The organism is Neobacillus muris (assembly GCF_943193175.1).
GTDB lineage: Bacteria > Bacillota > Bacilli > Bacillales > Cytobacillaceae > Neobacillus > Neobacillus muris.
The window spans coordinates 1-52018 of the sequence record NZ_CALPDF010000036.1; the positions used below are offsets into that span (position 1 = coordinate 1).

General features: G+C 43.3%; 53 protein-coding genes and 1 pseudogene. 52 read left to right on the forward strand and 2 right to left on the reverse strand.

The features are described 5' to 3' along the window. Positions 1-650 precede the first annotated feature (650 nt). The 10 genes from NFS43_RS18670 (at position 651) to rsmI (ending at position 7774) form a co-directional block, all read left to right on the forward strand. Positions 651-854 (forward strand): sigma factor G inhibitor Gin, encoded by a 204-nt coding sequence (locus NFS43_RS18670; protein ID WP_251554291.1) that lies wholly within the window; start codon positions 651-653, stop codon positions 852-854. Between the two features lie 123 nt (positions 855-977). After that, a complete protein-coding gene (locus NFS43_RS18675) occupies positions 978-2417 on the forward strand; it encodes an aminotransferase class I/II-fold pyridoxal phosphate-dependent enzyme (RefSeq protein WP_251554292.1) in 1440 nt (479 codons plus the stop codon). A gap of 29 nt (positions 2418-2446) precedes the next feature. Continuing rightward, positions 2447-3079: a dTMP kinase gene (tmk, locus tag NFS43_RS18680; protein WP_251554293.1), complete on the forward strand. Its 633-nt coding sequence runs from the start codon at positions 2447-2449 to the stop codon at positions 3077-3079. 175 nt (positions 3080-3254) lie between these two features. Continuing rightward, the gene (locus tag NFS43_RS18685) at positions 3255-3584 is read left to right on the forward strand and encodes a cyclic-di-AMP receptor (protein ID WP_251554341.1); all 330 of its coding nucleotides are present in this window, start codon (positions 3255-3257) and stop codon (positions 3582-3584) included. Positions 3585-3630: 46 nt separating this feature from the next. Further along, a complete protein-coding gene (holB, locus tag NFS43_RS18690; protein WP_251554294.1) occupies positions 3631-4638 on the forward strand; it encodes a DNA polymerase III subunit delta' in 1008 nt (335 codons plus the stop codon). Further along, the gene (locus NFS43_RS18695; RefSeq protein ID WP_251554295.1) at positions 4631-5455 is read left to right on the forward strand and encodes a PSP1 domain-containing protein; all 825 of its coding nucleotides are present in this window, start codon (positions 4631-4633) and stop codon (positions 5453-5455) included. Before holB ends, NFS43_RS18695 begins: the two co-directional genes overlap by 8 nt. 13 nt (positions 5456-5468) lie before the next feature. Then, positions 5469-5840, forward strand: coding sequence for a DNA replication initiation control protein YabA (gene yabA, locus NFS43_RS18700; protein ID WP_251554342.1), 372 nt, complete (start codon positions 5469-5471; stop codon positions 5838-5840). A 66-nt stretch (positions 5841-5906) separates the two neighbouring features. After that, the gene (locus NFS43_RS18705) at positions 5907-6647 is read left to right on the forward strand and encodes a tRNA1(Val) (adenine(37)-N6)-methyltransferase (RefSeq protein WP_251554296.1); all 741 of its coding nucleotides are present in this window, start codon (positions 5907-5909) and stop codon (positions 6645-6647) included. Continuing rightward, positions 6637-6924 (forward strand): GIY-YIG nuclease family protein, encoded by a 288-nt coding sequence (locus NFS43_RS18710; protein WP_251554297.1) that lies wholly within the window; start codon positions 6637-6639, stop codon positions 6922-6924. Before NFS43_RS18705 ends, NFS43_RS18710 begins: the two co-directional genes overlap by 11 nt. After that, positions 6902-7774, forward strand: a complete 873-nt coding sequence (gene rsmI / locus NFS43_RS18715) for a 16S rRNA (cytidine(1402)-2'-O)-methyltransferase (protein ID WP_251554298.1) — start codon at positions 6902-6904, stop codon at positions 7772-7774. The genes NFS43_RS18710 and rsmI overlap by 23 nt, the downstream gene beginning before the upstream one ends. A 45-nt stretch (positions 7775-7819) precedes the next feature. Here rsmI and NFS43_RS18720 read toward each other — a convergent pair whose 3' ends face one another. After that, on the reverse strand, positions 7820-8101 hold the full coding sequence (locus tag NFS43_RS18720; RefSeq protein WP_251554299.1) for an AbrB/MazE/SpoVT family DNA-binding domain-containing protein: 282 nt from the start codon (positions 8099-8101) through the stop codon (positions 7820-7822). A gap of 739 nt (positions 8102-8840) precedes the next feature. On the opposite strand from NFS43_RS18720, the gene metG reads away from it, so the two are divergent. The 19 genes from metG to spoVT all read left to right on the forward strand — a co-directional run bounded on the left by metG (position 8841) and on the right by spoVT (position 28751). Next, positions 8841-10799, forward strand: coding sequence for a methionine--tRNA ligase (gene metG / locus NFS43_RS18725; protein ID WP_251554300.1), 1959 nt, complete (start codon positions 8841-8843; stop codon positions 10797-10799). A 249-nt stretch (positions 10800-11048) separates the two neighbouring features. Continuing rightward, entirely contained in the window at positions 11049-11816 is a 768-nt protein-coding gene (locus NFS43_RS18730; protein ID WP_251554301.1) for a TatD family hydrolase, read from the forward strand. Between the two features lie 237 nt (positions 11817-12053). Continuing rightward, positions 12054-13235, forward strand: coding sequence for a G5 and 3D domain-containing protein (locus NFS43_RS18735; RefSeq protein ID WP_251554302.1), 1182 nt, complete (start codon positions 12054-12056; stop codon positions 13233-13235). 291 nt (positions 13236-13526) lie between these two features. Continuing rightward, positions 13527-14087 (forward strand): ribonuclease M5, encoded by a 561-nt coding sequence (gene rnmV / locus NFS43_RS18740; RefSeq protein WP_251554303.1) that lies wholly within the window; start codon positions 13527-13529, stop codon positions 14085-14087. Continuing rightward, a complete protein-coding gene (rsmA, locus tag NFS43_RS18745) occupies positions 14080-14958 on the forward strand; it encodes a 16S rRNA (adenine(1518)-N(6)/adenine(1519)-N(6))-dimethyltransferase RsmA (protein WP_251554304.1) in 879 nt (292 codons plus the stop codon). The genes rnmV and rsmA overlap by 8 nt, the downstream gene beginning before the upstream one ends. Before the next feature lie 310 nt (positions 14959-15268). Then, the gene (yabG, locus tag NFS43_RS18750) at positions 15269-16147 is read left to right on the forward strand and encodes a sporulation peptidase YabG (protein WP_251554305.1); all 879 of its coding nucleotides are present in this window, start codon (positions 15269-15271) and stop codon (positions 16145-16147) included. 248 nt (positions 16148-16395) lie between these two features. Then, positions 16396-16659 (forward strand): biofilm formation stimulator Veg, encoded by a 264-nt coding sequence (gene veg / locus NFS43_RS18755; RefSeq protein WP_251554306.1) that lies wholly within the window; start codon positions 16396-16398, stop codon positions 16657-16659. 175 nt (positions 16660-16834) lie between these two features. Next, positions 16835-17026, forward strand: coding sequence for a small, acid-soluble spore protein, alpha/beta type (locus NFS43_RS18760; RefSeq protein WP_251554307.1), 192 nt, complete (start codon positions 16835-16837; stop codon positions 17024-17026). 226 nt (positions 17027-17252) lie between these two features. Continuing rightward, on the forward strand, positions 17253-18122 hold the full coding sequence (ispE, locus tag NFS43_RS18765) for a 4-(cytidine 5'-diphospho)-2-C-methyl-D-erythritol kinase (RefSeq protein WP_251554308.1): 870 nt from the start codon (positions 17253-17255) through the stop codon (positions 18120-18122). Positions 18123-18178: 56 nt separating this feature from the next. Next, complete coding sequence (purR, locus tag NFS43_RS18770; protein WP_251554309.1) at positions 18179-19006, forward strand: pur operon repressor; 828 nt, start codon at positions 18179-18181, stop codon at positions 19004-19006. Further along, positions 19006-19380 carry a RidA family protein gene (locus NFS43_RS18775; protein WP_277613973.1) on the forward strand — a complete coding sequence of 125 codons (375 nt, stop codon included), beginning with the start codon at positions 19006-19008 and terminating at the stop codon, positions 19378-19380. Before purR ends, NFS43_RS18775 begins: the two co-directional genes overlap by 1 nt. Before the next feature lie 217 nt (positions 19381-19597). After that, a complete protein-coding gene (gene spoVG, locus NFS43_RS18780) occupies positions 19598-19888 on the forward strand; it encodes a septation regulator SpoVG (RefSeq protein WP_251554311.1) in 291 nt (96 codons plus the stop codon). A 201-nt stretch (positions 19889-20089) separates the two neighbouring features. Next, the gene (gene glmU, locus NFS43_RS18785; RefSeq protein WP_251554312.1) at positions 20090-21463 is read left to right on the forward strand and encodes a bifunctional UDP-N-acetylglucosamine diphosphorylase/glucosamine-1-phosphate N-acetyltransferase GlmU; all 1374 of its coding nucleotides are present in this window, start codon (positions 20090-20092) and stop codon (positions 21461-21463) included. Positions 21464-21487: 24 nt separating this feature from the next. After that, positions 21488-22444 carry a ribose-phosphate diphosphokinase gene (locus NFS43_RS18790; protein ID WP_251554313.1) on the forward strand — a complete coding sequence of 319 codons (957 nt, stop codon included), beginning with the start codon at positions 21488-21490 and terminating at the stop codon, positions 22442-22444. Positions 22445-22589: 145 nt separating this feature from the next. Further along, positions 22590-23231 (forward strand): 50S ribosomal protein L25/general stress protein Ctc, encoded by a 642-nt coding sequence (locus NFS43_RS18795; RefSeq protein ID WP_251554314.1) that lies wholly within the window; start codon positions 22590-22592, stop codon positions 23229-23231. Between the two features lie 126 nt (positions 23232-23357). Then, positions 23358-23918, forward strand: coding sequence for an aminoacyl-tRNA hydrolase (pth, locus tag NFS43_RS18800; protein WP_251554315.1), 561 nt, complete (start codon positions 23358-23360; stop codon positions 23916-23918). A 136-nt stretch (positions 23919-24054) separates the two neighbouring features. After that, on the forward strand, positions 24055-24285 hold the full coding sequence (locus NFS43_RS18805) for an anti-sigma-F factor Fin (RefSeq protein ID WP_251554316.1): 231 nt from the start codon (positions 24055-24057) through the stop codon (positions 24283-24285). Between the two features lie 95 nt (positions 24286-24380). After that, complete coding sequence (gene mfd, locus NFS43_RS18810) at positions 24381-27914, forward strand: transcription-repair coupling factor (RefSeq protein ID WP_251554317.1); 3534 nt, start codon at positions 24381-24383, stop codon at positions 27912-27914. Positions 27915-28214: 300 nt separating this feature from the next. Beyond that, positions 28215-28751, forward strand: coding sequence for a stage V sporulation protein T (gene spoVT, locus NFS43_RS18815; protein WP_277613974.1), 537 nt, complete (start codon positions 28215-28217; stop codon positions 28749-28751). 32 nt (positions 28752-28783) lie between these two features. On the opposite strand, the gene NFS43_RS18820 is transcribed toward spoVT, so the two are convergent. After that, positions 28784-28930 (reverse strand): hypothetical protein, encoded by a 147-nt coding sequence (locus NFS43_RS18820; RefSeq protein ID WP_251554319.1) that lies wholly within the window; start codon positions 28928-28930, stop codon positions 28784-28786. Positions 28931-29046: 116 nt separating this feature from the next. Here NFS43_RS18820 and NFS43_RS24660 point away from each other — a divergent pair. The 23 genes and pseudogenes from NFS43_RS24660 to lysS form a co-directional block, all read left to right on the forward strand. Further along, a pseudogene (locus NFS43_RS24660) lies at positions 29047-29967 on the forward strand (polysaccharide biosynthesis protein); the annotation flags it as partial. A gap of 695 nt (positions 29968-30662) precedes the next feature. After that, on the forward strand, positions 30663-32132 hold the full coding sequence (gene yabN / locus NFS43_RS18830) for a bifunctional methyltransferase/pyrophosphohydrolase YabN (RefSeq protein WP_251554321.1): 1470 nt from the start codon (positions 30663-30665) through the stop codon (positions 32130-32132). Between the two features lie 17 nt (positions 32133-32149). Then, the gene (locus tag NFS43_RS18835; RefSeq protein ID WP_251554322.1) at positions 32150-32422 is read left to right on the forward strand and encodes an RNA-binding S4 domain-containing protein; all 273 of its coding nucleotides are present in this window, start codon (positions 32150-32152) and stop codon (positions 32420-32422) included. Between the two features lie 76 nt (positions 32423-32498). Beyond that, positions 32499-32801, forward strand: coding sequence for a sporulation protein YabP (yabP, locus tag NFS43_RS18840; RefSeq protein WP_251554323.1), 303 nt, complete (start codon positions 32499-32501; stop codon positions 32799-32801). Next, on the forward strand, positions 32798-33427 hold the full coding sequence (gene yabQ / locus NFS43_RS18845) for a spore cortex biosynthesis protein YabQ (protein ID WP_251554324.1): 630 nt from the start codon (positions 32798-32800) through the stop codon (positions 33425-33427). The genes yabP and yabQ overlap by 4 nt, the downstream gene beginning before the upstream one ends. An 18-nt stretch (positions 33428-33445) precedes the next feature. Further along, positions 33446-33835, forward strand: a complete 390-nt coding sequence (locus tag NFS43_RS18850; protein ID WP_251554325.1) for an FtsB family cell division protein — start codon at positions 33446-33448, stop codon at positions 33833-33835. Positions 33836-33921: 86 nt separating this feature from the next. Further along, positions 33922-34350, forward strand: a complete 429-nt coding sequence (locus NFS43_RS18855) for a S1 domain-containing RNA-binding protein (protein ID WP_251554326.1) — start codon at positions 33922-33924, stop codon at positions 34348-34350. 363 nt (positions 34351-34713) lie between these two features. Continuing rightward, positions 34714-37188, forward strand: coding sequence for a stage II sporulation protein E (gene spoIIE, locus NFS43_RS18860; protein ID WP_251554327.1), 2475 nt, complete (start codon positions 34714-34716; stop codon positions 37186-37188). 93 nt (positions 37189-37281) lie between these two features. After that, positions 37282-38019, forward strand: a complete 738-nt coding sequence (locus NFS43_RS18865; protein WP_251554328.1) for a vWA domain-containing protein — start codon at positions 37282-37284, stop codon at positions 38017-38019. Then, positions 37988-39034 (forward strand): protein kinase domain-containing protein, encoded by a 1047-nt coding sequence (locus NFS43_RS18870; RefSeq protein ID WP_251554343.1) that lies wholly within the window; start codon positions 37988-37990, stop codon positions 39032-39034. Before NFS43_RS18865 ends, NFS43_RS18870 begins: the two co-directional genes overlap by 32 nt. A gap of 128 nt (positions 39035-39162) precedes the next feature. After that, entirely contained in the window at positions 39163-40551 is a 1389-nt protein-coding gene (gene tilS / locus NFS43_RS18875) for a tRNA lysidine(34) synthetase TilS (RefSeq protein ID WP_251554329.1), read from the forward strand. 22 nt (positions 40552-40573) lie between these two features. Next, positions 40574-41119 carry a hypoxanthine phosphoribosyltransferase gene (gene hpt / locus NFS43_RS18880; RefSeq protein WP_478354354.1) on the forward strand — a complete coding sequence of 182 codons (546 nt, stop codon included), beginning with the start codon at positions 40574-40576 and terminating at the stop codon, positions 41117-41119. Positions 41120-41247: 128 nt separating this feature from the next. Beyond that, positions 41248-43203, forward strand: coding sequence for an ATP-dependent zinc metalloprotease FtsH (gene ftsH, locus NFS43_RS18885; RefSeq protein ID WP_251554331.1), 1956 nt, complete (start codon positions 41248-41250; stop codon positions 43201-43203). A gap of 99 nt (positions 43204-43302) precedes the next feature. Continuing rightward, positions 43303-44100: a type III pantothenate kinase gene (locus NFS43_RS18890; protein ID WP_251554344.1), complete on the forward strand. Its 798-nt coding sequence runs from the start codon at positions 43303-43305 to the stop codon at positions 44098-44100. A gap of 2 nt (positions 44101-44102) precedes the next feature. Beyond that, entirely contained in the window at positions 44103-44981 is an 879-nt protein-coding gene (hslO, locus tag NFS43_RS18895) for an Hsp33 family molecular chaperone HslO (RefSeq protein WP_251554332.1), read from the forward strand. Positions 44982-45005: 24 nt separating this feature from the next. Beyond that, on the forward strand, positions 45006-45902 hold the full coding sequence (locus NFS43_RS18900) for a peptidyl-prolyl cis-trans isomerase (protein ID WP_251554333.1): 897 nt from the start codon (positions 45006-45008) through the stop codon (positions 45900-45902). A 143-nt stretch (positions 45903-46045) separates the two neighbouring features. Beyond that, complete coding sequence (gene cysK / locus NFS43_RS18905) at positions 46046-46975, forward strand: cysteine synthase A (protein WP_251554334.1); 930 nt, start codon at positions 46046-46048, stop codon at positions 46973-46975. Between the two features lie 110 nt (positions 46976-47085). Beyond that, positions 47086-47928 (forward strand): dihydropteroate synthase, encoded by an 843-nt coding sequence (gene folP, locus NFS43_RS18910; protein ID WP_251554335.1) that lies wholly within the window; start codon positions 47086-47088, stop codon positions 47926-47928. Beyond that, positions 47921-48280: a dihydroneopterin aldolase gene (folB, locus tag NFS43_RS18915; protein WP_251554336.1), complete on the forward strand. Its 360-nt coding sequence runs from the start codon at positions 47921-47923 to the stop codon at positions 48278-48280. Before folP ends, folB begins: the two co-directional genes overlap by 8 nt. A 3-nt stretch (positions 48281-48283) precedes the next feature. Then, positions 48284-48805, forward strand: coding sequence for a 2-amino-4-hydroxy-6-hydroxymethyldihydropteridine diphosphokinase (gene folK / locus NFS43_RS18920; RefSeq protein WP_251554337.1), 522 nt, complete (start codon positions 48284-48286; stop codon positions 48803-48805). Continuing rightward, positions 48757-48966 (forward strand): helix-turn-helix domain-containing protein, encoded by a 210-nt coding sequence (locus tag NFS43_RS18925; RefSeq protein WP_251554338.1) that lies wholly within the window; start codon positions 48757-48759, stop codon positions 48964-48966. The genes folK and NFS43_RS18925 overlap by 49 nt, the downstream gene beginning before the upstream one ends. A 21-nt stretch (positions 48967-48987) precedes the next feature. Next, complete coding sequence (gene dusB, locus NFS43_RS18930) at positions 48988-49989, forward strand: tRNA dihydrouridine synthase DusB (RefSeq protein WP_251554339.1); 1002 nt, start codon at positions 48988-48990, stop codon at positions 49987-49989. A 195-nt stretch (positions 49990-50184) separates the two neighbouring features. After that, positions 50185-51669: a lysine--tRNA ligase gene (gene lysS, locus NFS43_RS18935; RefSeq protein ID WP_251554340.1), complete on the forward strand. Its 1485-nt coding sequence runs from the start codon at positions 50185-50187 to the stop codon at positions 51667-51669. The last annotated feature ends 349 nt before the right edge of the window (positions 51670-52018 follow it).

Here is a 52018-nt window from a genome sequence, read left to right on the forward strand (position 1 = left end):
TAGTTGGGGCGAAAGCCCCTGTGAGAGTAGGACGCTGCCAGGCAAATGAAAAGGCAACCTTAGATGGTTGTCTTTTTTTGTGCATCCAGAAAAGGCGGAATTAAAAAGGCAAATTTTCTTTTAGTTTGTATAAAGAGTTATTAAAGACAGATTGATGGTTTTCATGAAGAGAAATGTCTTTAAGGTTGTTTATTGAAGACAATATGAAGATGATCCAGGAGGAAGCTGTCCGCAAGCAGGGGTATTGAAGACAGTCTGATGGTTTTCATGAAGAGAAATGTCTTTAAGCCGGCTTATTGAAGACAATATAACAAAAATTCAAGAGACAATTGTCTTCAATCGGAAAGAATAATGACCAATTTGGAGTTGTCTTTTGAATGGCTAATTTTTGTTTATTGGCGATGGAGATGAAAGCCCATTTATTAGAAGAACCAATAAAAAAGGACACTCATGGCAAAGATGATGGCCCGTTTTACAGTAAATAAGATAAAAGCATCCTTCATATGACGATAATGGAACAAAAGAAATCGCCTATAGACATACACCCAAATCGATCCTGCAACATATGATAAATAGTATTAAAATGAAAATTCAAAATTGTATACAAATTAGGAATACCGGGAAGAATAGGTGTATGGAGGTGGAAGGATTTGAATTCATTTTTAGCACAACGTCACTTTGAAGAAACCTGCGTTATTTGTGAGATACAAAAACCAAAAGGCATACATCTATACACTTCATTTATCTGTACCGACTGTGAAAAAGATTTAATTCAAACCAATACAAGCGATCCAAAATATAAATACTTTCTCCAAAAACTAAAAAAAATCAATACGCCAGAAATATTTTCCTGAAACAAGTCCTCAAATAGGGCTTTATTTTTTTGCCATCCTCCGAAAAGCCCTGTCCCTAAAATACTCGCTATTCCTCCATATTTCATTTACAATAAATGAGACTCTTAGTAGGGAGTAATGAATATGGATAAACAAACGAAGGCCCCTTTGTTTGATGCATTAATGAAATATCGGGACAAAGGTCCGATATCTTTTCATGTCCCCGGACATAAAAATGGGCAAATTTTTCCCGAAAATGCCAAGGTATTCTTTCAGGAGCTGCTGCAACTGGATGCTACGGAATTGTCGGGGCTCGATGACTTGCATTCGCCTGAAGGGGCAATATTAGAGGCAGAGACATTGCTGGCAGAGCTATTCCATGCGCAAAAAAGCTATTTTCTTGTGAATGGATCAACCGTTGGCAACCTCGCCATGGTGATGGCTGCCGCCAATGAGGATGATACCGTTCTTGTCCAAAGAAATTGTCATAAATCGATTTTAAACGCCTTGCGATTAGCAAAAGTACGGCCGGTTTTTTTAGAGCCAGAATTTGACCCACAATGGAAAGTTGCCACTGGCGTCAGTCCGGAAACGGTAAAAGAAGCCATTCACCAATATCCTAATGCAAAGGCACTTGTTGTGACCTATCCCAATTATTACGGAATGGCATATTGCCTAGAAGAAATAATTAACCATGCTCATCGCTATCAGATCCCCGTATTAGTGGATGAAGCACATGGAGCACATTTTATCAGCGGAGAACCTTTCCCTATATCAGTCAGTCAATTAGGAGCAGATGTGACAGTACAATCTGCGCATAAAACACTCCCAGCCATGACTATGGGATCCTTTTTGCATGTTCATAGCGAACGGGTGGACAGGAATAGGCTAGAAGATTATTTACATATATTCCAATCAAGCAGCCCTTCTTATGCAATTATGGCATCACTCGATTTAGCCAGAAGCTACCTGGCTTCCTATAATGCAAAGGATTTAGTTTATTTACAGACAAAAATCAACCACTTTAAAGAACAATTGGCCGAAATTCCGCAAATTAAAGTGCTGGATTATCCGGATCAGCAGGGGGACCACTTAAAAGTAACCATTCAATCCCGGTGTGGAATATCTGGCTTCGAACTGCAAAGCAAATTGGAACAGGCAGCGATTTTTACAGAATTGGCCGATCCCTATAATGTTTTATTGGTTTTGCCATTATTAAAATCTGGACAAGAATATCCTTTTGATGAAGCAGCGGGAAACATCAAGACAGCATTAGCCGGCCTTCCGGTGCAAGAAATCATGGATAAATCTTGGTCCCCAAAAGAAAAAATAGCAGAACTGGCTATCGGCTACAAAGATATGCCCAACTTTCAGGAGTTGGAAATCCCGATCCATCAGGCGGGTGGACAGATCAGCGCGGAGACGGTCATCCCCTATCCGCCAGGGATTCCATTATTTTTAAAGGGAGAAACTATAACCAAGGATAAGCTCGAACACTTTCAGCGCTTAGTAGAATCTGGTGCCAGATTTCAGGGCGGCATCCAGCTAAGCGAAGGGAAGATTAAGGTATTTACAACAGCGTAAGAATGGAGCAATATGGAGGTTTTTACGAAATGAACAACGGAACATTCATTACATTTGAGGGACCCGATGGAGCCGGGAAATCCACGATTCTCAGCATGGTGGCGGCCCAATTTCCCAATGCCCTTGTCACAAGAGAACCAGGCGGCATTGATATAGCGGAACAAATCCGCCAAGTCATTTTAGCCAAGGAAAATATCAAAATGGATCCAAGAACCGAGGCGCTCCTTTATGCAGCGGCAAGAAGGCAGCATTTAGTGGAGAAGGTCAAACCAGCCCTGGAGGCGGGGCAGCTGGTCTTGTGCGACCGTTTTGTGGATAGCTCATTAGCCTATCAAGGATATGCGCGCGGTCTTGGGCTTAATGAGGTATTTTCGATCAATCAGTTTGCCATTGAACAGATGATGCCTGACTTAACCATCTATTTTGATATTGAGCCTGAAATAGGATTGATGCGGATTAATAAAAACAAAGGAAGGGAAGTCAATCGATTAGATTTAGAAAACCTCAGCTTCCACCAAAAGGTCAGGGAGGGTTACTTGCTGCTGCTGGACCGCTTCCCAGAACGAATCAAGCGGATTGACGCCTCCAAAACAATGGATGAAGTATTCGTCGAAGCATTAAAGCTTGTTGATAGGAAAGTTTCGGAAAAAAAGCAAAGATGATAAGTTTTTTTCGTGCATGAGTCAGCAATTAATGCTCATGCTTTTTTTTTGCCAAAAAAACCTGATATAAATATTGCCAGTCTTCCTATTATTGCGAATGAATGACAGAGAGGAACCTGTTATAATATAGTTAAGGGATACTAGATTTAGAAAAAATAGAGGAGAGGTGGATATGATGAAACTAATTATCGCAGTTGTTCAAGACCAGGACAGCAATCGTTTATCCAAGGCATTGGTAGAAAATAATTTTAGGGCTACCAAACTGGCCACAACAGGCGGGTTTTTAAAATCAGGAAATACCACTTTTATGATTGGTACAGAGGACATCCGTGTTGACCGTGCTCTTAAGATTATAAAAGATAATTGCAGTGCCAGGGAACAGCTGGTTTCGCCAATCTCACCAATGGGCGGCAATGCCGACTCCTATGTTCCGTATCCTGTAGAAGTGGAAGTGGGCGGAGCTACTGTATTTGTACTGCCTATTGAACAGTTTCAGCATTTTTAATTTCTGTCGTGCGGACGGCACTAAAGAATAGTGAGTGTGATTTAGCTTGGTAAAAACATGGGATCAACTGGATGAGCTGCAGCCAGCCGTATTAAGGATGATGAAAAACAGCCTGGTCAAAAATCGAGTGGCCCATGCCTATCTGTTTGAGGGCATGAGAGGGACAGGAAAAAAGGACATCGGTTTTCTATTTACAAAGGCCTTATTTTGTGAATCTTTAATAGATGGCTACAAACCATGTGAAACCTGTTATCAATGCCGCCGAATTAACAATGGAAATCATCCTGATGTCCATCTGGTTGAACCGGATGGACTCTCGATTAAAGTCGATCAAATTCGCGAGCTGCAAGCAGAGTTTTCCAAAAAAGGGGTAGAATCCTTGAAAAAGGTTTATCTGCTTGTTCACGCCGATAAAATGAGCGTCAGTGCTTCTAATAGTTTGCTAAAGTTTTTAGAAGAGCCAGGGCCGGGAACGACAGCGTTCCTTTTGACAGAACAGCCGCAGCAAATTTTGCCGACCATCCTGTCAAGATGCCAGGTATTGACCTTTCAGCCGCTATCGCCGCAAGTGTTAATAAAACAGCTCGAAGGAAACGGTGTGAACCCAGAAAAAGCACCGCTCTTGGCCCAATTGACGAACAGCTTGGATGAGGCGCTTGAGTTAAATGTCGATGAATGGTTTGCACAAGCCCAAAAAATAGTGGTAAAATTATTTGAGGTGTTGAAAAAAGGTCATTTAGAAGCGCTTGTTTCACTGCAAAATGACTGGTTTCCCCACTTCAAAGAAAAAGAACAGCTTCAACGAGGTTTAGACTTATTACTTCTTTTCTTTAAGGATTTACTATATATACAATTAGATAAGCAGGAGCAAATTGTGTTCAGAGGAGAAATCAGTCGGTTGCAGCAATTTGCCTTGCAGACATCAGGGCGCCGCTTATCAAATCAGATGTCCGCTATTCTTGACGCCAAGAAGAAGCTTTCAGCGAACATGAATCCTCAGCTGATGATGGAACAGCTTGTGTTAAAATTGCAGGAGGGATCTTCTTTTGTATGATGTTGTAGGAGTACGCTTTAAAAAAGCGGGAAAAATTTATTATTTCGATCCTGGAGACCTGCCAATTCAGAAAGATGATTTCGTGATAGTGGAAACAGTCCGCGGAGTCGAGTATGGCAGGGCCGTCATCGCCCGCAAACAGGTTGAGGAGCATGATGTTGTACTGCCATTGAAAAAGGTAGTAAGAATTGCAGATCATAAGGATCGCATGATTGTAGAGGAAAATAAGCACGCCGCTAAGGAAGCTTATGACGTATGCAATGAAAAAGTCATTGAGCATCAACTGGATATGAAACTGGTAGATGTTGAATATACATTTGACCGCAATAAAATCATTTTTTACTTTACTGCTGATGGAAGAGTTGACTTCCGTGAACTTGTAAAGGACCTGGCAGCGATTTTCCGCACCCGAATTGAATTGCGACAAATCGGGGTCCGTGATGAGGCAAAAATGCTTGGCGGAATTGGACCCTGTGGAAGGATGCTATGCTGCTCCACTTTTTTAGGAGACTTTGACCCAGTATCCATTAAGATGGCAAAGGACCAAAACTTATCATTGAATCCAACCAAAATTTCTGGCTTGTGCGGCAGGCTGATGTGCTGTTTAAAATATGAAAATGATGAATATGAAACAGCAAAGGAACAGCTTCCGGACTTGGGTGAGAGAATTGGAACGCCCCATGGCGTCGGAAAAGTGGTAGGATTAAATATACTCGAACGTGTGCTCCAGGTGGAGCTGTTGGACCAGGAAAGAGTCCTGGAGTATACATTGGATGAAATTAAAGAAGGTGCCTTTTCAATACAATCCACAGATTAATGAGGTGGAAGAAGTGGATAAAAAAGAAATATTTGAATCAGTAAGTAATATGGAAACACAAATTGGCCATCTTTACCAGCAGCTGGGGGAATTAAAGGAGCATTTAGCCGAAATACTAGAAGAGAACCATGCGCTAAAGCTTGAGAATGAACATTTAAGGCGCCGTTTAAATGTCACTCAGGATTTAAAGATAAAGGAAGCTTATTTAAAAAAGCGGGAAGCGGAGAGCCAGAATCCTAGTGCCAAGCCTTTTGATGTAGGCGAGGGCTATGATAATCTTGCCCGGCTTTACCAGGAGGGGTTTCATATATGCAACCTCCATTTTGGCAGTTTACGTAAGGAAGGCGACTGTTTGTTCTGCCTTTCCTTTCTCAATAAGAAGTAATCTTAGGAGAGGCTGAAGTAAATCAGCCTCTATTTTCATACATACTCCAAAAGGATTTGATTGAAAGTGGTACAGTTAAAGGAAGATGAACGCCTTGATTATTTGCTGGCGGAAAATTTGCGCATTATCCAGAGCCCGTCGGTGTTTGCCTTTTCCCTTGATGCTGTTCTGCTGGCTAAGTTTGTTTATGTGCCCATCCAAAGAGGGAATCTCATTGACCTATGCAGCGGAAATGGCGTGATCCCCTTATTTTTAAGTGCCAGGACAAAAGGGACAATTGTCGGGGTAGAAATACAGGAGCGATTGTTTGATATGGCAGTTAGAAGCATTGAATACAATAGCCTGCAGGATCGCTTAAAGATGGTTCACGGGGATATTAAGGAGATGCCCAAGCAGTTAGGCTATGGAAAATTCGATGTGGTCACGTGTAACCCGCCTTATTTTACGACACCGCCAGAAGGGACAAAAAATCCAAACGAACATTTGGCTATTGCGCGTCATGAAATTCTTTGCACACTGGAAGATGCGATAAAGGCATCCAGCGATCTGGCCAAACAGGGCGGGAAGGTAGCATTTGTCCACCGGCCAGGGAGATTGCTGGATATCATTACCTTGATGCGGAAGTATCGGCTTGAGCCCAAGCGGGTCCAATTTGTGTACCCGAAAAAGGGCAAGGAAGCGAATGCTTTATTAGTGGAAGCGATTAAGGATGGAAGTCCAGACTTAAAAATTCTCCCGCCGCTTGTTGTCTATGAGGACAATGATGAATATACAAAAGAGATACGAGAGATTTTATATGGAGAATGAAGAACACTTTTTTTATGTGCTTACTTGTAAAGACGGCAGCTTATACGGCGGATATACGAATAATTTAGAGCGCCGCATCCGGCTGCATAATGAAGGCAAAGGCGCCAAATACACAAGAGGGCGCGGACCGGTCACGTTAACGTTTTACCAGCGTTATGAACAAAAAACTGAGGCTATGAAAGCGGAGTATCAGTTTAAGAGGCTGACCCGCAAGAAAAAGCTGGAGTTTTTAGAGAAGGAATCGGGTGATAATGATGCAGCAGCAGAAAAGCTTTGATCAAGAAGAGGGGAAAGGAATTTTATATCTCGTTCCCACCCCAATCGGCAATTTGGAGGATATGACGTTTCGGGCTATCAACATATTGAAGCAGGCAGCCTTAATAGCGGCAGAGGATACGAGAAACACAAGGAAACTGCTGAATTACTTTGAAATTGATACGCCAGTAGTCAGCTATCATGAGCATAATAAAGAGTCCAGCGGTGTGAAACTTATCGAAAAATTAAAGGAAGGGGAGCATATCGCATTGGTGAGTGATGCCGGTATGCCCGCTATTTCAGATCCGGGCTATGAGCTTGTCGTTCAGGCGGTTGATGAGGGTTTGACGGTTGTGCCGCTGCCTGGTGCAAATGCGGCTCTTACGGCTTTAATCGCATCAGGGCTCGCCTGTCAGCCGTTTTACTTTTATGGATTTCTCAACCGCAGCAGGAAGGAAAAACGGCACGAATTAGAAGCTTTAAAACGACAGGAAGCCACGTTGATTTTTTATGAATCACCGCACCGGCTAAAGGAAACTCTGACACAGATGCTGGAGATGCTGGGACCAAGACAAATCGTGGTTTGTCGAGAGCTGACGAAGCGATTTGAAGAGTTTATTAGAGGAAGTCTTGAGGAAGTTCTAGAATGGGCGGACCAAGGTGAAATCCGCGGGGAATTTGTTCTAATAATCGAGGGTTCCAAAGAGCAGGTTGAGCAGGAAATAGCCTGGTGGGACAATCTGACCATTGAGGAACATGTAAACCACTATATCTCTGTAAAAAATCTGTCCTCTAAGGATGCAATCAAGCAGACGGCAAAAGACCGGGGCTTGAACAAACGAGATGTGTATCAGACATATCATGTGGATTAGGATGATAAAAAGGCTCCAGTTAACTGGAGCCTTTCTTTAAGGATCTTACTTTGCAACGAACTGGCTTTGGATTTCTTTTAATAGAATTTCTGCACCTTCACGGCTTAAAATTAATTTGCCGCCAGCAAGAGTCAAGTTATCATCAGATACTTCGCCAGTGATAGCGCAAGTCATGTTTGGCTTATATTTTTTTAAGATGATGCGATCATCGTCAACATAAATTTCAAGTGCATCCTTTTCAGCAATTCCAAGTGTACGTCTTAATTCGATAGGAATCACCACGCGGCCTAATTCATCAACTTTACGGACAATACCAGTAGATTTCATTTTATTAGCTCCTCTCACTATTAAACCATGTTTTTCTAATATCTATATTCGCCATTATTCGACAAATTTTATATGATTATAATACCAGCCATTCCCATATTCGTCAATTATTTTATTTTGAAATATTAGGGAAAAAATTAATTTGTGTCCAATTTGTTGATTTTTCAAGGTTTGATTTCTATCTATTTACAAATATTAGGTTTATAATATTATTGTTATGCCAATAGAGAAATAATAGAAAGTAATATTTTTCGACAAAATCCAACAAAACTATAAAACTCGCACGAAAAATAGTTCGAATGAATCACTATTTTTATGACTGTTTTCCTAAAAAATTTAATCTTTGAGTTTCCTTTATCTCAGTTGGAGCCCTCTACAAGGAAGGCTTCGGCAGCATTGGCATCGCACGAACAAAAAGTGTAAGCTTTTTGGAGGAGGCCATACGGCGCTGACCAGGGCACTTCCGCTTTTCTTTCCAGTAATGTCTAGCTCCAGTGCCCTAGCGCCTAGTGTCCTTCGGTCTCCGCCCTGCGATAAGTCAACATCGATTCGCCTTCGGCTCATCGTGTTTCCTTTATCTCAGTTGGAGCCCTCCAGGCCATACGGCGCTGACCAGGGCACTTCCGCTTTTCTAGTTTTGTTGCACATTTAGTTGTTTTTCGGTATATTTTTGATGATATAGAAGGGAAAAAAACAGGCAATAATAATAGATGGATTGCTATCCTTGAGGAGGGATATTATGGAGAGAAAAACGTTTTATTTGACCACTCCGATTTATTATCCTAGTGGAAATTTACATATTGGCCATGCCTATACTACGGTTGCCGGCGATGCCATGGCACGTTATAAGCGGATGCGCGGCTATGATGTGATGTACTTAACAGGAACAGATGAGCATGGACAAAAGATCCAGCGGAAGGCTGAAGAAAAGGGAATTACGCCCCAGGCCTATGTTGACGGAATGGTGGAAGATATTAAAGAGCTTTGGAAAAAGCTTGATATCTCTTACGACGATTTTATCAGGACCACCCAAGACCGTCATAAACAGGTGGTTGAAAAGATTTTTGCCCGTCTGCTGGAGCAGGGGGATATCTATCTTGACCAATATGAGGGCTGGTATTGTACACCATGTGAATCCTTCTATACTGACCGTCAATTAGTAGAAGGAAATTGCCCAGATTGCGGACGGCCAGTGGAAAAAGTGAAAGAGGAATCTTACTTTTTCAAAATGAGCAAGTATGTGGACCGCCTGTTGGCTTATTATGAAGAAAATCCTGAGTTTATTCAGCCGGAATCCCGCAAAAATGAAATGATCAATAATTTCATTAAGCCGGGATTGGAGGACTTGGCCGTTTCCCGGACAACCTTTGACTGGGGAATTAAGGTGCCGGGTGATCCAAAACACGTGATATATGTGTGGATTGATGCATTATCTAACTATATTACTGCCCTGGGCTACGGGACGGAAGATGATTCGAAATACCAAAAGTACTGGCCGGCTGATGTCCACCTTGTCGGAAAGGAAATTGTCCGGTTCCATACCATTTATTGGCCAATTATGTTAATGGCTCTTGACCTTCCGCTGCCAAAGAAAGTCTTTGCCCATGGCTGGCTGTTGATGAAGGACGGCAAAATGTCCAAGTCAAAAGGGAATGTAGTAGACCCGGTGACATTGATTGACCGGTACGGACTGGATGCGCTCCGCTACTATTTATTAAGAGAAGTGCCGTTTGGAGCGGATGGAGTGTTTACTCCAGAAGGCTTTGTTGAAAGAATCAACTTTGACTTAGCGAACGACCTTGGCAATCTGTTAAACCGTACAGTAGCCATGATAGAGAGATATTTTAATGGGATGATTCCTGACTACACGGATTCCAATGGGGAATTTGACCAAGCATTGCTTCAAGTCAATCAAGATACCGTGGAACAATATGAAGAAGCGATGGAAAAAATGGAGTTCTCGGTTGCATTAACCAATGTATGGCAGCTCGTCAGCCGCACGAACAAATACATTGATGAGACCCAGCCATGGACATTAGCGAAGGATGAGGAAAAAAGCGGGCAATTGGCAAGTGTCATGGTTCACTTGGCCGAAAGCTTGCGCAGAATTGCCATCCTCTTGCAGCCGTTTTTAACAAAGACGCCTGAAGGAATTTTTAAACAACTGGGGATTGCCGATCAAAAGCTGAAATCATGGGAAAGCTTAGCAGGCTTCGGTTTCATTCCAAGCGGAACAAAAGTGGAAAAAGATGCTCCGTTATTCCCAAGACTTGAGGTGAATGACGAAGTGGAATACATTAAAGCCAAAATGCAGGGCGGCGCTCCTGCAGCAGAAAAACAAGAGGTGAAGCAGGAGGAAAAGCCTGAAGAACTTCCAGAGATTGCAATTGATGAGTTTATGAAAATTGATTTGCGTGTCGCAGAGGTCATCGAGGCAGAGCCTGTTAAAAAGGCGGATAAACTCCTCAAACTTCAGCTTGATTTAGGCTTTGAGAAGCGTCAAGTTGTTTCAGGCATCGCCCAATATTACAAGCCTGAAGAGCTGGTTGGACGTAAAGTGATTTGTATTACCAATCTAAAACCAGTGAAGCTTCGCGGTGAACTGTCCCAAGGAATGATTCTTGCCGGTTCGAAGGATGGCAAACTATCTGTCGCAACCGTCGATCAATCACTGCCAAATGGCTCTAAAGTAAAATAATTAAACTAGCTCCAACGCCTCCAATGGTGCTGGAGCTTTTCTCTATTACGTTTCAGCAAATTTCTTGGAAAATGTTTCACGTGTAACATTTTTCGATTATTTTTTTGTTTTAGAAGCTAGGATTAAGGTTTTTGTTGAAAAGTATGTAATCATTTTTTAATGAAATGGTAAACAATCGAAGCGTGTCATAATATTGGTCATGCTACTGTAACAATTTCGGAATAAATACTAAAAAAGGGGACTTTTTGTATGCTATTTGATACCCATGCCCATTTAAATGACGAACAATACAAGGAAGATTTGCAAGAAGTGATAGAAAGGATGCAGGAGCAGGGGGTTTCCAATGTGGTGGTAGTAGGGTTTGACCAGCCTACGATTAAGAGAGCAATGGAGCTGGCGGAACAGTATGAGTTTATCTATGCCTGCGTCGGCTGGCACCCGGTGGATGCAATTGACATGACCGATGAGGATTTGCGATGGATTGAGCGATTGGCTGCCCATCCCAAAGTAGTGGCTCTTGGCGAGATGGGGCTGGATTACCATTGGGATAAGTCACCGAAGGACATCCAAAAAGAAGTGTTTCGCAAGCAAATCAGGCTGGCCAAAAAAGTGAAGCTCCCCATTGTGATTCATAACCGTGAAGCAACCGCAGATGTAGTGGAAATTTTAAAGCAGGAAGGCGCAGAGGAAGTGGGAGGGATTATGCATTGCTTCAGCGGCAGCCCCGAAACAGCGAAGGAATGCATTGATATGAACTTCTATATTTCTCTTGGCGGCCCAGTTACCTTTAAAAATGCAAAAAAACCAAAAGAAGTGGCAGCAGACGTCCCTTTGGACAAACTATTGATTGAAACAGACTGCCCTTACTTGGCCCCCCATCCTTACCGCGGAAAACGAAATGAACCGGCTTATGTGAAGCTGGTGGCTGAACAAATTGCCGAAATAAAGGGGCTGACCTATGAGGAGGTAGCCGAGGCTACGACACAAAATGCTAAAAAATTTTTCGGCATAATCTGATACAGGATTTTGTCGAAAGGATAGGAAGCTTGTCCTAATTTTTTCTAAAAACAAAAAGTTCTACATGTCTCCTTTTCTTCATAGGATGACCATGTCGAGAAGTTTTCCTTTGCAATGATTCCAGTATTATGCATAATTAGTAATACATTCGCAGGATAGGCAAAGGCTGGCAGCCGACAGCATGGTTTTTCTAAATCTCTCCAAGAAAAGGAGGCGTTTTTCATCGTATTCAAACACATGAAAAACCTGCTTCAGTCTTTAAATGGAAGGAGCTTAACCATTGTTTTTGCTAGTTTCATAGTAATGCTGACTACTCTGGGGATTTTATTTTATGAGGACTCAAAGAAGACGGTAGCCGTTACTTTGAATGACGAGGAAATGGTTATAAAAACACATGCAGATACGATAAAGGAGTTGTTGGAAGAAGAACTGGACGTATCTCTCCAATCAAAAGACTACGTGTATCCAAAAGCCGCTTCGAAGGTGAAGGACGATCTTCAAGTCGTATGGATGCAGGCAAAGCAGGTTACCATTGTCAAGGACAACGAGAAAAAAACGATCTGGACAACAGCCGGAACGGTGGCTGAAGCATTAAAAGAGCAGAAGATCACACTAAGTGACCACGATAAAGTCTCACCAAAACCGCAAACGGCCCTTCAACCTAAAATGGCCATAAATGTGAAAAAGGCTTATCACCTTACTTTGATTGACGGCGGAAAAGAGCAAGAAGTCTGGTCCCCTTCGACTACGGTCGCTGACTTTTTAACACAACAGGGCATTAAACTAAATCAATTAGACCGAGTTGAACCGCCATTAACTGAATCCATCACCAAGAATGGTGTTGTAAACGTCATTCGCGTAGAAAAAGTCACCGATGTAGTGGAAGAACCCGTGGAATTCGCTGTTATTACCAAAAAGGATGAAAGCCTGGAAAAAGGAACACAAAAGACGGTAACTCCAGGTAAAACAGGGCGTATATCGAGACAATATGAGGTTACATTAGAAAACGGTCAAGAGGTAGAGAGAAAATTAATGAGTGAGCAAATGGTTGCGGCAAAACAAGACCGAGTTGTGGCTGTGGGAACAAAGGATTTAGCCTCACAGGTTTCCCGCGGGACAGCGCCAACAGGCACGGAGCTTTACGTATCAGCGACGGCCTATACCGCCAATTGCAATGGATGTTCTGGAAGAACAGCAACTGGACTCAACCTGAGGGCCAATCCGAATATGAAAGTGATCGCTGTTGACCCTAGTGTCATCCCGCTCGGAAGCAAAGTCTTTGTCGAGGGCTATGGCTATGCAGTGGCTGCTGATACAGGAGGAGCAATCAAAGGGTATAAGATTGATGTTTTTGTGCCGTCAAATGCTGAAGCCTATCGCTGGGGACGAAGAAATGTAAAAATTACTATACTGCAGTAATTGACGTTTGATGCAGAGGACCGCCTCTGCATTTTGTTTTTTTTTTGTTGGTTTTCATTTTGGGCATAAATCCAACTTCGCCCTAAGGGACTCGCTAATCGGCGAGTTTTCATTTATACTAAACAACGAAATGAAAGTTCCTCACTTTGTTTATACTTTACTATATGAGGAATTTTAATAATATAGACGATGGACATTACAGAAATGTTTCAGTTTTTTTCATTTTCATTTTAATTTTTAAATTTCTAGTACTATCCGCATCAGGCAAGGTACTCTTTAGGTGGAGGAAATATGAAGATAAAAGAGTTTATTGTGGTGGAGGGTAAGGATGATACAACGGCCATTCGTCGGGCTGTCGATGCCGATACCATTGAAACCAACGGATCTGCCGTCAATCAGGCAACCATTGAAAAAATAAAACGGGCTCAAGCGACAAGAGGGGTCATTATTTTTACGGATCCGGACTATCCGGGGGAAAAAATCCGAAAAACCATTGCTCAAAGTGTGCCAGGATGTAAGCATGCCTTTTTGACCAAAGAAAAGGCCTTAGCTAAAAGAAAACGAGGCATTGGGGTGGAGCATGCCAGTCCCGAGGATATCAGGGAAGCTTTGAAGGATGCTCAGACCATGCAGGAAGGCTTGGCAGAGGAAATCACGCAGGAAGATTTAGTGACAGCGGGGCTGATTGGCGGATCAGGTGCCAAGGAGCGCAGAATCAAGATGGGGGAGCTTTTAAAAATAGGCTATACCAATGGAAAACAACTGCACAAACGATTAATGATGTTTCAAATCAGCAAACAGGAATTTGCCGCAGCACTGGCTATAGTCCTCAAGGAGGAACAGAATGGATAAAGACATTGCAACCCCTGTGAGAACACGGGCGATTTTAGAAAAATACGGGTTCTCATTTAAAAAGAGCCTAGGCCAGAACTTTTTAATTGATACCAATATATTAAAAAAAATAGTCAGCTTCGCGGACTTGACGGAAGAATCGGGAGCCATTGAAATTGGGCCAGGGATTGGGGCGTTGACTGAACAGCTTGCCCGGTCCGCAAAAAAGGTTGTGGCCTTCGAAATTGACCAGCGGCTATTGCCGATTTTAAACGATACCCTGTCTCCCTATCCGAATGTAAAAATCATTCACCAGGATGTGCTGAAGGCGGACGTCCAGTCTGTCATGGAGGAAGAATTTAGCGGCACTGCGGAGGTCATGGTCGTGGCGAATTTGCCGTATTATGTGACAACGCCGATTATTATGAAGCTGCTGGAAGACCATTTGCCGATACGCGGCATTGTTTGTATGCTGCAAAAAGAAGTGGCCGACCGGATTTCAGCCAAGCCAGGGACAAAGGATTACGGGTCGCTTTCCATTGCGATTCAATATTATACCGAGGCAGAAACGGTCATGATTGTGCCCAAAACGGTATTTGTTCCGCAGCCGAACGTCGACTCTGCCGTCATCAGGCTGATCAAGCGGGACAAGCCGGCCGTCAGTGTGAAGGATGAGCGCTTTTTTTTCCAAGTAACAAAGGCAAGCTTCGCACAAAGGAGAAAAACCCTATTAAATAATTTAACGAGCCAGCTTCCAGACGGAAAACAAAAGAAGGAGGAAATCCTCGCGGCCCTGTCGCTCAGTCAAATTGAGCCTTCCAGAAGAGGAGAAACCCTTTCCCTGGAGGAATTTGCCCGGTTAAGTGACGCGCTATATCCTTATTTCCAATAGACCTATAATGGGTCTATTTTTTATTAGATAAAGTATAAAAGTTTTAAACTTGGAAAATTGTCTAGCTCCAGTGCCCCTCGGTCTCCGCCCTCCGATAAGTCAACATCGATTCGCCTCCGGCTCATCGTGTTTCCTTTATCTCAGTTGGAGCCCTCCATGGCATACGGCGCTGCCCAGGGCGCTTCCGCTTTTCTTATAGTTCCATAGGCTTGAATTGCAAAGATGCCTGCGTTTTTTATCACACCCCTATTTATAAGTGCATAGCCTATCAAAGAAACTTTATTTTGCGGGTCTAATTGGAGTGACGGCAGTGACGATTAAAATAAATGATATTGTCGGCAGACGTTCTTACAATTGCGATATTTTATTTCGAGTGATTGATTTTCAAAAAATAAATGGAAAAAATTATGCGATTCTATATGGGGAAGATTTTCGCCTTGCGGCAGATGCGCCGTATGAAGATCTGGTTATCATCGATCCCTTGCAGAGGGCAAAGTTTTCTGAAGAGTATCGGACACTTGAAGAACAATCGCTTAAGCTGTTTACCCAAGATGTGAACCTATTGAGGGAAAAGCAGGAGTATGAGGCTACGGGCGGCTATGCCATGCAAAGCAACTACTTTCAAATGCCAGGCAAGGTCCTGCATCTGGATGGGGATCCGGCCTACCTAAAAAAATGCTTGGCGCTTTATGAGAAAATTGGTGTCCCTGTCTTAGGGATCCATTGCAATGAAAAGGAAATGCCGATAAAAATCGGGGGGCTGATTGATTACTACCGTCCTGATATCTTGGTTATCACCGGGCATGATGCCTATTCGAAGGCGAAAGGAAAATTTTCTGACCCTAATGCTTACCGGCATTCCAAGCATTTTGCCATGACAGTAAGGGAGGCACGGAGGAAAGTACCGCACCTTGATCAATTAGTGATATTTGCTGGTGCCTGCCAGTCCCATTTTGAATCACTGATCCATGCAGGGGCCAATTTTGCCAGTTCGCCGGCAAGGATCAATATTCATGCCCTTGATCCTGTATATATTGTAGCCAAAATAAGCTTCACACCGTTTATGGAGCGGATTAATGTGTGGGAGGTGCTGCGTAATACCTTAACAGGCGAAAAGGGAATAGGCGGCATTGATACAAGGGGTGTCTTAAGAACAGGAATGCCCTATCAGCAGCTAAAGGATGAATAAGAATGCAGTACCGACAGGCGCCCTTTGGGCGCCGTAACTTATCAGAATTTTATTGTCCTATTAAATCATTCTTATTTTTTTAATGTACATAATTATTTGATTTTCCGGCAACGATAGAAATGTTGAATTTTATCAAAAAAAATAGAATAAAAATGATTGACAATCTTTTTGTCGGACTGATATAATTTATATTTTTGTTTGACAGAACTATGTCAGTGTGTTATACTTTACATAGTGAGGTGGACCGAATGACAAAAACCTTAATGGATATTAAAAAGGCCCTAGACTCCAATTTGGGGAAAAGATTGTTATTGAAGGCGAACGGTGGACGCCGTAAAACGATTGAGCGTTCCGGTATCCTTGCGGAAACCTATCCTTCTGTTTTCGTGATTGAACTAGATCAAGACGAAAACGCTTTTGAACGTGTTTCTTATAGTTATGCGGATGTGTTGACAGAGACAGTTCAAATTACCTTCTATGAAGATGCAGCAGGAAATGTGGCTTTAAGCTAGAGTATATAAGCAGCGCGGCAGTAAACATGGTTTACTGCTTTTTGCTTTTTTATAAGATAAGGGAATATAAAATTCTTGACTTTGGGGACGCATCTGCTTTTCTAATGGGATTATTATTAAATAATGAATCGGCAACTCATACTAAGAATGCTGCGGCATGAAAGGGGTTGTTTAGATGGGCAGAAGAAGAGGGATGATGTCTTACCAGTTTAAAGAAGAGCTTGCTAAAGACCTCGGTTTCTATGGTGTTGTTCAAAAGGAAGGCTGGGGCGGCATACGGGCAAAGGATGCAGGAAATATGGTGAAACGCGCCATTGAATTGGCTGAAGCACAGCTGGCTTCCCGAAACAACGATTCTGACGGTTGATTGAAAATCGTTTAAACAAGCAAAATACCGCAGCTAAAAGAGCCAGGGAAATCCCCTTGGCTCTTTTTTTGCCATGATTCTTTTAAAATAACGAATTTTGCTTAGATATTCTGTTATCTGACGTCTTACATTTAGCTTTTTGTGGTAAAATAGGACAATATATAGATTTCGGAAAGCAATGCACAGGCTGGGCTTGTGCCGGATAACGCAGAAGTAGGTGGAAGCAGTGAAGATTTTGGTTAAGGCACCGGCTAAAATAAATTTAGCTTTAGATGTATTACATAAACGGGACGATGGATATCATGAGGTTGAGATGATCATGACGACCATCGATTTAGCAGATCGGTTGGAACTTACTTTATTAGAGCAAGACCAAATACATATTATTTCGCAAAATCGATATGTTCCGGACGACCAGAGAAATTTAGCCTATCAGGCGGCGAAGATTTTAAAAGATCGGTTTCAAATCAAGCAAGGCGTATCGATTTCCATTGAAAAAACGATACCAGTGGCGGCCGGTTTAGCCGGAGGCAGCAGTGATGCAGCTGCGGCATTAAGAGGATTAAATAAATTGTGGAACCTTGGTTTAAGCACAGATGAGTTAGCCGAAATCGGCAGTGAAATTGGTTCCGATGTATCCTTTTGCGTCTATGGGGGAACCGCCTTGGCGAAGGGAAGAGGCGAGCAAATCACGGAACTGCCTGCACCTCCAACCTGCTGGGTGATTCTTGCCAAACCGTTTATTGGCGTATCCACAGCGGATGTTTACCGAAGGCTGGATGTGAATAAAATTGACCACCCCCATATTGGGGCAATGATGGATGCGCTCCATCATAATGATTACTTAGCGGTTTGCCGGAATGTAGGGAATGTCTTAGAGGATGTCACGTTAAATCTGCACCCGGAAGTGGCACAAATAAAAGACCAGATGAAACGGTTTGGCGCAGATGCGGTCTTAATGAGCGGGAGCGGCCCGACTGTGTTTGGATTGGTGCAGCATGATTCGCGGATGCATAGGATCTATAACGGACTAAGAGGTTTCTGCGACCAGGTTTTCGCCGTCAGAATGCTGGGGGACCGGAATACACTTGATTAAAGGCGCACAATAATAGTATTCTTTAAGTAGAATATTCGGTTTAAATGGGGGTTGTTATGAAATTTCGCCGCAGTGAACGTTTAATTGATATGACTAATTACCTGCTGGACCATCCTCGCCAGCTGGTACCGCTGACGTTCTTTGCAGAACGTTACGACTCAGCCAAATCCTCGATTAGTGAAGATTTAGCCATTGTAAAAGAGACATTTGAGGCTAGAGGAATCGGCACCTTGCAAACCGTTCCCGGTGCAGCAGGAGGAGTAAAGTTTTTCGTGAAGGTCAGCATGGAAAAGGCCAAACCCTTTGTGGATGAGCTTTGCCAAATGATTGTGGATCCTGACCGGCTCTTGCCGGGGGGTTATTTGTATTTAACGGATATATTAGGCAATCCTCAAATAGTCCAAAAGGCCGGGCGCATAATCGCATCGGCATATGCGGATGCAAAAATTGATGTGGTCATGACGATTGCGACAAAAGGGATTCCGCTGGCTTACGCCGTTGCCAGCCAGCTCAATGTTCCCGTCGTCATTGTCCGCAGGGACAGCAAGGTGACAGAGGGCCCGACCGTAAGCATCAATTATGTATCAGGCTCTGCAAAAAGGATCCAAACCATGGTGCTCTCCAAACGGAGCCTGAAGGAAGGGTCACAAGTCCTCATTGTGGATGATTTTATGAAAGCTGGAGGTACCGTATTAGGCATGGTCAGCATGCTGGAGGAATTCAATGCCTCTGTATCCGGGATTGCTGTTTTAGTAGAGGCAGAGGAAACAGAAGAACGGTTGGTCGATGATTATTTATCACTCGTAAAATTATCTAACGTCGACTTAAAGGAAAAAAAGATTAATGTCCATGAAGGAAACTTTTTTACAAGGGGGAAATTATGATGAAAGTAGTTCAAACGAATCAAGCACCGGCTGCGATCGGACCTTATTCCCAAGGAATTATCGTCAATAACCTATTTTTCAGTTCAGGGCAGATCCCTTTGACACCTGAAGGGACAATGGTCACGGGCGATGTGAAAGAACAGGCCCGCCAGGTTTTCCGCAACCTGCAAGCGGTCCTAAAGGAAGCAGGCGGTTCGTTAGAAACCGTCGTCAAAGCCACAGTTTTTATTAAAAACATGGATGATTTTGCTTCCGTTAATGAAGTTTACGGTGAGTATTTTTCTGCCCACAAGCCTGCCCGGTCATGTGTCGAAGTGGCCCGGCTGCCAAAGGATGCCCTTGTTGAGATTGAGGTAGTAGCATTAGTGAAATAAACCAGCCTAATTCAGGCTGGTTTTGCCCAAAAATGGAAGCGGTAACATTTTGTTTTTGAGCAGTGTATGCGAAGTTGTTAAAAATACCCTATTTTTTACAAAACTTCACTTTTTTGTCCGTATTTTTCAAAAAAATTTTAAAATTAAAGAAGGAATACGCAAATTATTGTTGAATTAATTAACTAGCTTTTTATCTTAAGGAAAAGGGTGTGAGCACATGGAAGTAACTGACGTAAGATTACGCCGTGTTAATACGGAAGGTCGAATGAGAGCGATTGCATCGATCACATTAGACAATGAATTTGTCGTTCATGACATTCGTGTTATCGACGGTAACAACGGTTTATTTGTTGCTATGCCAAGTAAACGGACTCCGGATGGAGAATTTCGTGACATTGCGCATCCAATCAACTCAGGAACACGCGGGAAAATTCAAGAAGCCGTATTGACTGAGTACCACCGTCTTGGTGAATTAGAAGTAGAATTTGAGGAAGCCGGAGCTTCGTAAGATGGACAAACAACTAGGGCCTTTCTTCGTGGTAAGGCTCTTTTTATTGTTTTGGATTTTCCCCCTTCCCTCCATTCCTTATTCTTCCCGCATAAAAATCAAAAATCTGCCATTTATCAATATCGTTGATTCCTTGAAATGAACCCTCATTTACGATAATATTTTTAATGGATAAAAAGGTGAATAATTGGAGGACTGTTCATGTCTAATCGTTACGCTGTGATTTTAGCCGCTGGACAAGGGACGCGGATGAAATCAAAGCTTTATAAGGTTTTGCATCCTGTATGCGGCAAACCGATGGTTCAACATGTTGTGGATCAGGTTCAAAAGCTTGATATAAAGGAAATTGTCACCATTATTGGCCATGGTGCCGAAAAGGTCCAAGCCCAATTGGGCGAACGGAGTCATTATGCCCTGCAGGAGGAGCAGCTGGGAACGGCTCATGCAGTCATGCAGGCTGCGAGCCTGCTTGAGGGGAAAGAGGGTATAACTATCGTGGTTTGCGGCGATACCCCATTAATTAAGGCGGAAACAATGGAAGCTTTATTTAAGCATCACGAAGAAACAAAGGCAAAGGCCACCATCCTGACAGCAAGCATTGGCAATCCAGCCGGATATGGACGGGTTGTTCGAAGTGAAGCGGGGCTTGTTGAGAAGATTGTGGAGCATAAAGATGCCTCTGATGAAGAACGGAAAATTAATGAAATTAATACAGGGACTTATTGCTTTGACAATAGCGCGTTATTTGAGGCATTAAAAAATGTTTCCAATGAAAACGTGCAAGGGGAATACTATTTGCCTGATGTGGTAGAAATCCTGAAAAATCAAGGTGAAATCGTGACGGCTTATCAAACGGATGATTTGGATGAAACATTAGGGGTCAATGACCGTGTAGCTTTAGCGGAAGCGGAACGCATTATGCGATTGCGCATCAACGAAATCCATATGCGTAACGGAGTAACGATTACGGATCCTGCCAATACCTATATTGAGGAAGGGGTAGAAATCGGCCAAGATACCGTGATCTATCCCGGGACCATGATTAAGGGGAATACGGTGATTGGGGAAGATTGCAAGATTGGCCCTAATTCGGAAATTGTTTCTTGCCGGATTGGCGATGAGACAACAGTCAGGCAATCGGCTGCCCATCAAAGTGCCATTGGGTCTCGAGTTAACATTGGCCCATTTGCTCATATCCGTCCGGATTCCACGATTCACGATGATGTGAAGATCGGCAATTTCGTGGAAATCAAGAAGGCTGTTTTTGGACAAGGAAGCAAGGCGTCCCATCTCAGTTATATCGGGGATGCTGAGGTAGGCAATAACGTCAATATTGGCTGTGGTTCGATTACAGTGAATTATGATGGAAAAAATAAATACCTGACAAAGATCGAGGATGACGTATTTATTGGCTGCAACTCCAACTTAGTAGCACCTGTTACTGTTGGAAAGGGAGCGTATGTAGCTGCCGGTTCTACAATTACAAAGGACGTGCCAGGGAATGCTTTATCGATCGCACGCGCACATCAAGTGAATAAGGAAAATTACGCAGAAAAGCTTAATGGAAAGAAATAAGCGAATCAATTCAGGAGGGCCTTCATGTCAAACCAATATTTAGATCCAAATTTAAAGGTATTCAGCTTAAACTCAAATCTTCCCCTTGCTCAAGAGATTGCCAAAGTCATTGGTGTAGAACTTGGGAAATGTTCGGTTAACCGATTCAGCGACGGAGAAATTCAAATTAATATTGAAGAGAGCATCCGCGGCTGTGATGTGTATGTGATTCAATCAACTAGCCTGCCCGTCAATGATAACATCATGGAATTATTAATCATGATCGATGCGTTAAAGCGCGCATCCGCCAAGACGATTAACATTGTCATGCCTTATTATGGTTATGCCCGTCAGGATCGTAAGGCAAGGTCCCGTGAACCGATTACAGCAAAATTAGTGGCTAACCTGCTTGAAACAGCGGGTGCAACCCGGGTTCTATGTTTGGATCTCCATGCGCCGCAGATTCAGGGCTTCTTTGATATTCCAATTGACCATTTAATGGGCGTTCCGATTTTATCGGAGTATTTTAAGAACAAAGCGTTGAACGGGGAGATTGTCGTTGTTTCTCCTGACCACGGCGGGGTAACAAGAGCCAGGAAAATGGCGGAACGCCTTAAAGCGCCGATTGCGATTATCGACAAGCGCCGTCCAAGACCGAATGTGGCTGAAGTGATGAATATTGTCGGTAATATTGAAGGCAAAGTCGCGATTTTAATTGATGATATCATTGATACAGCCGGCACGATTACGCTTGCCGCCAATGCTTTAGCGGAAAATGGGGCAAAGGAAGTTTATGCCTGCTGTACACACCCGGTATTGTCCGGCCCTGCTATTGAACGGATCCAAAATTCCAAAATCAAAGAACTGGTAGTGACGAACTCAATCGCCCTTCCTGAAGAAAAGAAAATTGGAAAAATTATTGGCCTATCCGTTGCTCCATTAATCGGAGAAGCGATTATCCGCATCCACGAGGAGCAATCTGTCAGCATTCTGTTTGATTAATTTTTAAAGGGATGGCTCATAAGGGGTCTGACCCCAGACTGGAGTCATCCTTTCGTTGTTTTTCTTTAGAAAATCATGTTTAGGTCTTCCTATTTTTGGGCAATTTTATAGGGATGGTTTTTAACAAAATAGGAAGGTGATAGACATGACTGCTGTATTGCAAGCGAAGGAACGCAAGGAGCTCCGCCGTTCCACTTTGAAAAAACTGAGAGAGAACGGGGATATTCCGGCTGTAGTCTACGGAAAAAAGGTGGAAAGCACACCTGTTTTTGTCAGCATGGCCGATTTGACGAAGACGATTCGGGCGGTAGGCAGAAATGGAATGATTTCTCTTGATATTGACGGCCAGAGGCAGGATGTCATTATGTCCGATTATCAAGAGGATCATATCAAAAAGGAAATCCTCCATGTTGACTTCCTTGCTGTTGATAAATCTTCCAAAATTACTGTAGCGGTCAGACTGGTTCTGACTGGCGAAGCAGCAGGAGTAAAAGATGGCGGCGTGTTGCAGCAGCCGCTTCATGAGCTTTCAATTAGTGCTACACCTGATCAAATTCCACAGCAAATTGAGATGGATATCACAAACCTGCAGGTAGGCGAAACGCTATCCATAGCGGATATTCCCTATCAAGGTGAATTTACGATTCACCATGAACCGGACGAAGTCATTGCCTCGATTCTTCCTCCTAAGCAAGAGGAAGAGATCAATGCTGGTGAACAGCAGGCAGGCGGACACCCTGAAAATGAAGAAGGCAGGGAGACGGAGCCTGTTACGAAAGAAGAATAAAAACAGACGTAACCTTATTTTGGGTTACGTCTTTTCTCGCATATGCTTTTCATCATTTTTTTATGGGAGAGTACGATGTTTCGGATGATTTTTAGCAAGAGGTTGAACCAGGAAGAGGTGGGGAAAATGAAGTTAATTGCGGGTTTAGGAAATCCTGGGAAACAATATGAGCATACGAGACATAATGTCGGCTTTGATGTCGTGGATGAATTATCAAGCCAGTTGGCCATCCCGCTTAACCAGTCAAAGTTGAAGGGCCTGTATGGGATGGGCTCTGTTAATGGCGAAAAGGTGCTGCTGTTAAAGCCGCTTACCTATATGAATCTATCGGGCGAATCCATCCGTGCAGTGATGGATTATTATAAAATAGAACTGGATGACTTGCTGGTGGTCTATGATGATCTCGATTTGCCTGCGGGGAAAATCCGGCTGCGGCAAAAGGGGAGCCCAGGCGGTCATAATGGGATCAAGTCGATTGTCGCTCATCTTGGCACCCAGCAGTTTAACCGCATCCGTATTGGAATCGACCGCCCTCAAGGCGGGATGAGTGTCCCGGATTTCGTTCTTGGCCGGTTCCATCAGGAAGAAATGCCATTCATAGAGCAGGCGGTAAAGAAGAGTGCGGAGGCTTGTGAAGCATGGCTGAAAAAGCCATTTTTACAAGTAATGAATGATTATAATCAGTAATCCATTCATCATCCAAGCCATTGTTTCATAATTATAAGAAAACAAAACGGATCTAAAGAACTAAAAGGTTATGTTGAATAAGTTCCTCCCATCAGGTTAATACTAGTATCGACTTAATAAATTAGGAGGGACAGGTGTGGCCATTCATTATCATTGCCGTCATTGCGGGACAAACCTTGGCTCCATTCAACAGGCATCGATTTATTCAGAATCCCTCGGACTTCATAAATTAACGGATCAAGACAGGCGGGAGATGGTATCCTATGACCCATCGGGTGATATCCATATTACCGCCATTTGTGAAGACTGCCAGGAAGCGTTAGAAAGAAATCCAGATTACCATCAATATGATTATCTGATCCATTAAGCTAGCTTTGGAAGGGTCTCCAAAGCATTTTTCTGTTTGAAAATTTGGCTTATAGAAAACTTGAAAATAGGATATAGGAGAGGAGGAGAGAAGACATGGAGGGCTTAAAGTCATTATTCCTCGAACAGGAAGAGGTCCAATCCGTGCTGGCCGGAATTGAAGAGGGCTTAAGGGAGCAGCTGGTAGCCGGACTATCGGGATCATCCAGAACCGTGCTCACAGCCACTATCTATGAAAAAACGAAACGGCCGATTCTGGTTGTGACCCATAATCTATTACAAGCACAAAAACTCTATGATGATATTGCCAATCTAGTAAACGAACGGGAAGTCTTTCTTTTCCCGGCGAATGAACTGATTGCGGCAGAAATGAGCGTAGCAAGTCCCGAACTGAGAGCCAATAGAATAGAGGCATTAAATTATTGGAGCGGGTCCAATCAGGGAATCGTCATTGTCCCTGTGGCTGGATTAAAGAAGTTTCTCCCCCCAAAATCATTGTGGAAGGAAAATCAGTTTTTCCTAAAGACAGGGGAAGACTTGGATATTGAAAATATGTTATTGACCTTGGTCAATATGGGCTATATCCGGGCAGAAATGGTCACGACACCAGGCGAATTTAGTGTAAGGGGAGGCATTGTCGATATCTATCCCCTTACAGAAGACAACCCAATCAGAATTGAATTGTTCGACACAGAAATTGAATCCATCCGTTACTTTTCCCTCGATGACCAGCGTTCGCGAGAAAAGGTGCCGCAGGTGGTCATAGGCCCGGCTTCAGAAGTCCTGCTGCAGCCTGAGAATTATGGCAGGATGGCCAGCCAGCTAGAGGAAGGATTAGCGAAAAGCCTTAGAAAGTTTAAAGATGAAAAGGCAAAAATCCAGCTCTCACAAAATATCAGTTTTGAATTAGAGCAGATCAAAAATGGCCAAAAGCCAGAGCAAGTATTCAAGTACCTATCGCTCGCCTACGAGAGGCCTGCTAGTTTGCTAGACTACCTTCCAAACAATGGGCTGGTGATCATTGATGAAATCAGCCGGATTCAAGAGATGAATGAATCCTTGGCGAAGGAAGAGGCGGAATGGTATACCGCTTTGCTTGGTGAAGGAAAAATTATTCATGACCTTCAAATCTCTCATGATTTACAGGCCTTTTTGCAGAAAAAACAATTCCCAATTCTGTATATGTCGCTATTTTTGCGGCATGTGGCGAATACCAGCCCGCAGAATATTATTAATATGTCCTGCCGGCCGATGCAAAATTTCCATGGACAGATGCATTTGCTGAAGACGGAAATCGATCGATGGAAAAAGGGCCATTATTCGGTCTTATTCTTAGGGGCAGACGAGGAACGGGTCCATAAATTAGCGCGTGTCCTCGAAGACTATGAAATTGAGGCATCGGTGTTAACGGGAGACCAGCCGCTTGTGCCTGGCAAGGTCCAGATCATGAATGGGAGCCTGCAATCCGGGTTTGAGCTGACCATCCAAAAAATGGCGGTTATTACCGAGGAAGAGCTTTTTAAAAAGCGGACCAAAAAGGCGGGCAACAGACAAAAGCTTTCCAATGCGGAACGGATCAAGAGCTATTCTGAGCTTAAAGTCGGGGATTATGTTGTCCATGTCAATCACGGGATTGGCAAGTACTTGGGCATTGAAACGCTCGTTATCAATGGGGTGCACAAGGACTACATGCACCTTCGCTATCAAGGGACAGATAAACTGTATGTGCCTGTCGACCAGATTGACCTTGTGCAAAAATATGTCGGCTCAGAAGGAAAAGAACCAAAAATCTACAAGCTGGGCGGTTCCGAATGGAAAAAGGTCAAGAAGAAAGTCCAGTCATCTGTTGAAGACATCGCCGATGATTTAATAAAACTGTACGCGGAGCGGGAAGCCGCAGTGGGTTATGCCTTTTCGCCGGACGGGGATATGCAGCGGGAATTTGAAGATTCTTTCCCTTATAAGGAAACCGATGACCAGTTACGATCGATTCATGAAATCAAAAAGGATATGGAGCGTCCGCGCCCAATGGACCGCTTGTTGTGCGGCGATGTTGGCTATGGAAAAACAGAGGTGGCAATCCGCGCTGCCTTTAAGGCGATCTCCGATGGAAAACAGGTAGCTTTCCTGGTGCCAACCACCATCTTAGCCCAGCAGCACTACGAAACCATCAGAGAGAGATTTCAAGACTTCCCGATAAATATCGGAATACTCAGCCGGTTCCGCACGAAAAAGCAGCAAACAGAAACGATTAAAGGGTTAAAGGCAGGAACTGTCGATATTGTCATCGGGACCCATCGCCTGCTTTCGAAGGACATTGTTTATCATGATTTAGGGCTGTTAATCATCGACGAGGAACAAAGGTTTGGGGTTACCCATAAAGAAAAGATTAAAAAATTGAAGACCAATGTTGATGTGCTGACGTTGACCGCGACCCCGATTCCAAGGACGCTTCATATGTCCATGCTTGGAGTCAGGGATTTATCGGTCATCGAAACTCCGCCAGAAAACCGGTTCCCTGTGCAGACTTATGTGATGGAGTACAATGGGGCATTAGTCAGGGAAGCAATCGAGCGGGAACTGGCCCGGGAAGGACAAGTCTACTTTTTGTATAACAGGGTAGAAGATATTGAACGCAAGGCAGAGGAAATCTCCATGTTAGTTCCGGATGCAAGGGTCACCTATGCCCATGGACAAATGACGGAAAACGAACTGGAGTCGGTTATGCTGGGTTTCTTGTCCGGAGAGTATGATGTGCTCGTGAGTACGACCATTATCGAAACCGGGGTAGATATACCGAATGTGAATACTTTGATTGTTTATGATGCAGACCGTATGGGGCTTTCCCAGCTGTATCAGCTCCGCGGCCGGGTAGGAAGGTCCAATCGGGTAGCCTATGCTTATTTTACTTATCGGAAGGATAAGGTATTGACCGAGGTTGCTGAAAAGCGGCTGGAAGCCATCAAAGAGTTTACAGAGCTTGGCTCTGGTTTTAAAATTGCCATGCGTGATTTAACAATAAGAGGTGCAGGGAATTTGCTAGGGGCCCAGCAGCACGGGTTCATCGACTCTGTAGGGTTCGATCTTTATTCGCAAATGCTGAAGGAAGCAATTGAAGAAAGAAAAGGCGACCTGAAGGAAACAGCCAAACGCACCGTGGAAATCGATCTGGAAATCGATGCGTATATTCCGGATGCGTATATTAAAGATGGCAATCAAAAGATTGAAATGTATAAACGGTTCAGAGGGGCAGATTCTCTTGAGGAAGTAGAAGAACTTCAAGCAGAAATGCAGGATCGTTTTGGGGAATATCCGGACGAAGTGGCTTATTTGTTCCAAATAGCAGAAATCAAAGTGTTTGCCATTCAAAATGGGGTCGAACAGATCAAGCAGACGAAGCAAAAGGTAACGGTCGTGCTAAATGATGAAGTAACCAATTCGATTGATGGCAGCAAAATCTTTCATCTCGGCAGCCAGTTTGGCAGATCAGTTACGCCGGGAATGGAGGACGGCAAGCTGATCATTGTGATTGATACGAAAGAATATCATCCTGCACAATGGCTTCATATTGTATTAGAGATGATTAAAGGCATTCCATTGGCAAAGAAGGGCCAAGAGAATCCTGTCTAACATCAGGCTGCCAGCAAGCCCCTATAGACCGGGGCGGAGAAAGGCATCCAAGGTAAATAGGAGCCAAATTGCCATATAGTATCATTGTTAGCGCCTTTGAGCTTGGGAGTCATTCTCAAGCTCAGGGCGCTTTCGCATTTTTCCATCTTTGAATTTTCTTTCAAAAGGTGAAAAAATATAACGATTGTGTATAGAACTTTCCAGATGAAAGATACTAAGTTCAAAGCTGGTAAGGATATTCAGGAAGAATAATCCTTGCCAATTTGAAAAAATCATCAGATGAAAGTGAGGCAACATTGGATGAAAGCAACTGGAATAGTTCGTCGAATCGATGATTTGGGTCGTGTTGTTATCCCTAAAGAAATACGCAGAACGCTGCGTATCCGCGAAGGAGATCCATTGGAGATTTTTGTGGACCGCGATGGGGAAGTGATTCTAAAAAAGTATTCACCAATCAGCGAATTAAGCGATTTTGCCAAAGAATATGCGGAAGCCCTTTTTGACAGCCTCGGAAATCCCGTCTTAATTTGCGATCGTGATGCCTATATAGCAGTAGCAGGCGGATCTAAAAAAGATTACTTAAATAAAAATATCAGTGATTTAGTAGAAAAAACAATGGAGGACCGAAACTCGGTTCTTATTACTTCTCAAGGGGAAGTTTCCTTGATAGAGGGCAGCGAGGAAACGGTCACCTCTTATACGATTGGCCCCATCATAGCGAATGGCGATCCAATCGGTGCCGTGATTATTGTTTCAAAGGAAGGCACGTTAGGAGAAGTAGAACAAAAAGCAGTAGAAACCGCAGCAGGTTTCCTTGCCAGACAAATGGAGCAATAAGAATAGACATATAGCATGGACAAAATTTATACTTAAGAAGGGCAGCCGGCGCTGCCTTTTTTGGTTAAAAAGTATAAATATTTTCGACTTTGAGAATTGTCTAGCGCAAGCGCCCCAGCGCCTAGTGTCCTTCGCTCTCCGCCCTGCGATAAGTCAACATCGATTTGCCTGCGGCTCATCCGTGTTTCCTTTATCTCAGTTAGAGAGCTCCAGGCCATACGGCGCTGCCCAAGGTGCTTGCGCTTTTCTTATGTTATAATAATGTCCTGATGTTTACGATCGGCAGGTGAAGTCTGTGAACCCATCAAAGGCACTGGTCAGAGGGGCCTTTATTTTAACGGCTGCGGCCATTATCACGAAAATACTAAGTGCTATTTATCGAATCCCTTTTCAAAATATTGTGGGAGATATTGGTTTTTACATATACCAGCAAATCTATCCGTTTTATGGAATGGCAGTTGTGTTATCGACTACCGGGTTTCCGGTGGTGATTTCAAAGCTGTTTGCGGAGCAGCGGCACGCAGGAAATGAGGGCAATGCCCGTTTTCTTGTGGCAGTCTCACTCGTTTATCTGCAGCTGTTTGGGCTGCTCTGTTTTGCTATTTTATATTTTGGGGCTGATGTCATCGCCGTTTGGATGAATGACCCGCAGTTGGTGATTCTGTTAAGGGCAGTTTCGGTTGTTTTTTTGGCGGTTCCGGTTGTTTCGGTTTTAAGAGGCTATTTTCAAGGGAAGAGCGACATGGTTCCAACCGCCTTTTCTCAAGTGGCGGAACAGGGCGTTCGAGTAGTGACGATTCTTGGCTTGTCTTATCTATTGATGCAAAGACGAGTTTCCTTATACCTGATTGGCGGTGGAGCCATGTTTGGTTCATTTACCGGCAGTGTTATCGCCGCGATAGTTTTGTTTATGTTTCTATGGAAACGTAAAGAATGGAAATACATAGCCCCCAAAATACGAAACCTAAGGTCATCCTTTCAAGAGGGAAAACGAATTTTTAAGGCGTTGACTGTTCAGGGCTTGGCGATCTGTTTGAGCGGGATGCTGATGATTTTTCTGCAATTGGCGGATTCTCTCAATCTATACTCCCTTCTTGCTTCCAATGGAATCGAGCCGGATGCGGCAAAGAGCTTAAAAGGGGTTTTTGACCGAGGCCAGCCGCTGATTCAGTTGGGAACAGTCGCTGCTACCTCTATGTCACTGACACTGGTCCCATTAATTACCCGTGAAAGATTAGCGGGCCATCCGTCATTTTTACAAGATAAGATCCAATTGGCTGTCAAAATAAGCATCGTCATTGGCACAGGGGCATCCGTCGGTTTATGGGCGATTATCCGGCCAGTCAATATCATGTTGTTTGAAAATGGGGCCGGTTCTTCTGTACTGGGATTATTAAGCTTTGTCATATTTTTTTCATCGATAATACTGACCATCGTATCCATTTTGCAGGGGTTAGGCCGTCTCATCTTCCCCGCAGCAGCGATCACCGCGGTGTTCCCGTTGAAGTATTTATTTAATTTATTGTTCATTCCTATGTTCAATACGGATGGAGCAGCGATTTCATCACTGGTCTCACTTGGAATCATAACGGCGATCTTATGGCTGCAGTTAAAAAAATCCATGGAAGTGCCGAATCTGGCAATGCCATTTTTCAAAACCGTGCTGACGGCAGCCGTGGCGATGCTATTGTTTTTAAAAGCTTATTTATATGCGCTGGATGAAGCAGCCGGCCTGAGGGAATGGGGACGCTCTGGTGCGGCAATAGAATCCATATCCTCTGTTTTATTGGGCGGCGGCTTGTTCCTGTTCATAATCATTAGAAAAAAAGTGTTTCTGGAGGAAGAGCTCGGGATCTTCCCGTTTGGAAGCAAGCTCATTTATCTTATGGCTCGAAAGGATCGAGGTTAATTATGGCAAAATTAATTGAAATTGTAGGATTGGGGGCTGGAGAGCTCGAGCAGCTGCCCCTTGGTGTGTATCGGAAACTGATGAAGGCAACCATAGTTTTTTTGCGGACAAAGGAGCATCCGGTGGTACCGTCCTTGCAAGAGGAAGGGATGAACTTTGTTTCCTTTGATGCTGTTTATGAAAAACATGGCCAGTTTGAAGACGTGTATCAGGAAATAGTCCAAACCTTGCTGGAAAGATCACAGTCTAGTGACATCGTCTACGCGGTGCCGGGCCATCCGCTAGTGGCGGAACGGACGGTACAGCTTTTGATAGAGGAAGCTCCAAAGCAGGGGATCGAAATAAAGATTGGCGGCGGACAAAGCTTTATTGATGCCTTATTTGCTTCGATCAAAATTGATCCGGTGGAAGGGTTTCAATTGCTGGATGGAACAAGCATCCATTCTGAGCAGCTGCAAATGGACCAGCATATCATCATTAGTCAAGTATACGATCAATTTGTCGCTTCCGATGTCAAGCTGGCCTTAATGGAGAGGTACCCTGATGATTATCCAGTGGCCATCATTACGGCTGCGGGCAGTGAAAATGAGATCATTCAACAGGTGCCGTTATATGAATTGGACCGCAATATGTCCGTCAACAATCTGACTTCCGTCTATGTGCCCCCGGTAAAGGAAGAAGCTGTCTTATGGAAAAACTTCGCGAAGTTTCGGGAGATTATCGCGATTTTGCGCGGTCCAAATGGCTGCCCATGGGATAAGAAGCAAACCCATGAATCATTGAAAAAATACCTGATTGAAGAGACATATGAAGTGATTGATGCCATTGACAGCGGGGATCTTGACCATTTGGTGGAAGAGCTGGGCGATGTATTGCTTCAGGTGATGCTCCACGCGCAGATTGGCGAGGATGAAGGATTTTTTACGATTGACGATGTGATAGAAGGAATATCCGCCAAAATGATCCGCAGGCATCCGCATGTATTTGGGGAAGGAAAAGCGGACAGCGCCGAAGAGGTGGTGCAAAACTGGCAGGAAATCAAGCGGCAGGAAAAAGGCGGAGAAATGCCTGATTCCATCCTGGCCGGCATTTCGCTTTCCCTGCCTAATTTGCTTCGGGCTTTTGAACTGCAAAAAAAGGCGGCAAAAGTCGGATTTGACTGGCAGGAAATCGGCCCGGCTTTGGAGAAAGTGAGAGAAGAACTCCAGGAGTTTATTGCGGAATTGGATGGTACAGAGGCAGGATTAACACGGGCCAAGCAGGAATTTGGCGACTTGCTGTTTGCTTTCGTCAATGTGGCCAGATTTTTAAATATAAACCCGGAAGAGGCTTTATTTGCGACAAATGAGAAGTTTATCCGCCGGTTCCGTTACATAGAGGAAAAAGTGAAGCGGAGCGGGAAAACCTTTGATGATTACACCCTTGAGGAACTGGACCGTTTCTGGGATGAAGCAAAATTTTCAGGTCTTTAGATTATGGAGGGAAAACCATGCGCTTAGATAAATTTTTGAAAGTTTCCAGACTTATAAAAAGAAGAACGTTGGCGAAAGAGGTCTCTGACCAAGGGAGAATTGAGATCAACGGCAAGGAAGCAAAGGCCAGTTCGACCGTAAAAGTTGGAGATGAACTGACACTTCGTCTGGGCCAGCGGAGAGTCACTGTCAGAATTGAGCGGATTCAAGAAACGACCCGGAAGGAAGAAGCTGCTGAGATGTATACGATTGTAAAGGAAGAAAGGCTGAACTACCAAGAGGAACAATAAACGTTGAGTTCTAATTTCCCTCTTATCCACATAGTATGTACAGAATGGTTGTACTAATGATTGTGAGGGATGAGGAATGAGTCAATATTACGATACGAATTCATCGAAAAGTAGTATTCCAGACCATGACGTCATCATGAGAGGAAGAAAGCTTCTTGATATTACCGGTGTGAAACAGGTAGAAAGCTTTGATAATGAAGAATTTCTGCTAGAAACATCGATGGGGTTCTTAGCCATTAAAGGGCAAAATCTGCAGATGAAAAATCTCGATGTGGAAAAAGGGATTGTTTCAATTAAAGGAAAAATTTATGATTTAGTCTATTTAGATGAAAATCATGGGGAGAAAGCTAAAGGATTCTTTAGCAAGCTGTTCCGATGAGCCTTTCCACACAATTCTTAACGATGATTTCCATGATTGGAATGGGCTCATTATTTGGAGCTATGCTGGATACGTATCAGCGATTTTTAAAACGCCCTAAAAGAAAATCTTGGATTGTTTTCATAAACGATCTGCTTTTTTGGACAATCCAAGCTTTGCTCATTTTTTATGCATTATTTTTAGCCAATAATGGCGAGCTGCGGCTTTATATCTTCGTCGCCCTGCTTTGCGGATTTGCCGCCTACCAAAGCTTGTTCAAAGGCCTTTATCTCTGGCTTCTGGAATTTTTAATCCAAACGGTCATTTCCATTGCCCGTTTCCTGCGGGATACGTTCGTCCTGTTGATTTATAAACCGATTGCCGGCCTTATTCAATTGATAACCATTATCCTTCTATCTATTGGCAGGGGACTCTTGTCCCTTGTCAATCTTATTTCAAAGATAGTATTATGGAATATAAAAATAATATTCAAGGTGATAAATAGAATATTATTATTTTTTTGGAAACTTTTGCCGAAAGGACTTAAAAAATCCGTCGAGAAGTTATATAATAAAACGGCAGGAAATTTAAAGGAAATCGGGAATTATATAAGAACGATAATGGGAAAATGGAAACGAAAAAAATAGCAGGAAGGATTAAGGGAAATGGGAGCAGAACGACGAACTGTATCTAAAATGCAGACAGCCTATGCCAAACAGCAGGAATATGCGGAAATTGCCTCAACTAGGAAAAGGAAGCTGTTAATGAGAAGGCTTTCTATCTTTTTTGTGTTTGCCAGCGTACTTTCGTATTTGATGATTTCCAGTTACCTTTCCCAAACGGCTAAACTAGAAGCAAAGGTTGCCCAAAGGGCAAAGCTTAATCAGGAGCTCACCAGCTTAAAAAAGCAACAGGCCATTTTGAAAGAGGACATCGTTAAATTAAATGACGATGACTATATCGCAAAGCTTGCCAGGAAGGAATATTTTTTCTCTGATAAAAATGAGATTATCTTCAGTATTCCGGATGAAAAAAAGGAAAAATCAACCAAATAGTCGTCTTATTGACACTCAATTTTCCCATTCTGTATAATATAGAGTAAGCTTGATTTTTTATATTTCTAAGGAGGAACATTTTTTTTATGTCAATTGAAGTAGGCAGCAAGTTGCAAGGAAAGGTAACAGGAATTACTAATTTTGGAGCGTTTGTGGAGCTGCCGGATGGTTCAACGGGACTCGTCCACATTAGTGAGGTTGCGGACAATTATGTAAAGGACATCAATGATCACTTAAAAGTTGGCGATCAAGTAGAAGTTAAAGTCCTTAATGTTGAGAATGATGGAAAGATTGGACTGTCCATTAAAAAAGCTAAGGATAGGCCTGAATCAGAACGGAAGCATTCTCATTCACAACGTCCGCGTCAAGGAAGAGCAAATGACCGCAATAATAACAAAACTGAAACCTTTGAGTCCAAAATGGCCCGTTTCTTAAAAGACAGTGAAGATCGTTTATCTTCCCTAAAGAGACATACGGAGTCTAAACGCGGCGGAAGAGGTGCTAGACGAGGTTAAACTTGCTGCTTATTTTTTATTTAGGGATAACGCAAGGGTTACTTGGTTTTCATAGATAAAGACGAGTCGTTATGGCTTGTCTTTTTTGTTTTTTGCCAATAATAATGGCGGCGCCGATGTGGCTTTAGGGCTTTTCTTTATCATTATTTAAATAAAATAATGTCATTAAATATACAAAATATTTGAAAACATGCCAATATAACTTGATACTTTCGGCATCAAATCGGGAGAGTTACTATTATTTGAATAAATATAGTGGATTCAGTCGAACGATTTTCATTCCTCCGTTCACTAATTTGACAAACTTTTAAATCTAGCAAATTTATAATAGTTTTCAACACATGAATGATAGGGAGTGAGAATATGGGAAAGGTAGATCAAAGTTTGATTGAACCCATCGGTGAAGTGAACCTTCAATCATCAAAACCTGATTTCAGCAAGTGGCTAAAAAAAGTCCAGTGGATGCTGGAAACCCTTTTTATCAAAAAAGGGGTTCTGTTGTTAATGGTTGGATTCTTGCTTGGACGAGCCTTGATTCTGGCAAAACTGACTCCGTTTAGTCTGCCCTTTTTTGCCTCTGTCTTTCTTATTAAAAGAGATAAGGCGCCGCTCGCCCTGATTGGATTGATAACTGGCGCGATTACTCTATCACTAGCAAATGCCGCCTTTACATTTATCATCAGTTTCGGTTTTATGCTCGTTTTCCAAATCAGCAAAAGATGGCTGGTTAATGAAATGAGAACGTTGCCATATTTGGTGGGCGTCCTATTAGGAATAGGCAAGCTGGCAGAGGCATTTATACTGTCAGAGCAGGTGACGCTCTATGATGGGATGATGGCAGGTGTCCAAGCGAGCCTTGCTTTTATTTTGACGATGATTTTCCTGCAAAGCCTTCCGCTATTAACGTTTCATAAGCGCAGGCAATTGCTTAAAACCGAAGAAATTGTTTGCTTAATCATTTTGCTGGCATCCATCCTCACGGGGACGATTGGCTGGAAGGTTCATGGGCTTTCGCTCGAACATATTATGTCACGTTATTTGGTATTGGTGTTTTCGTTTATTGCCGGTGCCACGATCGGTTCGACAGTGGGAGTGGTGACAGGACTCATCTTCAGTCTGGCGAGCGTGTCCAATTTTTATCATATGAGCTTGTTAGCTTTTTCCGGGGTATTGGGAGGGCTGATGAAAGAAGGGAAAAAAATCGGCGTTTCCATTGGTTTGTTTATTGCGACACTGTTAATCGGAATGTATGGGGAAGGCGGAGGATCCTTAAAACTGACCGTATTGGAAACAACTGCAGCTATCCTTTTATTTCTTTTGACACCGCAGTCACTTACCTCCCGTCTGGCAAAATATATACCGGGCACTCCTGAGTACACAGCGGAACAGCAAAAATTCATGCGAAAAATGCGCGATGTGACGGCACAGCGGGTTTCACAATTTTCTAATGTATTCCATGCATTATCGAATAGTTTCACCCAGATCGATAACGAGCCTATGGAAAATGAATCAGAGCGGGAAATGGACTACTTTATGAGCCATGTAACCGAAAGGACGTGCCAAACCTGCTTTAAAAAGGAACAATGCTGGGCGAAGAACTTCCATACAACCTATGCCTGTATGGAAGAAATTATTCATGAAATGGACCGAAATGACGGGAATATTTCTTTAAAACTGACGAGAGAATGGGAGAAGCTCTGTTCGAGGCCAAAGAAGGTATATGAAACGATTGGGCAAGAGCTGACCTTCTATCAAGCTAACCAAAAACTGAAGAAAAAAGTTCAAGAAAGCAGGAAGCTGGTAGCTGACCAACTGCAGGGCGTATCGGAAGTGATGAATAATTTTGCGGAGGAAATTCAACGTGAACGGGAGAACTATTACAAGCAGGAAGAGCAGGTCATGGAAGCTCTACAGGGCTTTGGAATCCATATCGAAAATGTAGAGATTTATAGTCTGGAACCAGGAAACGTTGACATAGAAATGGCCATTCCGTTTTGCCATGGAAGCGGAGAATGTGAGAAATTAATTGCTCCTATGTTGTCGGATATCGTAGGAGAAACGATTATTGTCAAACATGAAGAATGTGCCAAATATTCAAATGGCTTTTGCCATGCGGTATTCCGTTCATCCAAGGCTTATGTGGTTGAAACGGGTGTGGCCCATGCGGCAAAGGATGGCGGTTTGGTGTCGGGCGACAGCCATTCTACGATTGAATTGGGCTTTGGCAAGTTTGCCATTGCCATAAGTGATGGCATGGGGAATGGCGAGCGGGCACACTATGAAAGCGAAGAGACCTTGCTGTTGTTACAAAAGATTCTACAAACAGGGATTGAAGAAAAAATTGCCATTAAATCCGTTAATTCCATCCTCTCCCTACGTACTACAGATGAGATTTTTTCAACCTTGGACTTAGCCATGATTGACTTGAAAAATGCCGCAGCCAAATTCCTCAAGATTGGTTCAACTCCCAGTTTTATTAAACGAGGAAAGAAAATTATCAAGATTTCCGCCAGCAATCTGCCGATGGGGATTCTGCAGGAATTTGAAGTGGATGTTGTGAGTGAGCAGTTAAAGGCAGGCGATTTATTAATCATGATGAGCGATGGGGTATTTGAGGGACCCAAGCATGTAGAAAATTATGATTTATGGATGAAGCGCAAATTGCTTGAATTGGAAACAGATGATCCGCAAGAAGTGGCTGATTTGATATTAGAGGAGGTCATAAGATCTAGATCGGATGTGATCCACGATGATATGACAGTCATGGCTGCAAAAATCAACCACAATACTCCGAAATGGGCGAGCATCCCGGTCCAAAAAATGAAGCGCAGGGCATAACCACTTAATTTACGCCAATTGCAGGATCTTTATGTATAAATACCTTCCATTCCGTCGAAAATGGTACCAATACATGGATGTGGAGGGAGAAAGATGAACGCAGGAAAAATAAGGCAAATTTTATTGATAACGGATGGCTGTTCCAATCAAGGCGAGGATCCAATCGCTATGGCCGCTCTTGCCAACGAGCAAGGGATCACAGTGAATGTTATAGGCGTAATGGAGCATGACGTCATTGATGAAAAAGGAATGACTGAAATTGAAGGCATTGCCTTGTCAGGAGGCGGAGTCAGCCAGATTGTCTATGCCAAGCAGCTCTCGCAAACCGTTCAAATGGTGACCCGCAAAGCGATGAATCAAACGATACAAGGAGTGGTCAATCGCGAACTGCAGCAAATTCTCGGCCGTTCGCAATCAATGGAAGACCTGCCGCCTGAAAAGCGCGGGGAGGTCATGGAAGTGGTCGACGAACTTGGAGAAACTGTCGAATTAGAGGTGCTGATTCTTGTCGATACAAGTGCCAGTATGAAGCATAAGCTTCCGACGGTTAAGGAGGCCTTGCTGGACTTATCCCTTAGTTTAAATGCCAGGACCGGGGGAAATCAGTTTTCTGTTTATGCATTTCCCGGGAAAAGAAATGATGTCGAAAAATTGCTGGACTGGACGCCTAATCTACAATCTTTGACAAGCATCTTTTCAAAACTTACGACAGGCGGCATTACGCCTACGGGTCCGGCACTCCGGACGGCCCTGTCGTCCTTCAGTGAAAAGAGAAATGTAAGGAGCCTGCTGTCAGATGATGATGAATCATTCTTTGAAGAGTCGGTATAAGGTACAGCCTGGTACGGTTATCACGGGGAAATGGCATAACAACCATTATACAATCCTCAAGGAACTTGGATATGGAGCCAATGGGGTGGTCTACCTTGTAAAGTACGGCAGCCGTCATGCCGCATTAAAAATGAGTGATAATAGTATGTCGATCACATCGGAGGTAAACGTACTAAAATCCTTTGCAAAGGTCCAGGGAACTTCCCTTGGGCCTTCTTTGCTTGATATGGACGATTGGCAGACTGGCGGGGATGGGAGCAAGGTTTCCTTCTATGTAATGGAGTATATCCAAGGACCTGACCTGCTATCCTTCTTGCAGCAAAAAGGAAAATCATGGATGCCAGTCGTGTTTTTGCAGCTGTTAAATGATTTGGCGCAGATCCATGAAAACGGCTGGGTGTTCGGCGATTTAAAACCGGAAAATTTAATTGTGACAGGTCCTCCGCCTGCTGTAAGATGCATTGATGTGGGTGGGACAACGATTCAGGGGAGAGCGATTAAAGAGTTTACTGAGTTTTATGACCGTGGGTATTGGGGGCTTGGTTCCCGAAAAGCCAAACCCTCCTATGACTTATTTGCCTGCGCTATGATCATGATTAATACTGCCTATCCCAACCGTTTTGCCAAACAGCAAATCGGCGGGATTGCTCAGCTTAAAGCGGCTGTCAGGCAAAGGCAAGAGCTTTTGCCCTATGAAAAGGTGATCTTGCGTGCTTTAGAAGGACAATACCTATCAGCAAAGCAAATGAGGGACGACTTGTTACAGATTGTAACGAGACAGGACCGGGCGGATAGGCCAAAAACGTCAGGTGGAAGCGGAGGAGGCAAAGGCAGTCCGCAATCCCCCCTGAATTCCAGGAAGCAGCAGCAAAAACAGCCCAGTGCACAAAGCCATCCCTCCAGCAGGAAAGCTTACCGTAAACATAAGAAGAAAAGCAGATGGAAGGAATATCTTATCATCGCGGCCGTCCTGGGCGGGTTATACGGGTGGTATATTTTTATGAAAATCCTTTAAAAAAATGAAACCAATCCACCATATAAATCGTATATGTAGAAATCAAAAAAACAAAGGTCCCAGTCGGCTCATTAAAGAACACAAGCTGTAATGGTGATAGAAAATTTAGTAGAAAGAGTGCATCTTAAATGTTAGAAGCAAAGGTCAAGGCTTTTCTTAGACGCCATTTATTTACGCTTGAAAACGGCAAAGTGGCTGTTGGTGTATCAGGAGGGCCGGATTCTTTGGCACTGCTGCATTATCTCGCTAAACAAAGGGAAAAATGGAACCTCACGATTGTCGCTGCACACGTAGACCATATGTTTCGCGGACAGGAATCGTATGAGGATGCCTTATTTGTCAAAAATTTTTGTGCGGAATATGGGGTCCCTTTTGAAATGGCCCAAGTAAATGTTCCTCAAATCATGGAGGCTGATGGGAAAAGCGCCGAGACGGCCGCCAGAGAAGTCCGCTATCAATTTTACAAGCAGGTCATGGAAAAGCACCACTGCTCCTATTTGGCGCTTGGCCATCATGGCGATGACCAAATGGAAACCGTTCTGATGCGTTTGACGAGAGGAAGCTCGGGAATGGCCAGAGCCGGGATCCCCTTCTCCCGTCCGTTTGCCGGCGGTCTGCTATTCCGCCCGTTTCTGTGTTTAACCAAAACGGAGATCGAAGAGTATTGCCGGCGGCACTATTTGAAACCAAGAATAGACCCGAGCAATTTGGAAAGTGTGTATACAAGGAATCGATTCCGCCATCAGGCTATTCCTTTTTTAAAAAAAGAAAACCCGCATGTGCACGAGCATTTCCAACGGTTTAGTGAAGAGCTGCAGGCTGATGAAAAATATCTTCAGGAATTAACTGTCCAACAAATGAATACAGTAATGAAAAACAGGGACGAACAGCAAATTGCCATTGACATAGAGAGTTTTTCTACAATGCCTTTGCCTTTACAAAGACGAGGGATTCAACTAATATTAAACTATCTTTACAAAGAATCTGCAGGTGATCTTTCTGCTGTACATATCGATGATGTATTTTACTTAATCCGGCATGGCGGACCATCTGGCAGACTGGATTTTCCTAAGGGGTTAAGAGTGACTCGTTCTTATAACGAGTTAAACTTCCAATTTTTAACTCAAGGATCCGAGGAATACTATTTTGAAATAGCTGGACCTGGTTCAGTTGCTTTGCCAAATGGATTTAGTATTACGATCACAATGGGAACCCAAGTGCGTCCCGGCATACACACCAATACAGCGCTGTTTGATGCAGACCACGTAAAATGGCCTCTCATCGTTCGTACCCGAAAAAAAGGGGACCGAATGACGTTAAAAGGAATGAAAGGGTCAAAAAAGTTAAAAGATATCTTTATTGACCAAAAGGTTCCGCTGCATGACCGAGATACTTGGCCTGTCATTACTGACAGAGATGGCTGCATTCTTTGGCTTCCAGGCTTGAAAAAGTCTTCATATGAAGGTGTAGAAACAACTTCACAACCATATATACATCTCACTTATGAGAAGGAATGAACTTCTAGGGGGACATTTGATGATGAACCAGGATATTGAAAAAGTTTTAGTTTCAGAAGAAGAAATTCAACAAAAAATAAAGGAGTTGGCCGCTCAATTAACGGAAGAATATAATGACCGCTTCCCGCTTGCCATTGGTGTTCTTAAAGGGGCAATGCCCTTCATGGCAGATTTATTAAAACGGGTGGACTGCTATCTGGAAATGGACTTTATGGATGTCTCCAGCTACGGAAACGCTATGGTTTCCTCAGGAGAGGTGAAAATCCTAAAGGACTTAGATACCTCAGTAGAGGGAAGGGACATTTTAATTATTGAAGACATCATCGACAGTGGTTTAACCTTAAGCTATTTAGTGGATTTATTCCGTTACAGAAAAGCAAAATCAATAAAAATTGTCACCTTATTGGATAAACCTACCGGAAGGAAAAGCAATATCAAAGCTGATTATGTCGGTTTTATCGTCCCGGATGAGTTTGTGGTGGGCTATGGGCTGGATTATATGGAAAAGTATCGGAACCTTCCATATATTGGAGTTCTGAAACCGGAAGTATATAGCGATAATATTTAAGCAATACCAATAGATAAGGGATCTTTAAACAGTTTTGAGTGTTCAAAGGGCAAGAGCAATTCCTTGAATTAACAAGATTTTCTATGATACTATTTAGTATAGTTTGTTTAAGTGGGAGGAGGTAAGAGATGAATCGGATCTTCCGTAATACCATCTTTTATTTATTGATATTTTTAGTCATTATTGGTGTTGTAAGTTTCTTTAACGGAAGTAATGAGCCTACTGATCATATTAAATATGACGAGTTCATTACTCATTTGGAAAATAATGAAGTCGCTTCATTCTCAATGCAGCCGGAACGCGGTGTTTATGAAGTCCGCGGCCAGCTTGATAATGATGTAGATAATGGTAAAAAGTTCATCACGTATATCCCAAGCAGTGAACAAATCATTGATCGTATTAACCAATCGGATTCAAAGGTGGAAGTGATGCCCGCTAAGGAAACAAGCGGCTGGGTAACATTCTTTACTTCCATTATTCCGTTTGTGATTATCTTTATATTGTTTTTCTTCCTCATGAACCAAGCCCAGGGCGGCGGCAGCCGAGTCATGAACTTCGGCAAATCTAAGGCAAAGCTCTATAACGACGATAAGAAAAAGGTTCGTTTTAAAGATGTAGCCGGTGCCGACGAAGAAAAAGCTGAATTAGTTGAGGTTGTTGAATTCCTGAAAGACCCGCGCAAGTTCTCTGAATTAGGGGCGCGGATTCCTAAAGGCGTCTTGTTGGTGGGACCTCCTGGGACAGGTAAAACCTTGCTTGCCCGTGCGGTAGCCGGTGAGGCAGGCGTGCCGTTCTTCTCAATCAGCGGTTCCGATTTCGTGGAAATGTTTGTCGGAGTTGGTGCATCCCGCGTTCGTGATTTATTTGAAAATGCCAAGAAAAATGCTCCATGTATTATCTTTATAGATGAAATTGATGCCGTAGGACGTCAGCGCGGTGCCGGTTTGGGCGGCGGCCACGATGAACGTGAGCAGACATTGAACCAATTGTTAGTTGAAATGGATGGATTCGGCGCCAATGAAGGAATCATTATTATCGCCGCTACTAACCGTCCGGATATTTTGGACCCAGCGTTACTGCGTCCAGGACGTTTTGACCGCCAGATTACTGTCGACCGTCCAGATGTCAATGGCCGTGAGGCGGTATTGCGGGTACATGCACGCAATAAACCGCTTGATGAATCTGTCAATTTAAAGAACATTGCAATGCGTACACCAGGATTCTCCGGTGCAGACCTGGAAAACCTGTTAAATGAAGCTGCGCTAGTGGCTGCAAGACAAAATAAAAAGAAAATTGATATGGTCGATATCGATGAAGCGACCGACCGTGTTATTGCCGGACCTGCTAAGAAGAGCCGTGTTATATCTCAAAAAGAACGGAATATTGTCGCTTTCCATGAAGGCGGCCACACTGTTATCGGATTAGTGCTGGATGAGGCTGATATGGTCCATAAGGTGACAATTGTCCCTCGCGGCCAGGCTGGCGGATATGCCGTTATGCTGCCAAGAGAAGATCGATATTTTATGACTAAGCAAGAATTACTGGATAAAATTGTTGGCCTATTAGGCGGCCGTGTGGCAGAAGAAATTGTGTTTGGCGAGGTAAGTACCGGTGCCCATAATGACTTCCAGCGTGCGACCGGCATTGCCCGAAGAATGGTTACGGAGTTTGGGATGAGTGATAAGCTTGGTCCTCTCCAATTTGGCCAAAATCAAGGCGGTCAGGTATTTTTAGGGCGTGACCTTCATAATGAGCAGAACTACTCAGATGCCATTGCATATGAAATTGACCTGGAAATCCAGCGGATCATTAAAGAGTCATATGAAAGATGTAGGCAGATTCTTACTGAAAACCGTGATAAGCTTGACCTGATTGCTAAGACCCTTCTGGAAGTCGAAACACTGAATGCAGAACAGATTCATTATCTTGTTGAGAATGGCCGCCTGCCAGAAAATCCTGCTGAGCTTGAAACGGTTAAATTGGACAGCAAGAATGATGAAGATGTCAAAGTAACCATTAAGAAGAAGGATGAAGAGGAAAAGTCGATCTTGGATCTTCCTCCTGAAGATATCGATTATAAATAGAGTGCTTCTTATGAAGCACTCTTTTTTTTTCTTCCTTATCTAATTATGGTATTATGTTGCCATGTGACGAAGAATATTTCGAAAAAGTGAGTGATAGATGTGATTTTCGTAATTGATGTAGGGAATACCAATATTGTTCTTGGGGTATATGATGGTGACCAATTGAAATATCATTGGCGGGTGGAAACGAACCGCCACCGGACAGAAGATGAATTTGGCATGAATGTCAAAGCTTTATTTGATTATTCAGGGTTAAGCTTTTCAGATATTAAAGGCATTATTATCTCATCGGTCGTTCCGCCAATCATGTTTGCGCTGGAACGGATGTGCCAAAAATATTTTCACATTAAACCATTAGTTGTCGGCCCGGGAATCAAAACAGGGTTAAACATAAAATATGATAATCCAAAAGAGGTAGGGGCAGACCGGATCGTGAATGCGGTTGCAGCCATTCAAGAATATGGAAGTCCGCTGATTATTGTCGATTTTGGGACGGCAACTACCTATTGCTATATCAATGAAGAACGCCAATACATGGGAGGCGCAATTGCGCCAGGAATCGGCATCTCGACGGAAGCATTATACTCGAGAGCAGCTAAACTGCCAAGGATTGAAATCGCACGCCCTGAAGGGGTGATTGGCAAAAACACGGTATCAGCCATGCAGTCGGGAATTGTGTATGGCTATGTTGGGCAGGTTGAAGGAATTGTAAAACGAATGGTTGGCCAAAGCAAAAAGACACCGACTGTGATTGCAACGGGCGGACTATCGAAGTTAATCGCCCAGGAATCCACCGTTATTGATATTGTTGACCCATTTTTAACATTAAAAGGATTGCGGCTTATCTATGCCCGGAACTTGGATACGATAAAGAATAGCAGCGAGAAAGGGGTATAAGGATGAAAGATTATTTAGTAAAGGCACTTGCGTTTGATGGAAGGATCAGGGCATATGCCGCTTGTACAACAGAGACGGTAAGTGAGGCGCAGCGGCGTCACCAGACATGGCGGACTGCATCTGCAGCACTTGGCCGCGCGATGACAGCCGGTGTGATGATGGGGGCGATGCTGAAGGGGGAGGACAAGCTAACCATCAAAATCAATGGCGGAGGACCGATTGGGGCGATTATTGTCGACAGTAATGCCAAAGGTGAGGTCCGCGGGTATGTGGGCAATCCGCAAGTTGATTTTGAACATAATGAACACGGCAAGCTCGATGTCCGCCGCGCGGTGGGAACGGATGGCTTATTGGCGGTTGTCAAGGATATCGGGCTCCGTGATTTCTTCTCTGGACAAGTGCCGCTTGTGTCAGGGGAATTAGGAGAGGATTTCACCTATTACTTTGCGGTATCTGAGCAAACACCATCATCTGTCGGTGTCGGAGTCCTTGTCAATCCAGATGATACCATTTTAGCGGCCGGAGGATTTATTTTGCAGATCATGCCGGGGACAGACGATGAAGTCATAAGCAAATTGGAAGAACGATTAAAAACCATCCCCCCTGTTTCGAAATTAATAGAGCAAGGATTATCCCCGGAACAACTATTAGAAAGATTATTTGAGAAAGAAAACGTAAAAATCATGGAAACCATGCCGATTCATTTCCAATGCACTTGTTCAAAGGAACGGTTTGCTGATGCCATCATCGGACTAGGGGCAAATGAAATTACAGCTATGATTGAAGAGGACGGACAGGCTGAAGCTCACTGCCACTTCTGCAATGAAAAATACCTGTTTACTAAAGAGGAATTAGAAAAACTTAAGCAAGAGGCAAAATAACCTTTTTTGGCGGAGGAGAAAGATTTGGGGAAGAAGCAGCTTTGGATGGTAATTGCCGGGCTAATCATGCTCAATTGTTTGACCGTAGCCTTTTTTCTTTCAAAAGAGACAGATGCCGATGGCGCTGCAAGCAGCGAGACGGTTGCAAGTGTAGGAAACGAGGAAATTACAAGGCAGGATTGGCTTCATGAGCTTGAAACCAGATATGGAAAAGATGTATTAAAGGATATGGTGGACCAGAAGGTGGTTCAAGAATTGGCAGCCAAGTATCATATAAAGGTGGCAGACTCGGAAGTTGACAGGGAATACCGTCTGCTTCAGGCCACCAATCATTCTTTTGACCAAAAAAACTATCCTTCTGAGAAAAAGTGGAAGGAACAGGTCAAAAATAGCCTGCTCCTAGAAGAAATTTTAACCAAAGATGCCATTGTTTCAGATAAAGAGATTAAAAATTACTATGACAAAAATAAAGATTTATATAACGTGCCGGAAGCCTACCATCTAGCACATATAGTGGTAAAGACAAAGCAAGAGGCAGAAAAGACCTTAAAGGAATTAAAACAGGGGTCAAGCTTCTCCGCGTTGGCCATGGAGCGTTCGATAGATGAGTTTTCAGCGAATGAAGGCGGGGATATAGGTTATATTACAAGAGAGGATGAACTTTATCCTGCCAATTATATAGAGACTGCAAAAAAACTCAAGAAAGGCACTTACGGCGGCCCGATCAAAACCGGCCAGGGTTATGCCATTGTGAAACTGGAAGGGAAATTCAAAGGCAAGTCGTATTCGTTTAAAGAGGTAAAAAACCAAATCCGCCGGCAAATTGCACTGGAACAAATGAACACCCCGGCGTCAGCGGAACCGCTTTGGGATGCCGCCAAGGTGGATTGGTTTTATGGCAGTGCAAAAGAAGCACAATAAACACAGGATTTATTTCTGTGTTTTATTTTTGAAAATATTTCAAATTATTTAGGAAATCTGGTGCAAATGGATTGACAATACAAGGTTTAAACTGTTAAATTTTATATAAATCCAATAAAAATACTCGGAATAGAGGTGCCATTATGGTTCGTGTAGCAAATTCAGTTACCGAATTAATCGGTCAAACACCAATTGTGAAGTTAAACAGAATAGTAGATGAGAACAGTGCAGAAGTCTATTTAAAGCTGGAGTATTTTAACCCTGGCAGCAGTGTAAAAGACAGAATTGCCTTGGCTATGATTGAAGCGGCTGAAGAAAAAGGTTTAATCAAGCCAGGCGAGAGCACCATCATCGAGCCGACCAGCGGCAACACTGGAATCGGCCTTGCAATGGTAGCATCGGCAAAAGGATACAAAGCCATTCTTGTTATGCCGGAGACTATGAGCTTAGAAAGAAGAAACCTTCTTCGCGCCTATGGTGCAGAGCTTGTTCTAACGCCTGGTCCAGAAGGAATGAAGGGAGCTATTGCAAAGGCGGAAAGCCTAGCTGCGGAACATGGCTACTTCATGCCGCAGCAATTTAATAACGAAGCAAACCCAGAAGTTCACCGCAGAACGACCGGTAAAGAAATTGTCGAGCAAATGGATCAATTAGATGCATTTATTGCTGGAATCGGTACTGGCGGAACGATCACTGGTGCAGGTGAGGTTCTTCGCGAGAAGTTTCCAGAAATTAAAATTTATGCAGTTGAACCAACGGATTCCCCAGTTTTATCTGGAGGAAAACCAGGTCCACATAAAATTCAAGGTATTGGTGCTGGATTCGTTCCTGAAGTTCTTAATACGGAAGTTTACAGTGAAATTGTTAAAGTTGGTGGAGAGGAAGCATTTGCAGCAGCGCGCCGTGCAGCAAGAGAAGAAGGAATTCTTGGCGGTATTTCTTCGGGTGCTGCCATTCATGCAGCGCTCGAAGTGGCTAAAAAGCTTGGAAAAGGCAAAAAAGTTCTCGCCATTGTTCCTGATAACGGCGAACGTTACTTAAGTACTCCACTTTATCAATATGATGCTGAATAATCACAAAAAGGTCTTGGCTGCTGTCAGGGCCTTTTTTATGCAGAAATTATGAAAACAAACAGGTTTTCCTGTATGATAAAAGAGATGAACTTTGCATAGGGGGGGAACCAATGAAACAGGATCTAGGACAAATTCAATGCGGCCCATATGCTCTCAATTATTCAAAGAAAACGATAATAATGGGTATTTTAAACGTCACACCGGATTCTTTTTCCGATGGGGGAAAATATAATCAAATGGATAAAGCCATCGAACGCGCGAAGCAAATGGCAGCGGATGGAGCTGATATCATTGATATTGGCGGGGAATCGACACGGCCGGGCCATACTAGAATCTCTGATGAAGAGGAAATCGAGCGGATTGTCCCGGTCATCGAGGCGTTGGCCGAGCATGTTCAAGTGCCTTTATCTGTTGATACATATAAGTCGGAAGTGGCTATACAGGCCATTAAGGCAGGTGCTCATATCATAAATGATATTTGGGGTGCGAAGGCGGATGACAAAATGGCTTTAGCTGCAGCCGAACTTGGGGTTCCAATCATCCTAATGCATAATAGACGTGAAGCGCATTACCATCATTTTGTCAGGGATGTTTTGAACGACATTTACGAGAGCATTGCTTTGGCAAAAAAAGCCGGGATTAAGGATGAGAATATCATTTTGGACCCGGGCATTGGCTTTGCTAAAAACTATCAGGAAAACCTGCTCATGATGCAGAATTTGGACAAGCTGGCCATGCTTGGCTATCCGGTATTGCTGGCGGCTTCCCGGAAAAGAATGATTGGCGAAGCATTAGGCCTTCCGGTAAATGAAAGACTAGAGGGTACCGGTGCTACGGTCTGTTATGGGATTCAAAAAGGCTGCCAAATGGTACGCGTCCATGATGTTAAGGAAATCAGCCGTATGGCGAGGATGATGGATGCTTTAATGGGGAAAGGTGAACAAAGTGGATAAAATTTATGTGAAAGGAATGGAATTTTACGGCTATCATGGTGTTTTTCCGGAGGAGACCATTCTCGGCCAGCGGTTTATCGTGGACCTGACCGTTTCTGTGGATTTAAAAAAAGCTGGTAAAACGGATAACCTCAATTATTCCGTTAATTATGGCGAGCTTTATCAGCTGTGCAAGGAAGTTGCTGAAGGAGAACCTAAGAAATTAGTGGAAGCGGTGGCTGAGACTATTGCTTCCAGAGTCCTAGAGCGGTTTCAGCCAGTGTCTGAAGTAATTGTTAAAGTGATAAAACCAGATCCTCCGATACCAGGGCACTACGATTCTGTAGCGGTAGAAATTACAAGGGGGAGATAAAAAGTGGAAAACACAGCATTTATTGCACTTGGCTCAAATATGGGAAACCGTTATGATAATATGATGAGTGCTATCAGCCAATTAACTGGCAATAAAGATATTCAGCTGGAAAATGGCTCTTCTATTTATGAAACAGATCCCGTTGGCTATGAGGACCAGGATCTATTTTTAAATATGGTTATCAAGGTAACCACAGACCTGAATCCATATCAATTATTGGACCGGTGCCTTTTAATTGAATCAACCCTTGGAAGGAAAAGGGAAATAAGGTGGGGTCCAAGAACATTAGACCTTGACCTTCTCCTCTATAACCAAGAAAATATTGAAACAGAGAAGTTAATTGTCCCACACCCGCGAATGCTTGAACGGGCATTTGTGATGGTGCCATTATTGGAGTTAAATCCTGATTTACGGATGTTCGATGAAGAACGGATCACAGCATGGTTAACTAGATTACCTAAAGAAGGAGTCCGAATATGGAAGCGGAAAAATGGGGAAGACGTATCCGAGCCTATCGGAAACTAAAGGGGTATACCCAAGAAAGCTTTTCCAAGAAACTAGGCGTATCAGTTTCCATCTTGGGAGAGATTGAAAGAGGGAACCGTCTGCCTGGAGATGATTTGTTAAAAAGAATAGCCTCGAGCCTAAATATAAGCCTTGATGATTTAACACCTGAAGAAAAATAACAAAAGATAGGAGGGAAGCTCATGTTAAAAATCGGGAACATCGACATGAAGAACCCTGTTGTCCTCGCTCCGATGGCAGGGGTCTGCAACTCTGCATTCCGCTTGACGGTTAAAGAGTTCGGTGCTGGATTAGTTTGTGCCGAGATGGTCAGTGACAAGGGTATCGTTTTTAAAAATGAAAAAACGTTGAACATGCTTTACATCGATGAACGGGAAAAACCGTTAAGCTTGCAAATTTTCGGCGGTGAAAAAGAAACCCTCGTTGAAGCGGCACGATTTGTAGACCAAAATACAAATGCTGATATTATTGATATTAATATGGGCTGCCCGGTTCCCAAAATCACAAAATGTGATGCCGGAGCCAAATGGCTGCTGGATCCAAATAAAATTTATGAAATGGTATCTGCTGTCGTGGCTGCTGTAGAAAAGCCCGTTACCGTAAAAATGCGAATGGGTTGGGATGAAGATCATATTTATGCGGTAAAAAACGCTCAAGCCGTTGAACGGGCAGGCGGACAGGCTGTAGCCCTGCATGGCCGGACACGGGTCCAAATGTACGAGGGTACAGCCAACTGGGATATTATCCGGGAGGTTAAGCAGTCTGTTGGTATTCCAGTTATCGGAAACGGTGATGTAAAAACACCTCAGGATGCAAAAAGAATGCTGGAAGAAACAGGTGCCGATGGCGTCATGATCGGACGGGCGGCGCTTGGTGATCCGTGGATAATTTACCGGACAGTGCAGTATTTAGAAACTGGCAAGTTGATGGGGGAACCGCCTGTACGCGAAAAAATGGATGTCTGCATTCTTCACTTAGACCGCCTGATTGCTCTGAAAAACGAGGATATCGCCGTACGCGAAATGCGCAAGCATGCCGCCTGGTATCTAAAGGGAGTCCGCGGAAATGCAAACGCCCGCAGCGCAATTAACGAATGCCTAACACGCGGACAATTAGTCGCTGTATTAAATGAATTGGTTGTGGAGGCAGAAGCAAGGGAACAAGAACAAGCTATAGTTAGTTAAAGCTTCTGCCTAATTGATGCTTATTTTCGGCCCGCAATAAAAACTGCCAGTGCAAAACTGGCAGTTTTTATTTTAATTAAACATTTTTGATGTCTGAACACTTGATTTTGTGTAAAATAATATAGTATGTGAAAAAATGTCCAAGTAGAATGCCTAGCGATATACATATTTAGAAATATTGGAGTTGATTAAAACATGAGTCAGGAAGAATTAAATGACCAATTAATAGTCAGACGTGAAAAAATGGCGGAAATGCGGGAAAATGGCATTGATCCGTTTGGAAAGCGATATGATCGAACTCATACTGCCAGAGATGTGCAGGCTGAGTACGGTGAATTGGAAGCCGAAGAGCTAGAGGCAAAAAGTGGTTCCGTCCGACTTGCCGGCCGTATCATGACGAAACGCGGCAAAGGAAAAGCAGGATTCGCCCATATTCAAGATTTAACAGGACAAATCCAGATTTACGTTAGACAGGATGCAGTCGGGGAAGAGGCTTATCAAATTTTCAATTCCGCCGACCTAGGTGACCTTGTCGGAGTAGAGGGAACTGTTTTTAGAACAAAAATGGGTGAACTATCAATCAAAGTGAAGGAATTTACCTTCCTAACAAAGGCACTGCGTCCATTGCCTGATAAATTCCACGGCTTAAAAGATATTGAGCAGCGCTATCGCCAGCGTTACTTGGATCTTATCATGAGCCAGGAAAGCAAAGAAACATTTATTACCCGCAGTAAAATCATCCAAGCAATGCGCCGTTACTTGGATGACCACGGATACCTGGAAGTAGAAACACCAATGATGCATGCTATAGCCGGGGGAGCTGCTGCTCGTCCGTTCATTACGCATCATAATGCTCTGGATATGCCGTTATTTATGCGGATTGCTATTGAGCTTCATTTAAAACGATTAATTGTCGGCGGTCTAGAGAAGGTCTATGAAATTGGACGTGTATTCAGAAATGAAGGAGTTTCTACCCGGCATAATCCTGAATTCACCATGATTGAGCTTTACGAAGCCTATGCAGATTTCCGTGATATCATGAGCCTTACGGAAAATTTGATTGCCCATATTGCTCAAGAGGTATTAGGTACGACAAAAATCCAATATGGAGAATATGAGGTAGATTTAACACCGCAGTGGAAGAGGCTTCATATGGTGGATGCCATCAAAGAATACACTGGCGTCGACTTCTGGAAAGAAATGAGTGTTGAAGAAGCCCGTTCTCTTGCAAAGGAACACGGGGTAGAAATTACTGAACACATGCAATATGGGCATATTGTAAATGAATTCTTCGAGCAAAAGGTAGAAGAAAAACTGATTCAGCCAACCTTTATTTATGGGCACCCGGTTGAAATTTCTCCGCTTGCAAAGAAAAATGAAGAAGATCCAAGATTCACGGATCGTTTTGAGTTATTTATCGTAGCCCGTGAACATGCCAACGCATTTACAGAATTAAATGATCCAATTGATCAGCGGGAACGTTTTGAATCCCAGCTAAAAGAGCGCGAACAAGGTAATGATGAAGCGCACATGATGGATGAAGACTTCGTGGAAGCATTAGAATATGGCATGCCGCCTACTGGTGGTCTGGGCATTGGTGTTGACCGCTTAGTGATGCTATTGACCAATTCGCCATCCATCCGTGATGTGCTGTTATTCCCGCTAATGCGCCAACGCTAATAGGAAAACGCCGAATGATTCGGCGTTTTTTTATTACATTTATAGCAGTATCTGATCGTTGAAGCTTTTAAAAAAAGATAGTATTAGAATTAGAAAATTACAACTTTAAAATAATCCTAAAAAAACTATTGCACCAAACTAATAATGGTGATATATTATTATCTGTTGCCGCGAGACATTAAGTCTCCGACAAAGAATTTTTTAAAAAAAGTTGTTGACTTTAAGTTGATAACTTGGTATCATAATAAAGTCGCTTTTGAGTGACGGGTTGCTCTTTGAAAACTAAACAAACAAAAACGTCAACAATAAAATATTCGTTTCTTTTTGAAATGAAGCCAACGTTATTTTT

What these genes read in the sequence shown, in the direction of transcription:
- veg (WP_251554306.1), top strand. Translation starts at nt 16,396, where the DNA reads ATGACAAAAACCTTAATGGATATTAAAAAGGCCCTAGACTCCAATTTG.
- pth (WP_251554315.1), top strand. Translation starts at nt 23,358, where the DNA reads ATGAAGTTAATTGCGGGTTTAGGAAATCCTGGGAAACAATATGAGCAT.
- yabP (WP_251554323.1), top strand. Translation starts at nt 32,499, where the DNA reads ATGAGTCAATATTACGATACGAATTCATCGAAAAGTAGTATTCCAGAC.
- NFS43_RS18720 (WP_251554299.1), bottom strand. Translation starts at nt 8,101, where the DNA reads ATGAAATCTACTGGTATTGTCCGTAAAGTTGATGAATTAGGCCGCGTG.
- ftsH (WP_251554331.1), top strand. Translation starts at nt 41,248, where the DNA reads ATGAATCGGATCTTCCGTAATACCATCTTTTATTTATTGATATTTTTA.
- NFS43_RS18850 (WP_251554325.1), top strand. Translation starts at nt 33,446, where the DNA reads ATGGGAGCAGAACGACGAACTGTATCTAAAATGCAGACAGCCTATGCC.
- metG (WP_251554300.1), top strand. Translation starts at nt 8,841, where the DNA reads ATGGAGAGAAAAACGTTTTATTTGACCACTCCGATTTATTATCCTAGT.
- NFS43_RS18710 (WP_251554297.1), top strand. Translation starts at nt 6,637, where the DNA reads ATGGAGAATGAAGAACACTTTTTTTATGTGCTTACTTGTAAAGACGGC.
- spoVT (WP_277613974.1), top strand. Translation starts at nt 28,215, where the DNA reads ATGAAAGCAACTGGAATAGTTCGTCGAATCGATGATTTGGGTCGTGTT.
- folP (WP_251554335.1), top strand. Translation starts at nt 47,086, where the DNA reads ATGAAACAGGATCTAGGACAAATTCAATGCGGCCCATATGCTCTCAAT.
- NFS43_RS18685 (WP_251554341.1), top strand. Translation starts at nt 3,255, where the DNA reads ATGAAACTAATTATCGCAGTTGTTCAAGACCAGGACAGCAATCGTTTA.
- NFS43_RS18760 (WP_251554307.1), top strand. Translation starts at nt 16,835, where the DNA reads ATGGGCAGAAGAAGAGGGATGATGTCTTACCAGTTTAAAGAAGAGCTT.
- purR (WP_251554309.1), top strand. Translation starts at nt 18,179, where the DNA reads ATGAAATTTCGCCGCAGTGAACGTTTAATTGATATGACTAATTACCTG.
- dusB (WP_251554339.1), top strand. Translation starts at nt 48,988, where the DNA reads ATGTTAAAAATCGGGAACATCGACATGAAGAACCCTGTTGTCCTCGCT.
- yabN (WP_251554321.1), top strand. Translation starts at nt 30,663, where the DNA reads ATGGCAAAATTAATTGAAATTGTAGGATTGGGGGCTGGAGAGCTCGAG.
- yabQ (WP_251554324.1), top strand. Translation starts at nt 32,798, where the DNA reads ATGAGCCTTTCCACACAATTCTTAACGATGATTTCCATGATTGGAATG.
- lysS (WP_251554340.1), top strand. Translation starts at nt 50,185, where the DNA reads ATGAGTCAGGAAGAATTAAATGACCAATTAATAGTCAGACGTGAAAAA.
- glmU (WP_251554312.1), top strand. Translation starts at nt 20,090, where the DNA reads ATGTCTAATCGTTACGCTGTGATTTTAGCCGCTGGACAAGGGACGCGG.
- NFS43_RS18865 (WP_251554328.1), top strand. Translation starts at nt 37,282, where the DNA reads ATGAACGCAGGAAAAATAAGGCAAATTTTATTGATAACGGATGGCTGT.
- NFS43_RS18835 (WP_251554322.1), top strand. Translation starts at nt 32,150, where the DNA reads ATGCGCTTAGATAAATTTTTGAAAGTTTCCAGACTTATAAAAAGAAGA.
- NFS43_RS18925 (WP_251554338.1), top strand. Translation starts at nt 48,757, where the DNA reads ATGGAAGCGGAAAAATGGGGAAGACGTATCCGAGCCTATCGGAAACTA.
- NFS43_RS18820 (WP_251554319.1), bottom strand. Translation starts at nt 28,930, where the DNA reads ATGAGCCGCAGGCAAATCGATGTTGACTTATCGCAGGGCGGAGAGCGA.
- tilS (WP_251554329.1), top strand. Translation starts at nt 39,163, where the DNA reads ATGTTAGAAGCAAAGGTCAAGGCTTTTCTTAGACGCCATTTATTTACG.
- rnmV (WP_251554303.1), top strand. Translation starts at nt 13,527, where the DNA reads ATGAAGATAAAAGAGTTTATTGTGGTGGAGGGTAAGGATGATACAACG.
- hslO (WP_251554332.1), top strand. Translation starts at nt 44,103, where the DNA reads ATGAAAGATTATTTAGTAAAGGCACTTGCGTTTGATGGAAGGATCAGG.
- NFS43_RS18775 (WP_277613973.1), top strand. Translation starts at nt 19,006, where the DNA reads ATGAAAGTAGTTCAAACGAATCAAGCACCGGCTGCGATCGGACCTTAT.
- NFS43_RS18870 (WP_251554343.1), top strand. Translation starts at nt 37,988, where the DNA reads ATGATGAATCATTCTTTGAAGAGTCGGTATAAGGTACAGCCTGGTACG.
- NFS43_RS18855 (WP_251554326.1), top strand. Translation starts at nt 33,922, where the DNA reads ATGTCAATTGAAGTAGGCAGCAAGTTGCAAGGAAAGGTAACAGGAATT.
- NFS43_RS18675 (WP_251554292.1), top strand. Translation starts at nt 978, where the DNA reads ATGGATAAACAAACGAAGGCCCCTTTGTTTGATGCATTAATGAAATAT.
- hpt (WP_478354354.1), top strand. Translation starts at nt 40,574, where the DNA reads ATGAACCAGGATATTGAAAAAGTTTTAGTTTCAGAAGAAGAAATTCAA.
- mfd (WP_251554317.1), top strand. Translation starts at nt 24,381, where the DNA reads ATGGAGGGCTTAAAGTCATTATTCCTCGAACAGGAAGAGGTCCAATCC.
- rsmA (WP_251554304.1), top strand. Translation starts at nt 14,080, where the DNA reads ATGGATAAAGACATTGCAACCCCTGTGAGAACACGGGCGATTTTAGAA.
- NFS43_RS18795 (WP_251554314.1), top strand. Translation starts at nt 22,590, where the DNA reads ATGACTGCTGTATTGCAAGCGAAGGAACGCAAGGAGCTCCGCCGTTCC.
- tmk (WP_251554293.1), top strand. Translation starts at nt 2,447, where the DNA reads ATGAACAACGGAACATTCATTACATTTGAGGGACCCGATGGAGCCGGG.
- spoVG (WP_251554311.1), top strand. Translation starts at nt 19,598, where the DNA reads ATGGAAGTAACTGACGTAAGATTACGCCGTGTTAATACGGAAGGTCGA.
- spoIIE (WP_251554327.1), top strand. Translation starts at nt 34,714, where the DNA reads ATGGGAAAGGTAGATCAAAGTTTGATTGAACCCATCGGTGAAGTGAAC.
- NFS43_RS18790 (WP_251554313.1), top strand. Translation starts at nt 21,488, where the DNA reads ATGTCAAACCAATATTTAGATCCAAATTTAAAGGTATTCAGCTTAAAC.
- cysK (WP_251554334.1), top strand. Translation starts at nt 46,046, where the DNA reads ATGGTTCGTGTAGCAAATTCAGTTACCGAATTAATCGGTCAAACACCA.
- rsmI (WP_251554298.1), top strand. Translation starts at nt 6,902, where the DNA reads ATGCAGCAGCAGAAAAGCTTTGATCAAGAAGAGGGGAAAGGAATTTTA.
- NFS43_RS18730 (WP_251554301.1), top strand. Translation starts at nt 11,049, where the DNA reads ATGCTATTTGATACCCATGCCCATTTAAATGACGAACAATACAAGGAA.
- NFS43_RS18735 (WP_251554302.1), top strand. Translation starts at nt 12,054, where the DNA reads ATGAAAAACCTGCTTCAGTCTTTAAATGGAAGGAGCTTAACCATTGTT.